Annotated in this window: 48 protein-coding genes (1 of these 48 running past the window's edge); 26 read left to right on the forward strand and 22 right to left on the reverse strand. The window is 61.6% G+C overall.

The genetic code is table 11. The features are described from left to right. A protein-coding gene (locus GTP58_RS27900; RefSeq protein ID WP_161080230.1) for an MFS transporter crosses the window boundary here: on the forward strand, positions 1-920 show its 3' portion. Its footprint begins 331 nt before the window's first position; the window shows 920 of its 1,251 coding nt (coding positions 332-1,251); its start codon lies off the left edge, out of view; the stop codon is at positions 918-920. A gap of 94 nt (positions 921-1,014) precedes the next feature. Here GTP58_RS27900 and GTP58_RS27905 read toward each other — a convergent pair whose 3' ends face one another. After that, positions 1,015-2,073 (reverse strand): NAD(P)-dependent alcohol dehydrogenase, encoded by a 1,059-nt coding sequence (locus GTP58_RS27905; protein ID WP_161080231.1) that lies wholly within the window; start codon positions 2,071-2,073, stop codon positions 1,015-1,017. Positions 2,074-2,192: 119 nt separating this feature from the next. Between GTP58_RS27905 and GTP58_RS27910 the strand changes: the two genes are divergently transcribed. The 4 genes from GTP58_RS27910 (at position 2,193) to GTP58_RS31165 (ending at position 3,958) form a co-directional block, all read left to right on the forward strand. Further along, the gene (locus GTP58_RS27910; RefSeq protein ID WP_161080232.1) at positions 2,193-3,086 is read left to right on the forward strand and encodes a LysR family transcriptional regulator; all 894 of its coding nucleotides are present in this window, start codon (positions 2,193-2,195) and stop codon (positions 3,084-3,086) included. Between the two features lie 100 nt (positions 3,087-3,186). After that, complete coding sequence (locus GTP58_RS27915; RefSeq protein ID WP_161080233.1) at positions 3,187-3,516, forward strand: hypothetical protein; 330 nt, start codon at positions 3,187-3,189, stop codon at positions 3,514-3,516. Positions 3,517-3,552: 36 nt separating this feature from the next. Further along, a complete protein-coding gene (locus tag GTP58_RS27920) occupies positions 3,553-3,810 on the forward strand; it encodes a hypothetical protein (protein ID WP_161080234.1) in 258 nt (85 codons plus the stop codon). Then, positions 3,800-3,958: a hypothetical protein gene (locus GTP58_RS31165; protein ID WP_167544321.1), complete on the forward strand. Its 159-nt coding sequence runs from the start codon at positions 3,800-3,802 to the stop codon at positions 3,956-3,958. The genes GTP58_RS27920 and GTP58_RS31165 overlap by 11 nt, the downstream gene beginning before the upstream one ends. Before the next feature lie 2 nt (positions 3,959-3,960). On the opposite strand, the gene GTP58_RS27925 is transcribed toward GTP58_RS31165, so the two are convergent. Genes GTP58_RS27925 through GTP58_RS27935 form a run of 3 tightly spaced genes read right to left on the reverse strand, consistent with a single transcriptional unit; the run spans position 3,961 to position 6,429 of the window. Continuing rightward, positions 3,961-4,401 carry a GNAT family N-acetyltransferase gene (locus tag GTP58_RS27925; RefSeq protein WP_229215780.1) on the reverse strand — a complete coding sequence of 147 codons (441 nt, stop codon included), beginning with the start codon at positions 4,399-4,401 and terminating at the stop codon, positions 3,961-3,963. A gap of 2 nt (positions 4,402-4,403) precedes the next feature. Further along, positions 4,404-5,633: a CaiB/BaiF CoA-transferase family protein gene (locus tag GTP58_RS27930; RefSeq protein ID WP_161080236.1), complete on the reverse strand. Its 1,230-nt coding sequence runs from the start codon at positions 5,631-5,633 to the stop codon at positions 4,404-4,406. Between the two features lie 49 nt (positions 5,634-5,682). Continuing rightward, a complete protein-coding gene (locus GTP58_RS27935) occupies positions 5,683-6,429 on the reverse strand; it encodes a M48 family metalloprotease (protein ID WP_161080237.1) in 747 nt (248 codons plus the stop codon). Positions 6,430-6,450: 21 nt separating this feature from the next. Between GTP58_RS27935 and ugpQ the strand changes: the two genes are divergently transcribed. The 8 genes from ugpQ (at position 6,451) to GTP58_RS27975 (ending at position 15,278) form a co-directional block, all read left to right on the forward strand. Further along, complete coding sequence (gene ugpQ, locus GTP58_RS27940; RefSeq protein ID WP_161080238.1) at positions 6,451-7,203, forward strand: glycerophosphodiester phosphodiesterase; 753 nt, start codon at positions 6,451-6,453, stop codon at positions 7,201-7,203. Positions 7,204-7,271: 68 nt separating this feature from the next. Next, on the forward strand, positions 7,272-9,881 hold the full coding sequence (alaS, locus tag GTP58_RS27945; RefSeq protein ID WP_161080239.1) for an alanine--tRNA ligase: 2,610 nt from the start codon (positions 7,272-7,274) through the stop codon (positions 9,879-9,881). A gap of 211 nt (positions 9,882-10,092) precedes the next feature. Then, positions 10,093-10,350: a sulfurtransferase TusA family protein gene (locus GTP58_RS27950; protein WP_072787281.1), complete on the forward strand. Its 258-nt coding sequence runs from the start codon at positions 10,093-10,095 to the stop codon at positions 10,348-10,350. Between the two features lie 174 nt (positions 10,351-10,524). Further along, positions 10,525-11,274, forward strand: coding sequence for an electron transfer flavoprotein subunit beta/FixA family protein (locus GTP58_RS27955; protein WP_072787280.1), 750 nt, complete (start codon positions 10,525-10,527; stop codon positions 11,272-11,274). Between the two features lie 83 nt (positions 11,275-11,357). Continuing rightward, positions 11,358-12,290: an electron transfer flavoprotein subunit alpha/FixB family protein gene (locus GTP58_RS27960; RefSeq protein ID WP_161080240.1), complete on the forward strand. Its 933-nt coding sequence runs from the start codon at positions 11,358-11,360 to the stop codon at positions 12,288-12,290. A gap of 76 nt (positions 12,291-12,366) precedes the next feature. Next, entirely contained in the window at positions 12,367-14,157 is a 1,791-nt protein-coding gene (locus tag GTP58_RS27965) for an acyl-CoA dehydrogenase (RefSeq protein ID WP_161080241.1), read from the forward strand. A gap of 106 nt (positions 14,158-14,263) precedes the next feature. Next, positions 14,264-15,001 (forward strand): metallophosphoesterase, encoded by a 738-nt coding sequence (locus GTP58_RS27970; protein WP_161080242.1) that lies wholly within the window; start codon positions 14,264-14,266, stop codon positions 14,999-15,001. Positions 15,002-15,053: 52 nt separating this feature from the next. After that, complete coding sequence (locus GTP58_RS27975) at positions 15,054-15,278, forward strand: hypothetical protein (RefSeq protein ID WP_161080243.1); 225 nt, start codon at positions 15,054-15,056, stop codon at positions 15,276-15,278. On the opposite strand, the gene GTP58_RS27980 is transcribed toward GTP58_RS27975, so the two are convergent. The 4 genes from GTP58_RS27980 to GTP58_RS27995 all read right to left on the reverse strand — a co-directional run bounded on the left by GTP58_RS27980 (position 15,265) and on the right by GTP58_RS27995 (position 18,286). Continuing rightward, positions 15,265-16,242 (reverse strand): proline dehydrogenase family protein, encoded by a 978-nt coding sequence (locus tag GTP58_RS27980; protein ID WP_161080244.1) that lies wholly within the window; start codon positions 16,240-16,242, stop codon positions 15,265-15,267. The genes GTP58_RS27975 and GTP58_RS27980 overlap by 14 nt on opposite strands. A 13-nt stretch (positions 16,243-16,255) precedes the next feature. Continuing rightward, positions 16,256-17,179 (reverse strand): 2-dehydropantoate 2-reductase, encoded by a 924-nt coding sequence (panE, locus tag GTP58_RS27985; RefSeq protein WP_161080245.1) that lies wholly within the window; start codon positions 17,177-17,179, stop codon positions 16,256-16,258. Between the two features lie 69 nt (positions 17,180-17,248). After that, positions 17,249-17,845: a glycine zipper 2TM domain-containing protein gene (locus GTP58_RS27990; protein ID WP_229215777.1), complete on the reverse strand. Its 597-nt coding sequence runs from the start codon at positions 17,843-17,845 to the stop codon at positions 17,249-17,251. 12 nt (positions 17,846-17,857) lie between these two features. Beyond that, the gene (locus tag GTP58_RS27995) at positions 17,858-18,286 is read right to left on the reverse strand and encodes an NINE protein (protein ID WP_161080246.1); all 429 of its coding nucleotides are present in this window, start codon (positions 18,284-18,286) and stop codon (positions 17,858-17,860) included. Positions 18,287-18,508: 222 nt separating this feature from the next. On the opposite strand from GTP58_RS27995, the gene rpsP reads away from it, so the two are divergent. From rpsP to GTP58_RS28045, 10 genes are all read left to right on the forward strand, one after another. Then, positions 18,509-18,757, forward strand: coding sequence for a 30S ribosomal protein S16 (gene rpsP / locus GTP58_RS28000; RefSeq protein WP_072787273.1), 249 nt, complete (start codon positions 18,509-18,511; stop codon positions 18,755-18,757). 18 nt (positions 18,758-18,775) lie between these two features. After that, a complete protein-coding gene (rimM, locus tag GTP58_RS28005; protein WP_161080247.1) occupies positions 18,776-19,339 on the forward strand; it encodes a ribosome maturation factor RimM in 564 nt (187 codons plus the stop codon). Between the two features lie 26 nt (positions 19,340-19,365). Continuing rightward, positions 19,366-20,112: a tRNA (guanosine(37)-N1)-methyltransferase TrmD gene (trmD, locus tag GTP58_RS28010; protein WP_072787271.1), complete on the forward strand. Its 747-nt coding sequence runs from the start codon at positions 19,366-19,368 to the stop codon at positions 20,110-20,112. An 86-nt stretch (positions 20,113-20,198) separates the two neighbouring features. Beyond that, a complete protein-coding gene (rplS, locus tag GTP58_RS28015; protein ID WP_072787270.1) occupies positions 20,199-20,582 on the forward strand; it encodes a 50S ribosomal protein L19 in 384 nt (127 codons plus the stop codon). 86 nt (positions 20,583-20,668) lie between these two features. Continuing rightward, positions 20,669-21,337, forward strand: a complete 669-nt coding sequence (locus tag GTP58_RS28020; protein ID WP_072787269.1) for a CoA pyrophosphatase — start codon at positions 20,669-20,671, stop codon at positions 21,335-21,337. A 53-nt stretch (positions 21,338-21,390) separates the two neighbouring features. Then, positions 21,391-22,356 (forward strand): CobD/CbiB family protein, encoded by a 966-nt coding sequence (locus GTP58_RS28025; RefSeq protein ID WP_161080248.1) that lies wholly within the window; start codon positions 21,391-21,393, stop codon positions 22,354-22,356. 225 nt (positions 22,357-22,581) lie between these two features. After that, complete coding sequence (locus GTP58_RS28030) at positions 22,582-22,911, forward strand: DUF3579 domain-containing protein (protein WP_072787267.1); 330 nt, start codon at positions 22,582-22,584, stop codon at positions 22,909-22,911. Between the two features lie 89 nt (positions 22,912-23,000). Further along, positions 23,001-25,748 carry a pitrilysin family protein gene (locus tag GTP58_RS28035; protein WP_161080249.1) on the forward strand — a complete coding sequence of 916 codons (2,748 nt, stop codon included), beginning with the start codon at positions 23,001-23,003 and terminating at the stop codon, positions 25,746-25,748. 71 nt (positions 25,749-25,819) lie between these two features. Beyond that, complete coding sequence (locus GTP58_RS28040) at positions 25,820-26,284, forward strand: Rrf2 family transcriptional regulator (protein WP_161080250.1); 465 nt, start codon at positions 25,820-25,822, stop codon at positions 26,282-26,284. Beyond that, positions 26,259-27,185: an NAD(P)/FAD-dependent oxidoreductase gene (locus tag GTP58_RS28045; RefSeq protein ID WP_161080251.1), complete on the forward strand. Its 927-nt coding sequence runs from the start codon at positions 26,259-26,261 to the stop codon at positions 27,183-27,185. The genes GTP58_RS28040 and GTP58_RS28045 overlap by 26 nt, the downstream gene beginning before the upstream one ends. Before the next feature lie 13 nt (positions 27,186-27,198). Here GTP58_RS28045 and GTP58_RS28050 read toward each other — a convergent pair whose 3' ends face one another. After that, entirely contained in the window at positions 27,199-28,131 is a 933-nt protein-coding gene (locus GTP58_RS28050) for a LysR family transcriptional regulator (protein WP_202413887.1), read from the reverse strand. Positions 28,132-28,226: 95 nt separating this feature from the next. Between GTP58_RS28050 and GTP58_RS28055 the strand changes: the two genes are divergently transcribed. Continuing rightward, on the forward strand, positions 28,227-29,081 hold the full coding sequence (locus GTP58_RS28055; RefSeq protein WP_161080252.1) for an NAD(P)-dependent oxidoreductase: 855 nt from the start codon (positions 28,227-28,229) through the stop codon (positions 29,079-29,081). A 58-nt stretch (positions 29,082-29,139) separates the two neighbouring features. Here GTP58_RS28055 and GTP58_RS28060 read toward each other — a convergent pair whose 3' ends face one another. Both GTP58_RS28060 and GTP58_RS28065 read right to left on the reverse strand, forming a co-directional pair. Further along, a complete protein-coding gene (locus tag GTP58_RS28060; protein WP_202413888.1) occupies positions 29,140-30,654 on the reverse strand; it encodes a tryptophan halogenase family protein in 1,515 nt (504 codons plus the stop codon). 73 nt (positions 30,655-30,727) lie between these two features. Then, entirely contained in the window at positions 30,728-33,475 is a 2,748-nt protein-coding gene (locus GTP58_RS28065) for a TonB-dependent receptor (protein WP_161080254.1), read from the reverse strand. A 384-nt stretch (positions 33,476-33,859) separates the two neighbouring features. Between GTP58_RS28065 and GTP58_RS28070 the strand changes: the two genes are divergently transcribed. Together GTP58_RS28070 and GTP58_RS28075 are read left to right on the forward strand one after the other, a co-directional pair. Then, positions 33,860-34,600: a GntR family transcriptional regulator gene (locus GTP58_RS28070; RefSeq protein WP_072787259.1), complete on the forward strand. Its 741-nt coding sequence runs from the start codon at positions 33,860-33,862 to the stop codon at positions 34,598-34,600. Then, complete coding sequence (locus tag GTP58_RS28075; protein ID WP_161080255.1) at positions 34,590-35,810, forward strand: glycoside hydrolase family 18 protein; 1,221 nt, start codon at positions 34,590-34,592, stop codon at positions 35,808-35,810. The genes GTP58_RS28070 and GTP58_RS28075 overlap by 11 nt, the downstream gene beginning before the upstream one ends. Positions 35,811-35,921: 111 nt before the next feature. Here the strand turns inward: GTP58_RS28075 and GTP58_RS28080 are convergent, their stop codons facing one another. The 11 genes from GTP58_RS28080 to GTP58_RS28130 form a co-directional block, all read right to left on the reverse strand. Beyond that, positions 35,922-37,226: a tetratricopeptide repeat protein gene (locus tag GTP58_RS28080; RefSeq protein WP_161080256.1), complete on the reverse strand. Its 1,305-nt coding sequence runs from the start codon at positions 37,224-37,226 to the stop codon at positions 35,922-35,924. 73 nt (positions 37,227-37,299) lie between these two features. Then, on the reverse strand, positions 37,300-38,409 hold the full coding sequence (locus GTP58_RS28085) for an ABC transporter ATP-binding protein (RefSeq protein ID WP_161080257.1): 1,110 nt from the start codon (positions 38,407-38,409) through the stop codon (positions 37,300-37,302). Between the two features lie 4 nt (positions 38,410-38,413). Further along, positions 38,414-39,721: an MFS transporter gene (locus GTP58_RS28090; protein WP_161080258.1), complete on the reverse strand. Its 1,308-nt coding sequence runs from the start codon at positions 39,719-39,721 to the stop codon at positions 38,414-38,416. Positions 39,722-39,742: 21 nt separating this feature from the next. Next, the gene (gene nagZ / locus GTP58_RS28095) at positions 39,743-41,233 is read right to left on the reverse strand and encodes a beta-N-acetylhexosaminidase (protein WP_161080259.1); all 1,491 of its coding nucleotides are present in this window, start codon (positions 41,231-41,233) and stop codon (positions 39,743-39,745) included. Further along, entirely contained in the window at positions 41,230-42,033 is an 804-nt protein-coding gene (locus GTP58_RS28100; RefSeq protein ID WP_161080260.1) for a carbohydrate ABC transporter permease, read from the reverse strand. Before GTP58_RS28100 ends, nagZ begins: the two co-directional genes overlap by 4 nt. Continuing rightward, a complete protein-coding gene (locus GTP58_RS28105; protein WP_229215778.1) occupies positions 42,033-43,043 on the reverse strand; it encodes a carbohydrate ABC transporter permease in 1,011 nt (336 codons plus the stop codon). Before GTP58_RS28105 ends, GTP58_RS28100 begins: the two co-directional genes overlap by 1 nt. Before the next feature lies 1 nt (position 43,044). Then, a complete protein-coding gene (locus GTP58_RS28110; RefSeq protein WP_161080261.1) occupies positions 43,045-44,265 on the reverse strand; it encodes an ABC transporter substrate-binding protein in 1,221 nt (406 codons plus the stop codon). Between the two features lie 101 nt (positions 44,266-44,366). Next, the gene (locus tag GTP58_RS28115; protein ID WP_161080280.1) at positions 44,367-45,380 is read right to left on the reverse strand and encodes an SIS domain-containing protein; all 1,014 of its coding nucleotides are present in this window, start codon (positions 45,378-45,380) and stop codon (positions 44,367-44,369) included. A 5-nt stretch (positions 45,381-45,385) separates the two neighbouring features. After that, complete coding sequence (gene nagA / locus GTP58_RS28120; protein ID WP_161080262.1) at positions 45,386-46,483, reverse strand: N-acetylglucosamine-6-phosphate deacetylase; 1,098 nt, start codon at positions 46,481-46,483, stop codon at positions 45,386-45,388. After that, the gene (locus tag GTP58_RS28125; RefSeq protein ID WP_084560262.1) at positions 46,480-47,214 is read right to left on the reverse strand and encodes a GntR family transcriptional regulator; all 735 of its coding nucleotides are present in this window, start codon (positions 47,212-47,214) and stop codon (positions 46,480-46,482) included. Before GTP58_RS28125 ends, nagA begins: the two co-directional genes overlap by 4 nt. A 4-nt stretch (positions 47,215-47,218) precedes the next feature. Next, positions 47,219-48,088, reverse strand: a complete 870-nt coding sequence (locus GTP58_RS28130) for a BadF/BadG/BcrA/BcrD ATPase family protein (protein WP_161080263.1) — start codon at positions 48,086-48,088, stop codon at positions 47,219-47,221. Positions 48,089-48,516 lie beyond the last annotated feature (428 nt).

Here is a 48,516-nt window from a genome sequence, read left to right on the forward strand (position 1 = left end):
TGAGCGCGTTCGCCCACAACTACGCCCAGTTGCTGGCCATGCGCGCACTGCTGGGCATCGCACTGGGCGGCATGCCCGCGATTGCCATGGCGTATCTGAGCGAAGAAATCGAGCCCGCATCGCTGGGCCTGTCGATGGGCTTGTACATCAGCGGCAGCGCATTTGGCGGCATGGCGGGGCGGGTGATGACCTCCGTGCTGAGCGACCACCTGTCGTGGCGGCTGGCGCTGGGCATGGTGGGCGTGGCCGGCATCGGCGCCGCACTGGAATTCTGGCGCAGCCTGCCGGCGTCGCGGCACTTCACGCCCGTCAGCGGCGGCTGGCGCACGTTGCCGTCCGGCTTCAAACTGCACCTGTCCGATGCCGGGCTGCCGTGGCTGTTTGCGCTGGCCTTTTTACTGATGGGCGCGTTTGTCAGCCTGTACAACTACATCGCCTATCGCCTGCTGGCCGCGCCGTTCAGCCTGAGCCAGAGCGTGGTGGGGGCGGTGTCCTTCTTCTACTTGCTGGGGATCTACAGCTCAGTGTGGGCAGGGCGGCTGGCCGACCGATACGGCCGCCGCCATGTCATCTGGGCCGTCATGCTGATCATGTTCGCGGGTCTGATGCTGACCTTGTCCAACTGGCTGCCGGCGATCCTGGCTGGCGTCGCACTGTTCACCTACGGCTTCTTCGCGACGCACTCGGTCGCCAGCAGCTGGGTAGGGCGGCGCGCGCTGAGCAACAAGGCGCTGGCATCGGCCTTGTACCTGTTCTTCTACTACCTGGGTTCCAGCGTAGTCGGTTCCGCGACCGGCATCCTGTGGGGGCACGCCGGGTGGCCCGGCGTTGTCGCGGTACTGGCCGGCGCACTGATGCTGGCGCTGCTGGTCGCCCTGCGCCTGCGCAAGCTGGCCCCGCTGGGCCAGTCCGAGCGCTAACTCCGGGGTCAGGTCCGCCATTTCTACACGGCCTCTTCCGTAGCGGCATGCCAAGGCTGGGCTCGTGTAGAAAAGACGGACCTGACCCCGTCTTTCAGGCGGCGTTTTTCAGCGAGGCCATGTCGATCACGAAGCGGTATTTGACGTCGTTTTTGACGAGGCGCTCGTAGGCCTGGTTGATGTCCTGAATGGCGATCATTTCGACGTCGCTGACAATGTTGTGCTCGGCGCAGAAGTCCATCATTTCCTGCGTTTCCTTGAGGCCGCCAATCGCGGAGCCTGCGATGGATTTGCGGCCCAGGATCAGCCCGACGCCGGTTGGCGGCGGGTCCAGCTCGGTCAGCACGCCGACCATGGCCATGGTGCGGTCGCGGCGCAGCAATGCAACGTAGGGGTTGACGTCGTGCGACACGGGAATCGTGTTGAGCAGGAAGTCGAAGCTGTTGGCATGGGCCTGCATCGCCTCGGCATCGGTCGACAGCAGCACCTCATCCGCGCCCAGGCGCTGGGCGTCCTTGCCTTTCTCGGGCGAGGTGGTAATCATGACGACGCTCGCGCCCATGGCTTTGGCAAACTTGACGCCCATGTGGCCGAGGCCGCCCAGGCCGATCACGCCGACCTTGTGGCCCGCGCCGACTTTCCAGTGGCGCAGCGGCGAGTAGGTGGTGATGCCGGCGCACAGCAGCGGCGCCACGGCCTTCAGGTCAAGCTTGTCCGAGACTTTGACGACGAAGTGCTCGTCCACTACGATGATGTCCGAGTAGCCGCCATAGGTTGGCGCGCCGCTGTCGCGCTCGCGGCCGTTGTAGGTGACGGTCATGCCGTTCTCGCAGTACTGTTCCAGATGTTCGTCGCACGCCGAGCAGTGGCGGCACGAGTCGACCAGGCAGCCGACGCCGGCCAGGTCGCCGACCTTGAATTTATGCACGCCGCTGCCGACCTGCGTCACGCGGCCGATGATTTCGTGGCCCGGCACCATCGGGTAGATCGAACCGCCCCAGTCGTCGCGCGCCTGGTGCAGGTCGGAGTGGCAGACGCCGGAGTAGAGAATGTCGATCACCACGTCGTTGACGCCGGGCGCGCGGCGTTCGAAGCTGAACGGGGCGAGGTGGGAATGCTGGTCGTGGGCGGCATAGCCGTGGGCTGTAAACATGGGGTGGCTCCTGGTGGGATAATCAAGCAATTGTTATCGGTTGTTGCACTATAATTCCCGGACGATGCAGCGAACAAGCGAGTTGGTCTGCATGAATTAAACAGGAATTTTGCACAATCATGCAGCTTGATAATCTCTCTCACCTGGCCGTATTTGCTTCCGTGGCGCGGCACGGCAGTTTCCGCAAGGCAGCGGCGGAACTGGCGCTGTCGGCGTCGGCGGTCAGTTACGCGGTGCGCACGCTGGAGGACCGGCTCGGCGTGGGCCTGTTCAACCGCACCACGCGCAGTGTGGCGCTGACCGAGGCGGGCAAGCATTTGCTGGAGCGTTTGCAGCCGGCGCTGGGCGGCGTCAATCTGGCGCTGGAGGAAATGAATCTGTTCCGGGCTTCGCCATCCGGTACGTTGCGCATCAACAGCTCGCGCGATGCGGCGGTGATGGTGATTGGTCCGCTGATCCAGCGCTATCTGGAGGCGTATCCGGATATCACGCTGGAGGTCGTCAGTGACGATGGCATGGTCGATATTGTCGAGCGTGGCTTCGATCTCGGCATCCGTTATGAAGAGCACGTGCCGGAGGACATGATCGCTGTGCCAGTCTGGCCGGCGCAGCGTTTTGTGGTGGTGGGCGCGCCGGAATATTTTGCGCGCCACGGTGTGCCGCAGCATCCGGACGATCTGGCGCATCACAACTGCGTGCGTTACCGTTTCCCGCGCGGGAATTTCTACAAGTGGGAGTTGGCCAAGGGCGATGTCAAGCTGGAGGTGGATGTGCCGGGCCGCCTGTCGGTCGGCGATTCCGAACTCGCGCTGCGCGCCACGCTGGATGGTGTGGTGATTACGTTCCTGCCCGAGTACCGCCTGTTGCCGCACATCGAGGCGGGCCGCCTGGTGCGGGTGCTGGAGGACTGGTGCCCGCTGAACACGGCGCTGATGATGTATTACCCGCGCCAGCGGCGCATGTCGTCGGCCTTGCGGGCCTTTGTGGATATGGCGCGCCTGCCCGCTATTTGATGGCGGCCTGATCTGCGTCAGTGCCGTGCGTGGTTGTTGAAACCGCCAGTGGCCTCTGCGGTCGAATTCGCACTGTCGAATTCTTCACAAGGAGGGCATCATGATGCATACCAATGATCTGGAGCACCGGTTTTATTTTGTGGAACGCGCGGTCAGGCTCACGGCGCAAGCGGCCTCGGCGGAGTTTGGCCTGCCGAAGGAGTTGCGTGACTGCATAGAACAGATGGACAAGCGTGCCGACCAGGCGCGCGAAGTGTTTCAGTCCGCAGATGAAACGCGCATCCGCAAGCTGGTGCGTGACATGGACATCCTCGCCGACCGCGCCAAACGCATCTGCAATTACATTCCCACCCTGTCCGGCCAGATCAAAGGCGCCGTCACGCATTTGCACAGCCAGATTCAGGAACTAAAGCGCGATCTGCATATCTAACGAGGAGCAGGCCGCCAGCACGGGGCCTGAATTGCCATGGATGATAAACAAACTCACTGGGAGCTAATCATGCATTTTGGATTCAGTCTCTTGTATTTGCTGGTATTGGCCGCTGGTGCTGCGTTGATCGAGCTGGTCGCGCGTGGTATGCGATGGTTGGGAGTGAGTGACTTTACGTATTACGCGCTTTCGGGAACCGCGCACCTGATTTTGTTAATGGACGTCGCGCTGCTGGTATGCGTTCTCTATTTTTCGGCACGCAAACTATTGCGAGGAGCAAGACATGAAGGATGATCAGGAGAGCTATGTAAAGCGCATGTTCAAGGACAGTTTGCGTCGCTACTTTGCCCCATTATCAGGAGCAATTCGAGGTGCCCGTCAGGCCATGCGGGCTGAGATGCGGCGAGACGACCGTGATCTGGAACGGTTGCGTAAGCGTTAGCGCTACGGTCTGATGACGGCAATCATTTCGCCGATGTCGTCGAGCCCGGTTTCTTCGAAGCCGAAGCTGCGGTAGAAGGCGCGGGCGTTGGCGTTGTCTGGCTTGTAGCAGATGGTGATGAGTTTGACGTCGGGCTTGGCTTTGAGTTCGTCCAGCAAGAGCTGCATCGCGCGGCGGCCTATGCCTTTGCCCTGCTGGGCATGATCGACCATGAAACGGTAGATGCCGTACTCGCCCACGTGGTGGTTGGACTGCCGGTCATACAGCAGGAAGCCCGCAGGCTTGCCTTCGTGGTAGATGCCGCGCGGGATGTAGTCGTCGTAGTAGCGCGCCTGGGCAATCGAGTAGGCATTGCTGGCCAGGTAGTCCCGCTGGGAGTCCGGCAACTCCATGTCCATGAAGTCTTCGAAGTTGTCGATGGTGATGGCTTCCAGCGTGACCATGTTCACAGCACGCCTTTTGCGCGCAGGGCGGCGATGTCGTCGTCGCTGCGGCCCAGCAGGTCGCGCAGCACGGCATCCGTATGCTGGCCCAGCAGTGGCGGCGCGACAGCGTTGTCGGTTGGCGTGAGCGACATGCGCATCGGGCTGCGCACCAGCCTGGTGGTGCCGGCGGTGGGGTGCGGTACGTCCATGACCACGCCGCGCGCCTGGATCTGCGGGTTTTGGTAGACCTGGTCGAGGTTGTTGATCGGCCCGCACGGCACGCCGACTTCCTCCAGCTTGTCGATCCAGAAATCGCGTGATTGCTGCAGCACCATCTCGGCCAGTATCGGCACCAGCTCGTCGCGGTTCTTCACGCGCAGCGGATTGGTGGCGTAGCGTTCGTGGAAGGCCAGGTCGGGACGGCCGCCAGCTTCGACAAATTTCTGGTACTGGCCATCGTTGCCGGTGGCGACGATGATGTAGCCGTCCGCGCACTGGAAGGTCTGGTAGGGCACGATGTTCGGGTGCGCATTGCCCCAGCGCTTGGGCACTTTGCCGCTGTTGAGATAGTTGCTGCCGGCATTGGCCAGCATGGCCACCTGCACATCCAGCAGCGCCATGTCGATGTACTGGCCCTCGCCCGTGCGATCGCGGTGCGTGAGCGCGGCGAGGATGGCGATGGTGGCGTACATGCCGGTCATGAGGTCGGTCAGCGCGACGCCGGCTTTTTGCGGACCGCCGCCCGGCAGGTCATCGCGCTCGCCGGTCACCGACATCAGGCCGCCCATGCCTTGGATCAGGAAGTCATAGCCGGCACGGTGCGCGTACGGACCATCCTGGCCGAAGCCGGTGACTGAGCAGTAGACCAGATCCGGCTTGATGGCCTTGAGCGTATCGTAATCGAGGCCGTAGCGTTTGAGCTGGCCGACCTTGTAGTTTTCCAGCACCACGTCGCTGTGCCTGACCAGCTCGCGCAGCAGCTGCTGGCCTTCCGCGCTGGCGATGTCCACCGTCACCGAGCGCTTGCCGCGGTTGGCGGACAGGTAGTAGGCCGCTTCGGTGGTGTCCTTGCCGTCCGCGTCGCGCGCATACGGCGGCCCCCAGGCGCGCGTGTCGTCGCCGTTGCCGGGACGTTCAATCTTGATGACGTCGGCGCCGAGATCGGCCAGATTCTGCGAGCACCACGGTCCCGCCAGCACGCGGCTCAGGTCGAGTACGCGGAGATGGCCTAGCGCTTTTGGAGCTGTCATGATGTGTTTTAACCTTTTGAGCGAACAATCAGGCCGCTAGTGTAGTGGCTCACTCGCTCGGCTGCACGTAATTTTTTTGCAAGCTGTCCGCAAGCGCGTGGGCGTCGCGCCAGCGCTGGATGGGCGAGGGGTAGTCGGCCTTGCTGCGCCGGGGCCAGTCGCTGTCGCGCATCATCTTGCGGAAATAGCCGGACAGGGCCGATGCCGGCCAGCCCGCGCGCCAGGCCAGCCGCAAGCCTTCGCGGTCGGCTTCCTGTTCCTGCGCGTAGTTGGTGGCGGCCAGGACGCCCATGAGGCGGCTGTCGTGATCAACCGCGTATTCCAGTTCTGCAAACGGGCGTCCGGCCCAGGCTGGCTCCAGCTGCAGCGCGGCCTGATATTCCTTGAGGTTGTGATGCAGGGCGGCGTGTTCGATTTCATGGGCCAGCAGCATGGCCAGTTCGGCGTCATTGAGTGCCAGCCGTTCGACATAAGCCTGGCTGACCAGGATTTTGCCGCCGGCCATGCAGTCGGCATTCATGTCGGGATCGTCAGTGGTGTGGACGTCCCACGCCCACGCCGCGGTGTCGGGATAGTCGCGTTTGGCTTGGGCGATGAGCACGCTGGCGATGCCGCGCACGCGGGCGGTGAAGCCGGCGTCGCGGTTGATGTTGCGCCCGGCCAGCCGGTCGGCGTACATGGCGGCGGCGCGCGTCATCACTTCCGCTTGCGTCGGCGTCGCTGCCCAGTCGGGCGTGGGCGTGGCGATGGCTAGCAGCAGGCCCGCTATTCGTGATAATGTTGTTGTCCTTGCCATCACAACCCCCGAGGCAAAGCCATGTGGCCTTACCCAAAAATTGTTGCACATCGCGGCGGCGGTACGCTGGCGCCGGAAAACACGGTGGCCGGCCTGCGCGCCGGCGTGGCTTACGGCTTCCGTGCCGTCGAGTTCGACGTGATGCTGTCGCGCGACGGCATCGGCATGGTGGTGCACGACCCCGCGTTCGGCCGCACCATCGCCGGGCAGGGCAGTGTCGCACAGACCGACGCCGTCGATCTGGCCGCGATGGACGCGGGCAGCTGGTTCGGGGCGGAATTCCGGGATGAGCCGGTGCCATTCTTCACCCAGTTCATCGATTATTGCAAGGCGCAGCGTATCTGGATGAACGTGGAAATCAAGCCGGCCGACGGTTTTGAGGCGGAAACCGGCGCCTGGGTTGCAAAAATCACACGCGACAATTATGCCGGGGAGCTGGCTGGCGGAGATCCCGCCGGCTATCCTTTGCTGTCCTCGTTCAGCTTTGACGCGCTGGCAGCGGCCCGCGATGCGGCGCCCGAGCTGCCGCGCGGCTATCTGCTGGATAAAATCCCGGCCGACTGGCAGGCGCAGGCGAAGCAGCTGGGCGCCGTGGCCATCCACACCAATCAAAAACAGCTGACGCCGGCGCTGGCGGCGCAGATCAAGGCAGCCGGTTATGGCCTGTTTTGCTATACCGTCAACGACCCGGCAAGGGGCCGGGAAATCCTGTCCTGGGGCGTGGATGGATTCTGCACCGACCGTATTGATTTGATCGGACCCGCCTTCACCTAAGACCCTGAGGCCTGCGCGGTCATATATAATCAACCCTTTGCATTTGCCAGTTACTACTAGCTTACGACATGAAATCATCCGAAATTCGCGACAAATTCCTCAAATTCTTTGAATCCAAAGGTCACACGATTGTTCGTTCCAGCTCCCTGGTACCTGGCAATGACCCGACCCTGCTGCTGACCAACTCCGGCATGGTGCAGTTCAAGGATGTGTTCACCGGCACCGACAGCCGCCCGTACACCCGCGCCACCTCGGTGCAGCGCTGCGTGCGCGCCGGCGGCAAGCACAATGACCTGGAAAACGTCGGCTACACCGCGCGTCACCACACCTTCTTCGAGATGCTGGGTAACTTCAGCTTCGGCGACTACTTCAAGCGCGACGCCATCAGCTACGCCTGGGAACTGCTGACCAAGGTCTACCAGCTGCCGGTCGACAAGCTGACCGTGACCGTGTACCAGGAAGACGACGAAGCCTATGACATCTGGGCCAACGAAGTGGGTGTGCCGAAAGAGCGCATCATCCGCATCGGCGACAACAAGGGCGCGCGCTACGCCTCGGACAACTTCTGGCAGATGGCCGACACCGGCCCATGCGGCCCGTGCACCGAGATCTTCTATGACCACGGCGCCGACATCTGGGGTGGTCCTCCAGGCTCGCCGGAAGAAGACGGCGACCGCTTCATCGAAATCTGGAACCTGGTGTTCATGCAGTTCAACCGCGACGAGCAGGGCGTGCTGCACAAGCTGCCGAAGCAGTCGGTCGACACCGGCATGGGCATGGAGCGTCTGGCTGCCGTGCTGCAGCACGTGCACTCGAACTACGAGATCGACCTGTTCCAGAACCTGATCAAGGCTGCTGCGCGCGAAACCGGCGCCACCGACCTGGAAAACAAATCGCTGCGCGTGATCGCCGACCACATCCGTTCGGCCGCGTTCATGATTGTGGACGGCGTGATCCCTGGCAGCGAAGGCCGTGCCTACGTGCTGCGCCGTATCATCCGCCGCGCGCTGCGCCATGGCCACAAGCTGGGCCAGACCAAGCCATTCTTCTACAAGCTGGTGGCCGACCTGGCGATCGAGATGGGCGCTGCCTACCCAGAGCTGGAAGAAGCCAAGGACAACGTCGCCAAGATGCTCAAAGCGGAAGAAGAGCGCTTTGGCGAAACCCTGGAAACCGGCATGAAAGTGCTGGAAGCCCAGCTGGCCAAGGACGCCACCGGCATCGACGGCGCCACCGCCTTCACGCTGTACGAAACCTATGGCTTCCCGCCGGACCTGACCGCCGATATCTGTCGCGAACGCGATATCAAGTTCGACCAGGAAGGCTATGACGCTGCGCTGAAAGAAAGCCAGGAGCTGTCGCGCAAAGGCGGCAAGTCGGTCAAGGACGCCAAGGTCGAGTACACCGGCGAGAAAAACAAATTCGTCGGCTATGACAGCCTGAACCACAGCAGCAAGGTCATCGCGCTGTATTCGGCCGGCTCGCCGGTGCAGGAACTGACGGCTGGCCAGTCCGGCATCGTGGTGCTGGACACCACGCCGTTCTATGCGGAGTCGGGCGGCCAGGTCGGCGACCAGGGCGTGATCGCCAGCGGCGCCGCACAGTTCGACGTCAGCGACACGCTGAAAATCCAGGCGGATGTATTCGGCCACCATGGCGTGCTGGCCTCGGGCGCGCTGAAAGTCGGCGACGCGGTCAGCGCCACCGTCGATCAGGCCAAGCGCGGCCGCACCGTCCGCAACCACTCGGCGACCCACCTGATGCACAAAGCCCTGCGCGAAGTGCTGGGCTCGCACGTGGCACAGAAGGGCTCGTTGGTGGATCCGGACAAGGCCCGTTTCGACTTTAGCCACAATGCGCCGATGACCGCCGAGCAGATCGCTCAGGTTGAAGCCATCGTCAACAAAGAGATCCTGGAAAACCACGCCACCCAGTCGCACAATATGTCGTTCGACGACGCCGTCAAGCATGGCGCCATGGCGCTGTTTGGCGAGAAGTACGGCGATGAAGTACGCGTGATGGACATTGGCAGCTCGAAAGAGCTGTGCGGCGGCGTGCACGTCAACCGCACCGGCGATATCGGCCTGTTCAAGATCGTCTCGGAAGGCGGCGTTGCTGCCGGTATCCGCCGCGTCGAAGCCGTGACCGGCGAAGGCGCGCTGGCGCTGGTGCAGGGCATGGCCCGCAAACTCAACGAAGCCGCAGCCGCGCTGAAATCGAATCCGGAAGAGCTGACCGTCAAGATCGGCGCCGTGCAGGACCAGGTGAAGTCGCTGGAAAAAGAACTGGCGGCACTGAAGTCCAAACTGGCAGCAGGCCAGGGCGACGAACTGGCTGGCCAGGCCGTCGACATCAAGGGCATCAAGGTGCTGGCAGCGACGCTGGAAGGCGCTGACGTCACCGCGTTGCGCGAAACCATGGACAAGCTCAAAGACAAGCTGAAGACCGCCGCCATCGTGCTGGCATCAGTCAATGACGGCAAAGTCAGCCTGATCGCCGGCGTCACGGCGGACAGCACCTCCAAGGTCAAAGCAGGCGAGCTGGTCAACTTCGTTGCACAACAAGTGGGCGGAAAAGGCGGCGGACGCCCTGATATGGCGCAAGCTGGCGGTACCGATCCAAGCGGCCTGGCGGGCGCATTGGCCGGTGTTTCGGCGTGGGTCGGCGAACGCGCATAAAGCGTTAAAAACCGCTATAAAGTAGTGTTTATGCGGCCTGCGTGAGGTGTAACAGTCTCACGCAGGCCGTTGTTCTTCGTGGGTTAGTGTTGTATACTTTCCAGTTCCCGTTGCAAACTTGCAACGCACAACGAACTATTTTGGTGCAGCGCGTCATCCATTCCAAAAAGGAGTAGTATGACGACACACCTAACCAAAGAGCGGGTTCTCAATGAGCGACACGATACTGGAAAACGAAATCATTGAATTTCATAAGGAACTGGACGCACGCGGCCTCAATTGCCCGTTGCCTATCCTGAAAGCCAAAAAGGCGCTGGCAGAACTGCAGAGCGGTGAGGTGCTGCGCATTATGGCAACGGACCCAGGTTCGGTGCGTGATTTCCAGGCATTTTGCAAACAAACCGGCAACGCCCTGTTGTCGCACGTCCAGACTGGCCGTGAGTTTGTCTTTTTGATGCAGCGCAAATAATTCCTCCGCTGTAATTCCCCTGCAGAATTCGTCTTGAAGATTTATTTTTTAGACGATTTCTACTAGCTAAAAAACGCACGATCGTGCTTAAATTTCTTGTGTGGGGCAGATTTCTCATATAATCTAGCCCACATTATCAGTCCCGAATTCTTTATTTTTTCCAAAGGCACAGCTATGAAAGTCTTGGTACCCGTCAAACGCGTGGTCGACTACAACGTCAAAGTGCGTGTGAAGTCCGATAACACCGGCGTCGATATCGCTAACGTCAAAATGTCGATGAACCCGTTCGACGAGATCGCGGTGGAAGAAGCCACCCGTCTGAAAGAAGCTGGCAAGGTCACCGAAGTGATCGCCGTGTCCGCTGGCGTGACCCAGTGCCAGGAAACCCTGCGTACCGCCATGGCCATCGGCGCCGACCGCGGCATCCTGGTGGAAACCGCCGTAGAACTGGAGCCGCTGGCAGTTGCCAAGCTGCTCAAGGCACTGGCTGACAAAGAACAGCCACAACTGATCATCCTGGGCAAACAGGCGATCGACGACGATTCCAACCAGACCGGCCAGATGCTGGCCGCGCTGCTGGGCTGGCCACAAGCGACGTTCGCGTCGAAAGTGGTGCTGGAAGACGGCAAAGTCACCGTGACCCGCGAAGTGGACGGCGGCCTGGAAACCCTGTCGCTGACGCTGCCAGCCATCGTCACCACCGACCTGCGCCTGAACGAGCCACGCTATGTGACCCTGCCGAACATCATGAAAGCGAAAAAGAAAACGCTGGACGTGACCAAGCCGGAAGATCTGGGCGTCGACGTTACCCCGCGTCTGAAAACCGTCAAAGTTGCCGAGCCTGCCAAGCGCTCCGCTGGTATCAAGGTACCGGACGTTGCAACCCTGGTCGCAAAACTGCGCACCGAAGCTAAAGTAATTTAATTGCTTCATCCCGTGCGTAGCGCGGGATCGCTAAATAATGATTCTATTCCGCGCGTTGCGCGGAATAACGTAAAGGAAAAATCATGGTCGCATTAGTTATCGCAGAACACGACAACGCCAGCCTGAAGGCCAGCACCCTGCACACCGTTACCGCTGCCGCCCAGTGCGGTGGTGAGGTGCACGTCCTGGTCGCTGGCGCAAATGCAGGCGCTGCTGTCAGCGCAGCCGCTGCTATCGCCGGCGTGTCGAAAGTCATCGTTGCCGACGCCGCTTACTTCGCGGATGGCCTGGCAGAAAACGTTGCTGAACAAGTGCTGGCAATCGCCGGTGCGTACAGCCACATCCTGGCGCCAGCCACCGCCTACGGCAAAAACATCCTGCCACGCGTTGCTGCCAAGCTGGACGTTGCGCAGATTTCGGAAATCACCAAAGTCGATTCGCCGGACACCTTCGAGCGTCCAATCTACGCCGGTAACGCCATCGCTACCGTGCAATCGGGCGACAAAGTCAAAGTCATCACTGTGCGTGCTACCGGCTTCGACGCCGCTGCTGCCACCGGTGGTTCGGCTGCGACCGAAACCGTGGCCGCTGTGGCTGACTCGGGCAAATCGTCGTTCGTTGGCCGCGAAGTGGCCAAGTCGGACCGTCCGGAACTGACCGCCGCCAAGATCATCGTATCCGGTGGCCGCGGCATGGGTTCGGGCGAAGCGTTCAAGATCCTGGAACCGCTGGCAGACAAGCTCAACGCCGCCATGGGCGCCTCGCGCGCGGCAGTGGACGCAGGCTACGTGCCGAACGACTGGCAAGTTGGCCAGACCGGCAAGATCGTTGCGCCTAACCTGTACATCGCCGTTGGTATCTCCGGTGCGATCCAGCACTTGGCCGGCATGAAAGATTCGAAAACCATCGTCGCCATCAACAAAGATCCGGAAGCGCCGATCTTCTCCGTTGCCGACTACGGCATCGTGGGCGACCTGTTCGAAATAGTGCCACAACTGGTTGCTGAACTGGGCTAATACCGAATAAAGCAAACACAGGCCACGCTGATCCGGACACGCCGGATTGCCGTGGCCTTTTTCTTGGAGAGACGAGATGCCATATCAAGCACCGATCAAAGACATGCTGTTCGTGATGAACGAACTGGCCAACCTGCACGCCGTGAGCCAACTGCCAGGCTGCGAAGACGCCACCCCGGAAACCGCCGAAGCCGTGCTGGAAGAAAGCGCGAAATTCGTCGCCGGTGAAATCGCCCCGCTGAACCACGCAGCGGACAAGGAACCCAGCTACTGGACCAAGGACGGTGTGATCACCTCCAAAGGCTTCAAGGAAGCGTTCCGCCAGTTTGCCGACGCCGGCTGGCAAGGCCTGCAGCACCCAACCGACTTTGGCGGCCAGGGCCTGCCCAAGCTGGTCGGCACGCCATGCGTGGAAATGCTGCACGGCGCCAACCTGTCGTTCGCACTGTGCCCACTGCTGTCGGACGGCGCCATCGAAGCGCTGCTGACCGCTGGCAGCGACGAACAAAAAGCCGTCTACCTGGAACCGCTGGTGACCGGCAAATGGACCGGCACCATGAACCTGACCGAACCGCAAGCCGGTTCCGACCTGGCGGCCGTGCGTACCCGCGCCGAACCGCAGGGCGACGGCACCTACAAAATCTTCGGCACCAAGATCTTCATTACCTATGGCGATCACGACATGACCGAGAACATCGTCCACCTGGTGCTGGCGCGCACGCCCGATGCACCGGCGGGCGTGAAAGGCATCTCGCTGTTCATCGTGCCGAAGTTTATGGTCAATGCCGACGGCTCGCTGGGCGCGCGCAACGACGCGCACTGCGTCTCGATCGAGCACAAGCTCGGCATCAAGGCCAGCCCGACCGCCGTGCTGCAGTTCGGCGACAACGGCGGCGCCATCGGCACGCTGGTGGGCGAAGAAAACCGCGGCCTGGAATACATGTTCATCATGATGAATGCCGCCCGTTTCGGCGTCGGCATGCAGGGCATCGGCCTGTCCGAGCACGCCTACCAGCACGCGCTGGCGTACGCCAAAGACCGCGTGCAGTCGCGCGACCTGAACGGCTCGCCATCGGGCGTGGCCATCATCAACCATCCGGACGTGCGCCGCCTGCTGATGAATATGCGTGCGCAGACCGAAGCCGCGCGCGCACTGGCCTACGTCGGCGCATCGCTGTACGACAAAGCCCACCACAGCGCTGATGCCGAACAGCGCACGCAAAACCAGGCCGTGTATGAATACCTGGTGCCGATCATCAAAGGCTGGTCGACCGAACTGTCGCAAGACGTCACGCGCGACGGCGTACAGATCCACGGCGGCATGGGCTTCATCGAAGAAACCGGTGCCGCGCAGCACTACCGTGATGCCAAGATCCTGACCATCTACGAAGGCACGACCGCGATCCAGGCCAACGACCTGATCGGCCGCAAAACCGTGCGCGATGCGGGCAAGATCGCCAAAGGCCTGATCGCCGAAGTGCGCGCGACCGAAGCGGAGCTGGCCAAAGTGGACGGCGCCGATTTCGCCGCAATCCGCAAGCAGCTGGCGCAAGGCGCGGCCGACCTGGAAGCGGTGGTGGACTACGTGGTGGCCAACATCAAGTCCGACATCAAGGGCGTGTTCTCGGGCAGCGTGCCGTACCTGAAGCTGGCCGGCATCGTGCTGGGCGGCTGGCAGATGGCGCGCGCGGCGCTGATCTCGCAGCAGAAACTGAGCGCCGGCGACGGCGACGCCAGCTTCTACCAGGCCAAGATCGCCACGACCCGCTTCTTTGCCGACCACTTCCTGAGCCAATCATCCGGCATCCGCACCTCGATCGTTGAGGGCAGCGCCGGCGTGCTGGCACTGGACATCGACCAGTTCTAACCCAATCCGGGGTCAGGTCCGTCATTTCTACACGAGCTCATCAGCGCTGAAATTTGCTGCTGCTGAGGCCGTGTAGAATTGGCGGACCTGACCCCGGAGTGTTTTTATGCGTATCGCTATCGTTTCTGATATTCACGGCAATCTGCCTGCGTTGGAGGCGGTGGTGGGCGATATTGCGCGGCGCGATGTGGACATGGTGGTCAATCTTGGCGATAGCTTGTCCGGGCCGCTGCTGCCGCTGCAAACCGCGCGCTTCCTGATGGCGCAGGATTGGCTGCAGCTGGCCGGCAACCATGAACGGCAGATCCTCAATCCGCATCAGCGCGGTGAGTCGGATGTCTACGCCCATGCGCAATTGGGCGAGGCGGAGCTGGCCTGGCTCGCCACCTTGCCGCCACAGCGCCGCCTGGATCCCGCTGTGCTGCTGTGCCACGGCACGCCACGCAGCGATCATGAATATTTTCTGGAGACGGTGGAGCCGGCCGGCGCGCGTCTCGCCACCTCTGCGGAGGTGGTGGTCCGCATGGCGGGCACGCAGGCGGCGCTGGTCGCTTGCGGTCACACGCATGTGCCGCGCGCTGTGCGTTTATCTTCCGGCTGTCTGATCGTCAATCCTGGCAGCGTCGGCTTGCAGGCTTATGATGACGACCATCTGCACTACCACGTCATGCAGAACGGTTCACCGGACGCGCGCTATGCCATCGTTGAAAGCGGTCCGCAGGGCTGGTCTGCCGCGTTGCTTGCCGTGCCTTACGACTGGCAAGCGATGGCGGCGCTGGCCGCGCGCAACGGCCGCGCCGACTGGGCGCATGCCATCGCCACGGGCTACGCTTTAAAAAGCTGAATCCAAATCGCCACGGCGTACGTACAAGCTGGATATTCCTCGTGAGGCCAGCATGAAATCTATCTTTATTCGTACCGCATCTTTAGCCAACCGCAAGGCCTATGCTGTCCAGCGCATGAATGCGGCTGCCCAGCGCATGCTGCATGCTGACACCATCGCGGAGGAGATCAAGGCCGGCCATTGGGTATTGGCCTGGGCCGTGGCGGCGGGCGCGCGGCCATCATCGCGCGCTGCGCCGGGTAGTCTGGTGCCGTTTGCGGTGCTTAACCTGCACTGAGATCGACCAGGGCCTGGTACACGCGTACCGGTTCTTCGGCGATGCGGTTCAGTACGTACAGGAAGTGTTCTTCGCCGAAGACGGCATATTCGCGCGTGGGGAAGCCGCGTGCCTGCAGTTCGTCGAGCTGTGCGCCACCGAGGCCGATCAGGGATTCAAACTCGAACCAGCGCGGGTCGATGCGTTCTTGGAGGATCAAGGCGCTGAGGTCGGACTGGATGCTGCGGTCGTGCGTGGCGATCGAGCATTTGTGGCCGCTCAGCAGCAGCGTTTGCGCGTGGCGGCGGTAGGCGGCAGCCAGGTCGGGCGTGCCACGGCTGTAGGCGACGCCTTCCGGCTCGAGGAACGCGCCTTTCACCAGGCGGATGCGGCCAGGCAGCTTCATCAGCGCGGGCAGGTCCTGTTCGGTGCGGTGGCGCTTGGCCGGCACGGTGATGCCGACGTTGCGCAGGTCGTCTTCCTGGTGCAGGCGCGTGTAGATGCGGTAGATGTCGTCCGAACGGTCGATGCCTTCCATCGAGATCATCACTTCGCGGTTGATCTCGGCCGCAGCCTGGGCGATGCGGCGCGCGTTGCGGTAGCCCAGTTCACTGTCCACCAGCGAGCCTACGTGCGACAGGTCGAACGAGATCGAGCAGTTCAGGTTGCGCTGGCCGATGGCTTGCACCAGCTGCATGAAGACCTCCGTCTCGGCCATCGCAAACGCTTCGTCGCGCACGCTTTCGCCCATGTATTCGGCCGATGCGGCGTGGCCGCGTGCGATGATCTGCTCGACGCGTTGCAGCGCTTCTTCCACGGTCTGGCCAGCAACGTAGCGCTGCGATACCTTGTGCATATGGGGCCGCAGCAGCGGGTCGTTGCAGAATTTTTCCTTGGCCGTTTCATCTAGCGCGAGCGTGCGCAGGGCGGTGGCGGCTTGATCGACCAGTGGTTGCCATTCGGCGGGAAAAGCTGGTGTGGACACAGTGTCTCCTTGGTTATGCCGCTGTGCGTGCGCGGCGTGCTTCGTAGGTTTTCAGGTGGGCATACGCGGTCTTCAGCGTAGGCGAATTGTGCTGCGGGTCGCGCGCCAGCATGTCGCCGACGATGTGGTCCGCTTCGATGGCGCCGCCGCGTTCCAGGTCTTTCAGCATTGATGCGGTGATCGGCGAGCCTTGGGTGGTCAGCATGGTGCGTGTGCGCAGTGCCGGTTCCGCGCGGGGTGCGTAGCCGTGTGCTGCGGCGATGGCGTTGCATTCGGCTTGTAGCGTCAGTGCGATGTCCGCCTGGCCCGCGGCGACGATATCGCCGACGGACCCGCGCAGCAAGCAGGTGGCGCTGGCGAGGGAGGTGATGAAGACCCATTTCTCCCACATCTCTTGCCGCATCTGCGGGCTCACGCGTGCATCGAATCTGGCGCCGGACATTGCTTTTTCAATAGCAGTCACACGGTCGGATGATGTGGCATCGAGTTCGCCAAATACCAGGCCGTGCATGTCGTTGAGGTGTTGTACCCCGCCTTGCGCATCGAGTGTGGCGGAGATCAGGCACAGGCCGCCCAGCACGTGCGCCTTGCCGAAGCGCGCGGTCAGCTGGTCGAGATGCGCCATGCCGTTCAGGACCGGCAGGATGGCGGTCTGCGGTCCGACGGCGGCCGCGAAAGACTCCATGGTCGCGTCCAGGTCATAAGCCTTGCAGCCGACGATGATGACGTCGTAGTGCTGCGCGATGTCTGCCGACAGTACCAGGGGAGGCGAGGGCAGCGTCAGGTCGCCATGCGGGCTGTGGACGCGCAGGCCATGCTGCCGCAGTTGTTGTGCGCGCTTGGCGCGCACGAGGAAGGTGACGTCCTGACCTGCATCCAGCAGGCGCGCACCGAAGTAGCCACCCAGCGCGCCTGCGCCGACCACCAGAAATTTCATGACTGTGCTCCGCAAGTAGAAAACTGGCGGTCAGTCTAGCACCGGCCCGAAAGCCGTGCAGGCGAGGGCTTAATTGCGGACCAGCTGGCCGTTGTTGTTGCGTACGCGGTCGCCGCTCAGCATCTGTGGATCGTGGTCGAAGGTGAAGGCGGCCTGGCGGCCATCGTCGTACTGCACGTTGACGGTCCACACTTTACTGGACTTGGCTTGCTCTTCGATTTTCTTGCCGGCGTAGGCGCCGCCTGCCGCACCGGCGACGGTGGCCAGTTGGCGGCCATGGCCGCTGCCGACCTGGTTGCCCAGCAGGGCGCCAGCGACACCGCCGGCGATCAGGCCCAGCGCGCTGCTGTCGCCGGATTTTTCACCCAGCACCACCGAGCTGACCTTGCCGCAGTCCGGGCACGGGCCGGGTTTGGCAGGGCTGGCCTTGTACTGGGCTTTGGCCAGCGCCATCGATTTGTCGTATTCGGTTTTGGCGTCGCGCAGGCACTGCATGCGCAGGCCGGAGTCCTTTTCGTCGCCGCACAGTTTTTTGTCGTCGGTGTAGCGCGTGGCGATGCGCCTGGTTTCGGCGTTGAACTGTTCTTTGGGGCTTTGTGCCTGCGCCGCAGTGGCGGCGAGGGCGGTGGTCAGCGTGGCGATCAGAATGGAGCGGTTGCGCATCATGTTCTCCTTGTTTTAACCGTAGGCGCCACCAGTGTACAGCAAGTCAAACAGGCGGGAGATGGTGGCGATCAGGCCGCCAGAACCGATCATCATGCTGGCCACCAGCACCACGGCGACCGGCCAGTGCGTATCGGATTGCTGGCCGGAGGCGGCGTTATGGCGTGCGTCCCATTTTTCATCCGGCGTGACGCCGATGATGAGCGCTTCGAGAAAGCCCACCAGGCCAGAGATAATGATCGGCAGCAGTTTGTAGAAGCCATCCGCCTGCGGTGCTGCCAGCGAGACGATCAGCGCAGCCGGCAGACAGGCCAGATGCAGCCACAGCCAGAGGTCGCGCAGGCCGCCCAGATACAGCCTTTGCAGGCCCAGACCGCCAAACAGAAAGGCCAGCAGGGCGGCGATTGTCTTGTTTTTGTGACGCGTATGATGCACAACAGTCATGGTTGCTCAGCAAAATAGTCGGTAAAGCAGCAGTATCAGGCATAATACGGCCCCCGGCACGCCTTTTTTGCAGGCAGGGCTATTGCCCCAAGTGCCGGAACAGGGGATAATCTTTGATTACCCCAACATGCCCAATTATTTCATTAACGCTTGCTGCCACGCGGCAAAGCTTGCTATAATTTGCGGCTTTTTCCGTCCTAGCACAAATTTTTTGGAAATATTATGGTCGTTATTCGTTTAGCTCGTGGTGGTGCCAAGAAGCGCCCTTTCTTCAACATCGTTGCAACCGATTCGCGTAATCGTCGCGATGGCCGTTTCATCGAGCGCATTGGTTTCTACAACCCAATGGCTTCGGGTCAAGAAGTTGCTCTGCGCATCACCGAAGACCGTCTGGCTCACTGGCAAGCTGTTGGCGCACAACTGTCGCCTACCGTTGCTCGTCTGGTTGCTCAAAACAAAAAAGCAGCCTAAGCAAGTCTGGTTACCGGTTTGACCGATAAGAATGCATCCGGGGTGCAAATCCCCGACGATCTGGCACAGGTAGGCTTTGTCTTCGGTGCTTTTGGCGTCGCAGGCTGGGTAAGGATCCGTCCTTTCTCGGAAGATGCGGATGCACTCCTCAAGGTCAAAACCTGGTGGTTGGATAAGCCAGCGATGCGCGATGTGGACGTTCAGCAGGTCAAACTGCATGGCGGCGATGTCGTAGCGCGTCTGGTGGGAGTGTCTGACCGGAACGTCGCTGAAGCACTGAAAGGTGCAGCAGTGTTCATTCCGCAAAGCCGCTTCCCGGTCTTGTCCGACGATGAGTTTTACTGGACCGAGCTGATCGGTCTGGAAGTAGAGAATCTGCAAGGTGAGCACCTCGGTACGGTGACTGACATGATGAGCAATGGACCACAGTCCATCCTGCGCATCGCGCCAGCCGCAGCCCCGGATGCCAAGCCAGAAGAAGTTGCGGCGCAAGAGCGCCTGATCCCATTTGTGGACGCGTTCATCATCAAGGTGGACAAGACTGCGAAGAAGATCACCGTCGACTGGGGCCTTGATTACTAAGCGCAATACATTGAGGGCGGTTCGCCATGCAATTTGATGTCGTGACCCTGTTCCCTGAAATGTTTGCCGCAATAACGCAGTCGGGCGTGACCCGGCGCGCGTTTGAACAGAATAAATGTGGCCTGTCGCTGTGGAATCCGCGTGATTTCACCACCGACAATCACCGTACCGTGGATGACCGCCCTTATGGTGGCGGCCCCGGCATGGTGATGCTGGCCAAGCCGCTGGAGCTGACCATCAACGCAGCGAAGCAGCGCCAGACCGATGCCGGTCTGCCGGCGCCGCGCGTGGTGTTCATGTCACCCCAGGGCAAGCAGTTGACGCATGAACGCGTAATGCAGCTGAAGCAGGAGCCCGGTCTGGTGATCCTGTGCGGCCGTTACGAAGCCGTGGACCAGCGTCTGCTGGACCGTGTGGTCGATGAAGAAATCAGCCTTGGCGATTTCGTGCTGTCCGGCGGCGAGCTGCCGGCGATGGCCTTGATGGATGCGGTGATCCGCCTGATTCCCGGCGTATTGAACACCGATGCCTCGGCCATCGAAGACAGCTTCTTCAACGGCCTGCTGGATTCGCCGCACTACACGCGGCCTGAAACGTATGAAGGTGTGGGCGTGCCGCCAGTGCTAATGGGCGGCAACCACGCCGAGATTGAAAAATGGCGCCGCCAGCGCATGCTGGAAGCGACCGCGCGCAAGCGACCGGATTTGCTTATCAAAGCGCGTGAGGCAGGACTGCTCACCAAGCGCGACGAGCAATTTTTGGCAGGCCTTTAGGCCTGCTTTGTTAAACCCCATCCTCTACTGGGCAGAGTGTCCGCACTCACAGCGCGCCAGCAAGATGGCATATGGAGTCATTTAAGATGAACCTGATTCAACAACTCGAGCAAGAAGAAATCGCTCGCCTGGGCAAAAACATCCCTGAATTTGCACCTGGCGATACCGTGGTAGTCAACGTGAACGTAGTCGAAGGCACCCGCAAGCGCGCCCAGGCTTACGAAGGCGTTGTTATCTCCCGTCGTAACCGTGGCCTGAACTCGAACTTCATCGTTCGTAAGATCTCGTCCGGCGAAGGCGTAGAGCGTACCTTCCAGCTGTACTCCCCGCTGATCGCTTCGATCGAAGTGAAACGCCGCGGTGACGTACGTCGCGCTAAGCTGTACTACCTGCGTGATCGTTCCGGTAAATCGGCACGTATCAAGGAAAAACTGCCAAACCGTCGCCCAGCGGCGAAAGCAGCCGTTTAATACGGTTGTGTTTGGAGAGGGCGCCCCGCAGGGCGCCCGCAAAGGGCGCCTACTGGGCGCCTTTTTGTTTTCATCAAGGAGTCTGCATGGCCAAGCCACCGTTCGATCCTCAGCAGTTGCCGATAGACGCCATTGCCGGCGAGCCGGCTGTCGCGCTGGAGCGCCTGGCGCCCGCGTGGCTGCGCAGCCGGTTTGCCGCTCCGCCGGACTGGGTGCCGGAAGGCAGCGAGCGCGCCATCCCCGGCCGTGAAGAGCGTGCGCCCACGCCGGCCTCGGTGCTAATACCGCTGGTGCTGCGCGAGACTGGCCTGACCATCCTGCTGACCCAGCGCACCGCGCACCTGACGGACCATGCGGGCCAGATCAGCTTCCCCGGCGGCCGTGCCGAAGACTACGATCAGGATGCCATCGACACCGCGCTGCGGGAGTCGGAAGAGGAAATCGGCCTGGCTCGTCGTCACGTGGAAATTCTCGGTACCTTGCCGCACTATCTGACCGGCACCGGTTATTGCGTGACGCCAGTGGTGGGCCTGGTGCAGCCGCCGTTTGAGGTGGTGGCCGATCCCGATGAAGTGGCGGCCATCTTTGAAGTGCCGCTGTCCTTCCTCATGGATGGCGCGCACCACCAGCGCCTGTCGGTCGACTTGCCTGATGGCCGCCGCAGCTTTTATGCGATGCCGTACGAAGCTTATTACATCTGGGGCGCGACCGCGGGCATGCTGCGGAATCTGTTCCATTTCTTGCGTGCAGAGTGAGAACTACGCTATCGTAGCGGGCATTAAGGCTATGCCAACGCAAAGGACGTTTAATGACTTTTCTTTCCATTCTATGCGCGCTGCTGATCGAGCAGATGAAACCGCTGCGCGCAGACAATCCGATCTACGCCGAAATCAAGAGTCTGGCGTTGCGGATGGAGACCTGGTTTAACGCTGGACACTCGACCCATGGCCGCATGGGCTGGTTCCTGATGATGGCGATACTGATGGTGCCGACCGCCGCCATCTACTGGGTGCTGCGTCACTACGAATGGACCATGGCTGCATTTGCCTGGAACGTGCTGATCGTTTATCTGACGCTCGGCTTCCGCCACTACAGCCACTATTTCACCTCGATCCAGCTGGCCCTCAATGCGGGCGACGAGCCTGCTGCGCGCGCGCTGCTGGCGGAATGGACCCGGCAGGACACCGTGGGCATGGAAGTGTCCGAGATCGCCCGTATTGCGGTCGAGAAGTCGCTGATCACCACGCACCGCAATGTGTTTGGCGTGTTCTTCTGGTTCCTGATGCCGCTGGGGCCGGCCTGCGCCGTGATGTACCGCGTGGCCGAGCATCTGGCGCGCGCCTGGAACGAACCGGAACATATGCGCAACGAAGCCTTCGGCCAGTTTGCCGCGCGCGCGTTTTACTGGATCGACTGGATTCCGGTGCGCCTGACTGCCGTGGCGTTTGCCGTGGTGGGTAACTTCGAAGATGCGATCTATGCGTGGCGTAATTTCGCCCACCGCTGGTCGAACGAAGCGCTGGGCATCATCCTGACGGCCGGTGGCGGCGCCATGGGCGTGCGCCTCGGCACGCCGGCGGAAAACGCCGTCAAGGCGCAAATGGTGGACGCCACCACCGTGGACGTGGAGATCGAACCGGACGTCATGCCCGGCGAGGAACCGAACGTCCGTTCGCTGCAAAGCACGGTCGGCCTGGTGTGGCGCGCGCTGTTGTTGTGGATGCTGTTGTTGTTGCTGTTGTCGAGCGCTGTTTGGCTCGGAGCGGCGCCTTAACGGGTACAATAGCGGTATTGCTGTGGTGCAGGTTGTAGCATTTCCTGCACCAAAGTGGGATGGGCTGGAAAAAGGCGTTGAATATTCAATGACTTACGTATTCAGGTCTTCTATAAGATATAATACGTAAGATTCTTACAGAATGACCCGCCCGGCCAGTACCCAGCCGGAGTCCTCCACGCATTCTTGTTACCAACAAGTATCTACGCAGAAGCAGCCGCGCCTATGTCAGTTCAAAAACCGGCAGAACAGCAAGATTCGTTCTTCATCCTTGGCCAAACCAGCAATGGCAGGCAGTTCCGTCCGAGCGACTGGGCTGAGCGCCTGTGCGGTGTGATGGCCTGCTTCAAGCCGGAAGGGTCCGGCGGCGGACGCGATTCCCACCTGCAGTTTTCTCCTTACGTGACGCCGACCGTGGTCAACGGCGTCAAATCGGTGGTGGTCAACGGCAAGCTGCGCGCGCTCGAACCCATGGCTTACCACTTCGTGATTTCCTTCGCTAAAGACAACGATCTGCAAATGGTCGACGCCTGTCTGGTGCCCGAAAAAAATTAATAATTAGTATTAATTTTTACTTAAGCCGTCTATGCACGGCGGCTGGGTAAGGCGTATGCTGCGTGTTCCTATCTTTATGGTGAGAGAACATGAACAACAGCCGTCTGAAACACGCCGCCGCTGCCAGCCTCGTGCTGTGCGGAATGTCCTTCGTTGCTACCGGAACTGCCTGGGCCGCTGCTGCCGCGCCAGCCTTGCCTGCCGGCGTCGTCAAAGGGCCGTCGGTGGAGGGCATAACAGAATACCGCTTGCCCAACGGCCTGAAAGTACTGCTGTTCCCGGACGCTTCCAAGCCCACCGTCACCGTCAACGTCACCTACCTGGTCGGCTCGCGCCACGAGAACTATGGCGAGACCGGCATGGCGCACTTGCTGGAACACCTGATGTTCAAGGGCTCGCCGAAGAACAAGAGCATTCCGCAGGAGTTCTCCAACCGCGGCATGGAATTCAACGGCACCACCTCCAACGACCGCACCAACTACTACGAAGTGTTCCAGGCCAGCCAGGACAACCTGAAGTGGGCGCTGGACATGGAAGCGGACCGCATGACCAGGTCCTTCATCGCACGCAAGGACCTGGACTCGGAAATGACCGTGGTCCGCAACGAATACGAAAGCGGCGAGAACAGTCCGTTTGGCGTGCTGTTGAAGCGCATGCAGAGCGTGGCGTACGACTGGCATTCCTATGGCCGTTCGACCATCGGCAACCGCAGCGACATCGAGAACGTCAAGATCGAGAACCTGCAGGCCTTCTATCACACCTACTACCAGCCGGATAACGCTGTGCTGCTGGTGGCCGGCAAATTCGACCCGGCGCAAACGCTGGCGTGGATCAGCAAATCGTTTGGCGTGATCCCGAAACCGAAGCGCAGCCTGCCGCCATTCTGGACCGTCGAACCGACCCAGGATGGTGAGCGCAGCTTCGTTGTACGCCGCAAGGGCGATGTGCAGATCGTCGCGCTGGGCTACAAGATTCCAAGCGCGCTGCAGGCGGATAGCGATGCGCTGAGCTTCATGTCGCAAATCCTCGGCGACGAGCCGACCGGCCGTCTGCACAAGCAGCTGGTGGAAAGCGGCAAGGCCGCGCAGGTGTTCAGCTTTGGCATGACGGGCTATGCGCCCGGACTGCAAATCATCGGCGCGGTGGTCAAGGCCGGCCAGCCGCTGGAACCGGTGCGCGCCGCGCTGACCGAAGCGGTGGAAGGCTTCGCCAAGACGCCGCCGACCGAAGAGGAAATGGAACGTACCCGCCGCAACTTCGCCAACGGCATCGAGAAGTCGCTCAACGATCCGCAGCGCGTTGGTGTGACGCTGTCGGAAGAGGTGTCGCTGGGTGACTGGCGTCTGCTGTTCCAGGGCCGCGACAAGCTGCCGAGCATCACTTCGCAGCAGGTGGCCGAGGTGGCGGCGCGCTATCTGAAGCGCGATAACCGCGTGGTTGGTGAATTCATCCCTGAGGACAATCCGCAGCGTGTCGATATTCCGGCAGCGCCGAGCGTGGCCGAGGTGATGAGGGACTTCAAGGGCAAGGAAAGCGCGCTGACGTCGGAAGTGTTCGACCCAAGCCAGGACAACATCAACGCCCGCACGGAAATCAAGACCATCGGTGGCGTGAAGGTGGCGCTGCTGCCGAAGAAAAACCGTGGTGAGGCGGTATCGGTGAGCCTTGGTCTGCACTGGGGGAATGAGCAGAACCTCATGAACACCACGGTGGTGGCCAATGCCGCCAACGAGATGCTGATGCGCGGCACCAGCAAGTACACGCGCGAGCAGCTGGCGGACGAATTCTCCAAGCTGAAGATCACCGGCAGCCCGTATCAGTTCGATACCACGGGGCCGAACCTGGATGCGGCGGTGCGCCTGGTTGCGCACGTGCTCAAGGACGCCAGCTTCCCGGCGGCGGAATTCGAGCAGATGCGCCAGCAGTGGATCGTCGGCCTGGAATACTCGCGCAGCGAGCCGCAGGTGGTGGCGTCGGAAGCGATTGACCAGCACCTCAACCACTATCCGAAAGGCGATATCCGCAATGCGCTGACGGTGGATGAGCAACTGGCCGCCATCAAGGCCTTGAAGCTGGAAGACGTGGTGGCTTTCCACCGCGCGTTCTACGGCGCCAATCACGGCCAGCTGGCCATCGTCGGCGATTTCGACAAGGCCGCCATCGGCAAGACTATCGAAGAGAGTTTCGGCGGCTGGAACAGCAAGGCTGATTACGCGCCTATCCTGAACACCAACGACACCAAGGCGCCATTGCACGTGACGTTGAATACGCCCGACAAGGAAAACGGCTTCTACACCGCGCGCATGAATCTGGACCTGAACACCAGCGACGCTGACTATCCGTTGCTGGACCTGGCCAACTATATGTTCGGCGGCGGTGCGATGAAGTCGCGCATGATGGACCGCATCCGCCAGAAGGACGGCCTGTCCTACGGCGGTGGCAGTGGTGTGCACGCGGGTGACGAGGACCGTGCCGGCAGCTTCGGCATGGGCGCGATCGCCGCACCGCAGAACCTGAAGAAGCTGGAGGTGGCGATCCGCGAAGAGCTGGAGCGCGCGCTGAAAGACGGTTTCACGGAAGCGGAACTGGCGGGCGCCAAATCGGGCCTGATGCAGCAGCGCTTGCAGAACCGCGCCAAGGACAACGTGGTCGCCTCGGGCTGGACCCACAATCTGTACCTGGGCCGCACCTACAGCTGGAGCAAGGAATATGAGGCCAAGCTGCAGGCCGCGACGCTGGCGCAGGTGAATGCCGCCTTCCGCAAGCATATCGATCCATCCAAACTGTCGGTCGCCGTGGCTGGCGACGAAGCCAAGGCCGCACCTAAAAAGCCGTAATCCTCCCTGCGCGGGCGTTCTCGCCCGCGCATCTCCTGCACGTTTTCGAATTATGTACTATCATTAGTTACATGAGGCGAGACAGCAAACTTTCCTCCATCCTGCACGTGCTGCTGCATATGGCGCACGGCGACAGGCCTTTTACTTCCGAAGAGCTGGCGGGCTTCCTCGGCACCAATCCGGTGCTGGTGCGGCGTGTGCTGGCTGGCTTGCGCGAGCGTGGCTACGTGGGTTCCGACAAGGGCCACGGCGGCGGCTGGAGCATTACCTGCGATCTGCGCAAGGTGACGCTGCAGGATGTCTACGAAGCCGTTGGTTCGCCCACGGTGTTCGCGATGGGGAACCGCGTCGAACAGCCGAAGTGCCTGGTCGAACGCGCCGTCAACGATGCCCTGGGCAGCGCTTTCGATGAAGCAGAAGCCTTGCTGATCTCCCGTTTTAAGAACGTGACGCTGGCCGACCTGTCGGCCCGCTTCAACCAACACCATCATGTAAGCAAGGGAGCGCACTATGACCATCCAACATCCGGCGACTGAGTTTGAAGTGATTGTTATTGGCGGCAGCTATGCAGGTCTGTCCGCCGCGACGCAGCTGGCGCGGGCGCGCCGCCGCATACTGGTGGTGGATGCGGGCCAGCGCCGCAACCGCTATGCCCAGCATTCACATGGCTTCCTTGGACAGGATGGCCGCGAGGCTGCGGCGATTGCCGCCGACGGCCGCGCGCAGCTCATGAAGTATCCAACCGTGCGCTGGATCGAAGGATCGGCCACGCAGGCGGTCAAACATGGTGATGTCTTCCGTGTGACGCTGGCCGATGGCAGTATCTTCCAGGCGCAACGCCTGGTGCTGGCGACCGGCATGGTGGATGAACTGCCATCGATACCGGGCCTGGCCGAGCGTTGGGGCAGCAGCGTGTTTCATTGTCCCTACTGCCATGGCTATGAGCTGGAGCAGGGCCATATCGGCGTGATCGCCACCAGCGCGCATTCGATCCACCACGCGATGATGCTGCCTGACTGGGGCAAGGTCACGTTCTTCCTCAATGGCGCGTTCGAACCGGATGCCGAGCAGCTGGAAAAACTGGCGCAGCGTGGCGTGACAGTGGAGCGCACGCTGGTACGTTCCGTGAGCGGCCAGGCGACGGTGGCGCTGCAGGATGGCCGTGCGCTGGAAATGGCGGGCCTGTTTGTCATCAGCCGCCTGCATAGCGCGAGTCCGATCGCCGAACAACTGGGCTGCGAGATGGAAGAAGGGCCGATGGGCAGCTACGTGCGTACCGACATGATCAAGGCCAGCAGCGTGGCTGGCGTGTACGTGGCTGGCGATGCGGCGCGCATGGCGGGCAGTGTGGCGCTGGCGGTTGCCGATGGCGCGATGGCTGGCGTGGCTGCGCATCAGTCACTGGTCTTTGGTGCGGTGGCAGCGAAAGCTGCCTGATATTTCAAGCCAATCAAGCCAGTCCGGCGCCCGACAGAGTAGCTGGCATGGCGGCGCGCATGCTGTCGATGAAGCAGCGCAGCCGCGCCGGATAATGCGGCGCATGCGGATAGACCAGGTACAGCGGCAGCGGCGCCGCCTGCCACTGCGGCGCCAGATGCAGTAGCCTGCCTTGCGCGATGTCGTCGCGCACCGCCCACGCTGAAATCACGCACATGCCGGTACCCATCAAGGCAGCGTTACGGGCGGCGAATAAACCATCGGTGCTCAGGCGCGGCTGGATCACCAGCCGGTGGCTTGCACTGCCATCCTCGTGATGCAGCGTGATCTCATTGCGGTAGAAGGTCCGCAGTGCTACCCAGGGCAGGGCGGCCAGCTGCTCGGGGTGCGTGGGCAGCGCTTGCCCCGCCAGCAGCGATGGCGCTGCCACTGCGATGCGCGGTATGTCGGCCAGCTTGATGGCGACGACGGACGGATCGCTGACTTCCCCAACGCGTATCGCGCAGTCGATATTTTCGGCGATGAAGTCTGGCGTACGGTCATGCAGCAGCCATTCCACCGACACGCGCGGATAGCGCGCCAGGAACGCGGTCAGCGGCCCTACCAGCTGCTGCTGGCCGAAGGCATGTGGCGCGACCACGCGCAGCGTGCCAGCCGGCTCTTCGCGTGCACCTTGTACTTCGGCGGCCAGCGCGCTCCAGTGCGACAGCAGCTCGCGCGCATGCGCCAGGCAGCGTTCACCGTCCTCGGTCAGCTGCATGGCGTGCGTGGAGCGCTGCAGCAGCCGCAAACCCAGCATGCGCTCCAGCGCCTGTAGTCTGCGGCTGATGGTGGGCTGGGTGGTGCCCAGTTGCGCCGCCGCTGCGGACAGGCTGCCCGCTTCAACGATACGGACGAAGGTCTGCATGAGTTCTATGCGGTCGGCCGCGTTGGAGGATGTGCTCATACGCCGAGCGTATAACATTTGTACGTGACGGTCCACTACCGTTGCCCGCGCCTGCGCACCATACTGGATAGCTCACACAGTATCGGAGGTAGGCAATGCGAGTCAGCTTTATTGGTATCGGCAGTATGGGCGCGGCCATGGTGCCGCATCTGGTGCGCGCAGGGCACAGCGTCAGCGTATGGAACCGCAATCGCGCCGCAGCGGAAGCCATCGATGGCGTGACGGTGCTGGATACGCCTGCCCAGGCTTTTCAGTCTGACGCGGTGATGACCATGCTGGCCAACGATGACGCCGTGCGCAGCGTGATTCTGGACAGCGGTGCGCTGGCCGGGGCCAGCCAGTCCTGCGTGCACGTCATGATGGCGACCATTTCGTTGGCGCTGGTGGACGAGCTGGCGCAGCGGCACAAGGAAGCCGGCGTGGCCTATGTATCGGCGCCGGTGTTTGGCGTGCCGGCGGCTGCAGCAGGTGCGCAGCTGAACGTGCTGGCCGCTGGCGATCCGCAGGCGATCGCGCGTATTCAGCCTTTGCTGGATGTGGTGGGGCGCAAGACCTGGCGTCTAGGCGATGATCCCAGGCGCGCCAATGTGGTCAAGATCTCCGGCAATATGATGATCGCCCAGGCTTTTACGGCGATGGGCGAAGCAGCGCATCTGAGCGAGAGCTATGGCGTCTCGGCAGCGGATCTGCTCGAGGTGCTGACCAATACCATTTTCTCCAGCCCGAGCTACCAGCGTTATGGCGGCTTCATTGCGGCGAATACCTTTGAACCGGGCTTCAAGCTGCCGCTGGGACTCAAGGACGTGAACCTGGCCTTATCGGCGGCCGAGGCCAAGGGCGCACTGCTGCCGGTGGCAAAGCAGGTGCGCGAGAATATGCAGGAAGCCCTGCGTGCAGGACTGGAGGATAGCGACTGGTCGGTCGCGGCAACCATACGCCGCAAGCTATAAAAAAAACCGCCAGGGTCGGGAGAGGCCGCTGGCGGAAACAGACTACACAATGAAGAGGTTACATGCTGCTGGCTTTTGCCTGCTCGGCCATCTCATTCAGCACGGTGCGGTGGTCGCGGAAGTTGAGGGCGCAGCGGCGCATGAAATCATCCAGCGGCGCCACCAGGTCGGGGCCGGTGGCGGGACCAATGTCCGGGAATGATCCCATGCCCGCCAGCAGTGAATACCACGAGCCGACCGGATAGAAATGCTCGATGTTCTGGCGGCGGATTTCTGCGGCCAGGTCGCGGCCTTCTATCCAGGTCTGGAAGATGTGTTTGAGCGAATCGGACACGCTGTCCAGATTCTCCGCGTTGGCGCGCCAGTAGGGCGTGTCGGTACGGCTGTTGGTCTTGTAGTGGGCCACGATGTAGTCGCGGTGGCTGTCGAAGTAATCGTGAATCTGCTGGTTGTAGACGTCCCGCGCCTGGTCGCTCAAGTCGCCTTTTTCCAGGAACAGCAGGAAGATCGCCGCCGTCATCTGCGTCAGGTACAGCGCAGTTGCTTCCAGCGGTTCCAGGAAGCCTTGCGACAGGCCCACTGCCAGCACGTTGCGGTTCCAGTGTTTGGTCACGCGGCCCAGCTTCATTTTCAGGTGGCGCGCCTGGGTGTCTGATTCCAGCAGTCCCAGTTTGCTGCGCAGCTCATGTTCCGCTTCATCGGCTGAGACGAAGGAGGAGCTGTACACATAGCCGTTGCCATAGCGGTTGGTCAGCGGGATCTTCCACGCCCAGCCATGCCGCATGGCGGACGATACGGTTTTGGTCGGGATCTTGTCGCCGATCTCGCTCGGCATGGCGATGGCCGAATCGTTGAACAGGTTGTCGGCGTAGCTCACGAACGGCGTCTCCAGCGCTTTGCCGATCAGCAGCGCGGAAAAGCCGGAGCAATCGACAAAGAAGTCTGCCGCCAGCTGTTCGCCTTCCTGGGTGGCGACAGCAGCGATATCGCCGCGTTCATTCATCACCGCATGCGTCACGTGGCAGCTCTTGTACTGCACACCCAGTGCGACGGCGCGTTTGTGCAGGAACTGGCCCAGCAAGGTCGCATCGAAGTGGTAGCCGTAGTTGGTGAAGAAGGGGAAGTTCTCCGACGATTTCGGCGCGAGGCAATCCTCGCTCAGGCGCGCCGACAGGAAGTAGCGGTTGGGGCGCGCATCGATATGCACGCCGCGCTGGCGCGCATGGACGTTTTCCATGAAGTTCGGCAGGGTCAGATTATCGACCATGGTAGCGAACTGGTGGAAGTAGTTATCGTAGCCCGGCTTGGTGGACCAGCCGTCAAAGCCGATACCGGATTTATAGGTGGCGTTACAGGCGGGCATCCACTCCGATTCCTGGATGCCCAGGCTGTCGAAATAGCGCTTGAGCGCCGGTGTTGACCCTTCGCCTACGCCAATCACGCCCACGGTGGGCGATTCCAGCACCGTGATTTCGACGCCTTGCTTGATCAGCGCATCGCCGTACATCAGTGCCGTCATCCAGCCGGCGGTACCGCCACCGACGATGATGATTTTGCGGGGAGTCGAGGTCACATTCATGATGATGTAGTTATAGTTTGCTGTGACAGAAAAAGACGGAGCCCGAAGGCTCCGTCGTTACTACGTTTTAGAACTTGGCGTGCAGGGTGAAGTACACCTGACGGCCGTTCTTGTACAGCGAGCCTGGCAGATCCATCGCGCCTGGGGTGTGGATGATCGAACGCACCAGCGGGTTGTTCAGATCCTTGCCGTCCAGGGTCACGCTGTAGTTCTCGTTGATCTGGTAGGCCAGCGATGCCGACAGCGTACCAATCGGTGCCTGGAAGGCAGCGCTGTTACGGCTGGTGCCGTTCAGGAAGCCCGAGCGCCAGCTGTAGGTGATACGGGCGCTGAGCTTGTCCTGCTCGTAGAAGACGCCGAGGTTGTAGGCGTTCTTCGAGGTACCGATCAGGGTGCAGTCCTGGTAGGCCAGGGCGCCGCAAGGCGAGCCTGGCGCATGGCCGGTTTCCTTGCCCAGGGTGTAGGTGTAGTTGGCGTTCACACCGAAGCCCTTGGCCAGGTCCTGCACGTACGCAAACTCCAGGCCTTTCACTTCAGCCGTGGTGTTCACCGGCGTCGATACCTGGTACACCGTGTTCTGCTTTTGCAGCTGGTTGTAGAAGGTCGCGGTGCCGGAACCGTAGGTGACGTAGCCGTCCAGTGCCGAGTAGAAGGCATCAGCCGACAGCATCGACTTCGGTGCGAAGTACCACTCCACGCCCAGATCGTAGTTGTTGGCGCGGATCGGACGCAGGTTAGGGTTACCGACGTTACCGGTGCCCTGTACGTCGCGCAGGTCGACGCCGGCCATCATGCCCAGTTCAGGACGGGCCATGGTGCGGCTGGTGCCGAAGCGTGCCACCACATCCTTGGTCACATCCAGACGGAAGTTCGCGCTAGGCAGGAAGTCCATATAGCTGTTGGAGTAACGCTTAGGTTCGAAGCTGCCCGATGGGCCGATTTCGTAGCGGTTGACTTCTTCCGTGGTGTGGACCACGCGCAGACCGAAGTTACCCGACAGGCTTTCGGCGTTGAAGTTTGCCATCACGAAGGCCGACTGGGTCGGTTCCTTGATGTTGAACTCACTCTGGCGCAGGTCACCCGAGTAGCTGCCGTATTTATTCAGCCAGCCGTTGACCGCATCTTGCGAGAAGGTCCAGTAGCCAGCGCCGTTGGCGCCCAGGTCATTGAAGTCGCTCGGGAACGCGGTCAGGCCCGACATTGGCAGGTTGGCCACCGAATCCAGACCTGGCAGCGCGTTAATGCCGATCGAGGTCAGGTCACGTTTGTGTTCTGCGACGCGGCCGCCGAATTGCACGGTGCTCACAGCGCCCCAGTCGGTACGCAGGGTGCCATTCAGTTCGCCATAGGTTTCCTTGTCGTTCGCAGTCACGTGCGAGCCGTAGGTGTATGGCGTTGCCTGCATGCCGCCGATCGAGAACTTGTTGGCGCCTGGGGTGTTGTAGATCACAGGCGAGTTGGCGTCGGTGATGGTGTAGCTGCCGCCGGTGTATGGCATCCACACACCCAGCGCACCGCTGACGGTGTTGCCAACGCCTTTGGTGGTGCCGAGACGGCCCTTCAGGGTCAGCTTGTCGTTGACGCGGTACTTGGCATCGACGTCAAAGAACTGCGATTTGCTCTCTGCGACTGGACGGCTGAACTCTTCCTGAACAGCGCTGGACATGGTGGCGCAGGCGGCGCAATTGGCTGGCACGGTGCCGGTCAGTTGCGTGATGACGCCGTTGCTCAGGGTGCCGCTGACGGCGCCTGCAGGGAAGTTGGTGGTGGCCCACGATGGCGCCAGGAAGCGGCCCAGCGACTGCATGAAGTTGTGGTTGATGTTCGGCGCATCCAGGTGCGAATAGAAGGCCGTCAGATCGACTGTCAGGTCGCTGTTCGGTTTCATTTGCACGTCAATCAGGCCGCCGTTACGGGTGCGCTTCTGTTCGAACCATGCGGTGCCGCCCAGGTAGTTGGCCATGGCGCCTGCTACTGGCGTGGTCTTGATGGCGGTGCCGGCGCCAGGAATGGCCTTGTCGATCGGGCTGCCCGGATCAACGTGGTCGTACCATACCTGGTTTTCCTGGCCGACGCGGCTCAGGGTGCGCTTTTCGTGGAAGGCCTGTACCAGCACGCCCAGGGTGCCCTGGTCATTCTTCCATGCGATCAGACCATTCAGTTGTGGATCGGTCTTGCCGGAGTTGGACGAGTTGACGCCGCCAACGCTGACTTGGGCGTTGAAGGTTTTCTTGAAGTCCAGTGGCTTGCGGGTCTCGATATCGACCACGCCTTCGGCGCCGCCTTCCAGCAGGTCAGCTTGCGAACCTTTGTGCACGGTGACGCGGCCGATCAGCTCCGATGGGAACAGCGAGAAGCTGACGCTGCGGCCACCGCCGACGATGTTGTCAGCGAACCAGTCGCCGCTCGATACCGAGTGGCCGTTCAGGGTGGTCAGGGTCAGGCCGAACGGAGTGCCGCGCAGTGCCACGCGGTCGTTCTCGCCGAACGAGCCTTCGCCGCCGCCAGCTGCTGCCACGCTCACGCCTGGCAGGCGTTGCAGCGAGTCAGCCACGTTCTTGTCCGGCATCTTGCCGACGTCTTCTGCGGTGATGACTTCCACCAGGCTGTCGGAATTACGCTTCTGGTTCAGCGACTGCTGCAGCGATGCGCGGATACCGGTCACGATAACCTGTGCTGGTTCCTCGGCCTGCTGCTTTTGCACCTGCTGTTCCTGTGCGTGCGCCGACATGGCCGCGCCCATGATCATCAGACCAACCGCAGCAGCGATAGGCGTCAGTTTGGACTGTTTAGTGTTATTCGAATGGTGATGCATTGTTCCCTCCCGTTGATGAGGCTCCGCCGAGCCCACTGATTGTTGATGTGTGTCTTCTTTTAAATCACGTTCAAAACCAATCCAACGCCAATATACTCGCGTTTCAATACCAGATCACTACCACTTTAAAATTCTTTTTTGTTATGTTGTATGCGGCATACAAAGTGGCTTTCAAGCAACTCGATAAGACCGGATAGATGGTGGTATGGCACCGGGGTGTGCGTGCTTGCAACACACATAAAGCCTTTACCTAAAGGCGTTATGCAAAATGATAGGATTTATTTGCAGCTTGCGCCGGCGGCGCTGGATTTGCCGTGGTCTTTTTTTGGTATTATCGTTGCACCAACAAAGAGGAGCAGTCGACATCGTTATGAGCGCGATCCAATGACCCCACTGGTACACATCCGGCAGCACCTCAATGAGACCAGTAACCTGCCTCTCTATCAGCGCCTGCAGCGCGCCTTGCGTTCCGCAATCGAGCAGCATCTGCTCAAGCCGGAAGACGCTTTACCGGCCGAACGCCAGCTGGCCGCTGACCTTGAAATCTCCCGCATCACGGTGCGCAAGGCCATCGATGGACTGGTCAGCGAGGGCGTGCTGATACGCCGTCCCGGCTCCGGTAATTTCATTAACACGCGCATTGAAAAAAACTTCGCCAAGCTGACTTCCTTTTCGGAGGACATGCGGGCACGTGGGCGGACGCCGCGCAGCGTGTGGCTCAAACGCTCCGAGGGCACGGTCACGCCGGACGAAGCGATGCGCCTGCGGCTGAGTCCCGGCTCCAAGGTGTACCGCTTCAACCGCATGCGCTATGCGGACGATGTGCCGATGTGCCTTGAATATGCCACCATTGTGGCCTCCTGCCTGCCGTCGCTGGATGCGGTGGATGTCTCCATGTACGACGCGCTGGAGAAGTCGGGCAACCGCCCGGTGCGCGCCTTGCAGCGCTTGTCGGCGCTGCTGCTGAACGCGGAGCAGGCCATGCTGCTGCAGGCGAAAGAGGGCGACGCGGGGTTGGCCGTTGAGCGGCTGGGCTTTTTGCGCGACGGGCGTGCGGTGGAATTTTGCCGCTCCTACTTCCGTGGCGATATGTATGACTTTGTGGCGGAATTGAATGCGACGTAAATTGATCTTCGCGGCCTTGATGGCCGCACTGCCGGCGATGGCGGCGGAAGTGGTGGGCTACTATCCGGGCTGGAAGCACGAGAGCTTCCCTGTCACCGCAGCCAATGTCGATGCCGGCAAGCTGACCATGGCGCTGTATGCGTTTGTGGACCTGTGCTGGGACGGCAAGCATGGCAATCCTGAGCCTTCGGTGAACTACGTGGCTGCGTGCCAGGAGCCGCTGAATGGCGCGCTGGCCTGGCGTGACGAGGCGGCCGATGGCGCCAATCTGCGCAAGCTGGTGGCGCTCAAGAAGGGCCATCCCAAATTCAAGGTGGTGATTTCCGTTGGCGGGTGGGACTGGTCCAACCGTTTCTCGAATGTCGCTGCGTCGGCGGAGGCGCGCGCCAATTTTATCGCGTCGTCGGTGAAGACCATGCGCCGTTATGGGCTGGATGGTATTGACCTTGACTGGGAATATCCGGGCGAAGCTGGCGTGCCTTGCGTGGCGGGCGAGATCTGTGCGCGTCCTGAGGACCGGCAGAATTTCATTGTGCTGGTGCGCGAGTTGCGCGCGGCGTTTGATGCGGCTGGCAAGCAGGATCGCAAGCATTACAGCATCACCATCGCTGCGGGCGCGAACGGTAATTACGTTGGCGATGGTGTGTGGGTTAAGGAGCTGGCGGCGCATCTGGACTGGATCAACCTTATGGCCTATGACTATCACATGCCATGGGAGAAAAGCACCGGTCATCATTCGGCGCTGTTTGCCGATGCGAAGGACCCGGTGACAGCCAACCAGTTCTATGCTTCCGGTTCGGTACAGCGCTACCTGCGCGCTGGTGTGGCGGCGGATAAGCTGGTGCTGGGCGTGCCGTTCTATGGTTATGGATGGAAGGGCTGTGCGGCAGGGCCGGAGGGAGATGGGCAGTATCAGCTATGCCAGGGCGGCGTCACGGACGGCATCAATGGCGGCAACTCATATGGCTACCATCAGCTGCTGAAGAAGGGGAGGGATTACCAGCGCTACTGGAATGCGTCCGCCAAAGCGCCGTATATGTATAGCGCGGCGGAGCAGGTGTGGATTACGTATGAAGATCCGGTGTCGCTCAAAGAGAAGACCCGCTACATCAGGCAGCAAGGCCTGCGTGGCGCGATGTTCTGGGAGCTGAGCGCGGATGGCGAGGACCATCCGCTATTGCGTGCGCTGTCAGATGGCATGCGCCGCTGAACCCCGCAGGGCCATGCGGGGTCTGACCCCGTACGGGGTCAGACCCCAGCAGCGGCGCACCGGTTGGGGGTGGACGCATACAAAAAGCCGGCTTTCACGCCGGCTTTTCGATTACTTGGCTTCTGCTGCGGCGATCTTCGGACCGGTCGCATACATGATCCAGTAGCGCGCCAGGTCGCCACGGCCATCGTTGCCGGTAACGGTCTTCAGCACGGTAACCGCTTCATCCTTCTTGCCAGCCATGACCAGCGCATAGCCCAGGCGCAGCTTGGCGTCGTCAGGATTCTTGGCTACGCCTTTGGCGATACCTTGTTTCATCAGATCGACACCTTTGTCGAACTGGCCCAGGGTCACATAGTTGTAGCCCAGGTTGACCAGGCCAACGCCGTCTTTCGACTTCTGCGCTGCAGGGATGCCGCTGTCGATGTTTTTCGCATCGTCAGCTGCGCCCTTGTTGGCGCTGTCGCGGATTTTTTGCAGGGCGGCTTTGTCCTTGCCGGCCGGGATGCCGTTAGGGTAGCCCTTGTCCATGGCGATCTTCGCTTCGGTGAAGAAGCCGCCCAGTACCGACAACTCGGCCTGTTCTGCGTAGTCTTCAGGTTCCATCTTCGACGGCACCACGACTGCCTTGATACGGGCGATGTCCAGGTCGAAGCGGTTGGAATAGCCTTTCTTGCCGCGGGTGCGGTTCAGCAGGTCGTTCCAGTAGTCTTCGGTCGGGTAGTAGCGCGCCAGTTCTTCAACGGCTTGCAGATACAGTTCGGTGTCCTTGGTCTTGATACCGACGTTACCCAGCAGGTTCAGTTCATCTTTCGGCGGCACGGTGCCGGTAGCTTTGGCGGCTTCGATATCCTTCAGCACTTCAGTCTTGGTCGAAGCGAAGTCGTTCTTCAGGAAGTAGGAGCGGATGATGAACTGGCGTTCCTTCACTTTGTCGCCCGACTCGGTGCCATAGCGTTCGAACCACTGGATCGCTTTGTCGTAGTCTTTGATGTTGCTGTAGTAGATGGTGCCGATGGCGTCGATGAAGCGCAGCTTTTCTTCCGGTTTCATGCGGCCGGATTCGATCATCGCTTCCAGACCCTTGATGGTCAGCTCGTAGTTGTTCGATGCCTGGCCCAGTTGAACGCTCATCTGGCTCAGGATGAAGCTTTCGTATGGCGTCAGGTTAGGCAGTGCTGCTGCCTGATCCAGGCGGCTCTTGAATTCGGTGTAGTTCTTGGCGTCCAGCAGCGGCTTGGTCTGTGCCGGGTCGATCAGTTTGTACATTTCCGGGCGCACGGTATCTTTAGGCGCTTCCGGTGCTTTCTTTTCTTCCGCTGCCTGGACCGGGGCCATGCCCAGGATAGCAGGTGCGGCGTTCAGGCCAATGGCGGCCAGGAGCAGGCTGATACGAGCAAGACGAATATGGGACATGGTTATCCTTCAATCAAACATATAGGGATGTAAACCCGCGTATTGTTACACAAAACCGCGCAAAACTCCGAATTCAGCTGTGCTGCGGTGCACGAGACAGGGCGCGGCCTTCGGCGTTAAAAAGCAGGCAACGCGATGGCGGCAGATACACGCGGGCATGGCTGCCAGCGTGTAGCGGCGCCGCTTCTGCCGCCTGCTTTACCGCGATCATTTCAGGCAGGCCGGCCAGCGTGGTGTACACGATGGACAGGTCGCCCAGGTACTCAACGTGGCCGACGCCCACCTGGATGACATTGTCCTCTTGCTGCGCTGCGGCGATGGACAGGTGTTCGGCACGGATGCCCAGCGTGATTTTGTCGCCGGCGCGCGGACCTGGGGCCGCATCCACATGGACCACGGCGCCGCCAGGCAGCTGCACGGCCACGCGGTGGTCGCCGCTGGCGATGATCTCGCCGGGGATGAAATTCATTTTGGGCGTGCCGAGGAAGCCGGCGACAAACAGGTTGGCCGGCGCGTTGTACAGCTCATGCGGCGTGCCTACCTGTTCGATATGGCCGCCGTTGAAGACGACGATGCGCTGGCCCAGCGTCATGGCTTCCACCTGATCGTGCGTCACATAGATCATGGTGGTTTTCAGTTCGCTGTGCAGGCGGCTGAGTTCCACGCGCATCTGCACGCGCAGGCTGGCGTCCAGGTTGGACAGCGGTTCGTCGAACAAAAACACTTCCGGCTTGCGCACGATGGCGCGGCCGATGGCGACGCGCTGGCGCTGGCCGCCCGACAGCTCTTTGGGCTTGCGCTTGAGCAGCGGGGCGATTTGCAGAATGCCCGCTGCGCGTTCGACAGCCGTCTGCACTTCGGCCGGTTTGTGGCCAGCCAGCTTGAGCGCGAAGGCCATGTTCTCGTACACCGTCATGTGCGGGTACAGCGCGTAGGACTGGAACACCATGGCCAGCTTGCGCTGGGCCGGGGCGATGTCGTTGGCCAGTGTGCCGCCGATATGCAGCGTGCCGTCACTGATGGATTCCAGTCCGGCGATCATGCGCAGCAGCGTGGACTTGCCGCAGCCGGAGGGGCCGACAAAGACCATGAATTCGCCGTCGGCGATATCCAGGTCTATGCCATGAATGACCGGCGTTTTATCGTAATGCTTGACGATGTTGCTGAGGCTAACGCTGGCCATGCGCTTATACCACCTGTTCTGCTGGCGCGGCGGCCTTTGGCGTTTCTTCTGCCGGTTGCGGACGCGCAGTCATCGGAATCAGCTGCGACAGGATGGCAACCGGAATCGCCGACAGCATGACCCAGATGAAGAAGTGCTGGTAGCCCAGCGCGATCTGGATGTCGCCGCTAAATAATTTGAACAGCACAAAGCCCAGCTGCATGATGCCGGTGGCGAAGGCGTAGTGTGCGGTCTGGTATTTGCCCGGCGCGACCACCTGCATCATGTACAGGATCAGGCCAACGAAGCCAAAGCCGTAGCCGAACATCTCGACACTCAGGCCGGCACCAATGATGGTCAGGTCGGTCGGCTGGAAATAGGACAGCAGGTAGAACACCACGTTGGGCAGGTTGACGGCGAGGATCAGCCACAGGATGGCGCGCTTGAGGCTCAGCCACGAAGTGAAGTAGCCGCCAGCGATGGAGCCCACCACGAATGCCACCGTGCCAACCGTGCCGTACACTGCTCCGACTTCAGAAGTGGTCAGGCCCAGGCCACCGAGTTCGCGCGCTTCGCGCAGGAACAGCGGACCAATCGATTGCACCTGCGCTTCGCCAGCACGGAACAGGATGATGAAAATGATCGAGACCCAGATGCCTGGCTTCTTGAAGAATTCGATAATCACTTCCCACAGCGTGCGCGCGATGGCGCTGGCATTGGTATCTGTGCTGACAGTGTTCTTGGCCAGCGGCAGCGACCAGGTGTTGTACACGCCCAGCGCGATCATCAGCGCGCCCAGGATGCAGAAGCTGATACTCCATGCCGGTACCACGCCCATGGTCTTCTCCAGGTGGCCGGCCAGCAGCAGCAGGGCGCCCGTGGTGAAGAACTTGGCGGCGTTGAAGAAGGTACCGGTCCAGCCGGCGTACTTGGCCTGGCCTTTTTCATCGAGGCTGGTGATGTACAGGCCATCGCACGCGATGTCGTGGGTGGCGGACGAGATGGCGACCAGGCCAAGCATGGCCATGCTGGCGGCAAACCAGAACGGCGTTTGCAGTGCCAGCGCGACGCCACCGAGGCAGAGGCCGCCCAAGATTTGGAAGAACAGCACCACCAGCTTTTTGCTGCTGGCCAGTTCCAGGAAGGGACTCCACAGTGGCTTGAACACCCAGGCGAAACCGATCAAGGCGGTCCAGTGATTCAGCTCGTCGTTGGGCACACCCATGCTCTTCAACATCTGGTTGGCCACAATGGCCACGGCGAAGAAGGGCAGGCCTTGCGCCAGGTACAGGCTGGGTACCCAGAGCTTCGGGTTGCGTATTTGTTCTTTCATGTGGAGTCTCCCGTGTGTTTTTTATGCGAAGCCAGGTACCGGTGCGTTGCCGGTGGCTTGTAGTTCGCCGGACAGCCAGGCGTTGATGGCGTCCAGTGCCGGTTGGGCGAAGCCGTAGGTCATGAGCGCTGGCGCCTGGATGTCCAGCGCCTGATACGGATTCCACAGCGCCAGGTGCAGGTCCGGGCGCCAGGTGCCGCGTGCATGTTCGCCGTAGCGCAGGCGCGAGGTCGATGCCAGCATGGTGAAGCGGCCATCTTGCGACAACGCGCTCCAGTCGAAGGTGTCGGCATCGGCAAAGGTCACCAGTTCCACGTCATACAGCTTGCGCAGCGATTCGGCCACTACGGCGGCTGGCACGCCAGCTTCCGATACGCCATCGCTGACTACATCCTGGCGCGCGATCAGGCGCACCTTGGCGCCAGCGGCCGGGCGCTGTGGCGCGCCGTATGCGGTCAGGCTGCGGCGCCAGCCTTCGGCCATGACGGCACGGTCGGCGGCATCTTCCTTGTACGAGCGCGGCTTGCATGGGTAGGCGCGCGCCAGCGAGGACAGTCGGTCCAGGCGGACCTGCACTTCCTGCTGCGTCAGTGCACCCGACTCCAGGGCCGCAGCGATGGCGTTCAGCGTTTCTTCCTGCGTTTCGGTGGTGCCCAGTGCCATTACCATGTCGGCGCCGGCGGTCAGTGCGCGCACGGCTGCATTGCCGACGCCATAGCGGCCGGCGATGGCGTGCATGTCCATGCCGTCGGTGATGATGATGCCTTTGTATTCCCACTCTTCGCGCAGCAGGTCGTTGAGGATGCGGCGCGACATGGTCGCTGGATTTTCAGGATCCAGCGTCGGGTAGACAATGTGTGCGGTCATCATCGCTGGCGCGGCGCCGGACGCGATGCGGAATGGCGCCAGTTCCAGGCGGTTCAGTTCTTCGACTGGCTTGTCGACGGTTGGCAGGTCGCGGTGCGAATCGACGCTGGTGTCGCCGTGGCCGGGGAAGTGCTTGACGCAGCAGGCCACGCCTTCTGCATGGCTGCCTGCCATCCACGCCATCGCCAGTTCGGCTGCGCGTGCTGGTTCGGCGCCGAAGGAGCGTTCGGCGATGACCGGGTTGTGCGGGTTGTTGTTCAGGTCCAGCACGGGCGCGAAGTTCCAGTTGAAGCCCAGTGCCTTGACGGCGCGTGCGACGGCGGCGCCGGTGCGGTAGGCCAGGTCGTTGTCGTCGGCTGCACCCAGGCCCATGGCGGCTGGCGGTGCTGGCACCCAGGTGGAACGAACCACGGCGCCGCCCTCCTGGTCAATCGCGATCAGCGAATCGGGACCCATGACGGCGCGCAGGTCGGCGGTCAGCTTGGCCAGCTGTTCGGAGTCGCTCATGTTCCCGCGGAACAGGCAGACAGCGCGGATGCTGTTCGCTTTCAGGAATTCCGCAGTGGCCGCATCCAGCACGGTGCCGGGGAAGCGGATCATGATAAGTTGGCCGGCGATTTTTCTCAGTTCGTTTTGTGTTGTCATTTCACTGCTCCGTCCATGCCGCGCATGAAGAATCGTTGAGTAAATAAGAAGGCTGCCAGGGTAGGCAGGATGGTCAGCACTGTCCCGGCGGCGATCACGCGCGTGCTGCTGCCGAAGGTGCCGCGCAAATACAGCACGCCTACCGACAGCGGGAATTCGTCTGGCTTGCTCATGACGATGGATGGCCAGATGTATTCGTTCCAGGCTTCCACTGCGGTCAGGATGCCGACTGTGGCCAGCCACGGGGCGATCAGTGGCAGCATGATTTTGCTGAAGATGGTCCACTCGGATGCACCGTCCACGCGGGCGGCGTCGATCAGGTCTTGCGGGACTTCCTCGAACGCCTGTTTGAGCAGCAGGATGGCGACGGCGTTGACGACGTTGGGCAGGATCACACCCGAGTAGGTATCGACCAGGCTCAGTTTCGTCACCGTGATGAAGTTGACCAGGAAGTTGACTTCCGACGGCAGCACCAGCGTGGCCAGGATCAGGCCGAACACCAGCTTGCGGCCCTTGAACTGCATGCGCGCCAGCGGATAAGCGGCGGCGGAGCACAGCACCAGTTTCCAGAACACGGTGCAGGCGGCGATGAACACCGAGTTGCGGAAGAAGGACCACATCGGCAGCGTCCTGAAAACTTCGATGAAGTTGTCCAGCGATGGCTGTTTCGGCCAGAAGGTTGGCGGGTAGGCGAAGATATTGCCTTCGGTGGACAGTGCTGTCACCAGCGTCCACCAGAACGGGAACACGCAGATGATGGCGATGACGCACAACAGCAGGTAGTGGGTGATCGTCTTCATCAGCGGTGTTTCGGTTTGATGTAGCGCAGGCAGAGCAGGGCGATGCCAACGCAGAAGATGGAGACGATGAAGCTGGCGGCCAGTGCGCGCGGCAGTTTCAGGTGTTTGAGGCCCTGGTCGTAAGCGTAGTACAAGCCGGTGAAGGTGGAATTCATTGGTCCGCCCTGGGTCAGCACGTCGACTTCCTGGTAGGCCTTCAGCGCGGCCAGTACGGACAGGATGGAGCAGACCATGATGGTGGGGCGCAGCATCGGCACGGTGATTTTCCAGAACCGCTGCCAGCGGTTGGCGCCGTCGAGGATGGCGGCTTCCTGCATGTCGGCGGGGACGGCTTGCAGCGCGGCGAGGTACATCACCATGTACCAGCCCAGACCACGCCACAGCGTGACGAACATGATGGCGAACAGGGCGAGCGTGTCGTTGGACAGCCAGCCCACCGGCGCGTTGACCAGTTGTAGCGTTTGCAGCACGTAGTTCAGCGTGCCCTGTTCGTGGAACATGAAGCCCCACATGATGCCGACCACGGACACCGTCGTCACGACGGGCACATAGAACGCGGCGCGGAAGTAGCGGATGCCGGGCAGCTTGTTGTTCACCAGGACCGCCAGGCTCAGTGCACCGATTTGCACAAAGGGCACCATCAGCAGGAACAGCAGGGAGTTCTTCAAGCCGGTGGTGAACATCTCGTTATCGAAGATGTAGCGGAAGTTGTCCAGGCCAACCCAGTGCGTTTCGCGTATCAGGCTGTAGTCGGTGAACGCGAGCAGGGAGCCGAAAGCCACGGGCCAGAATGAGAAGACCGCCAACAGGATCAGTGCGGGGGCGAGAAACAGCCATGCGGTGAGGTTCACGCGGCGCGCGTTGCGGCGGGCTGCCGTTGCTGGCCCCTTTATGTACGCCGCGCCACCCGCCAGGGCCAGCGCTTCGCCGCCGCGAGGTGCTGTGCCGAATGGCGAGTGGTTGGCGTTGGGTGGCGTCGCAGGGGCGAGCTTGGCGTGGTCTGCACTCATCTCAATGGCTCCGCTGCGAGGCGAGTTTTTTGTTCCAGATCGCGACTGCTTGATCCAGTGCCTGTTTGATGTCCTGCTTGCCGGTGACGCCGGCCTCCACTGCCTTCACCAGATAGCGGCGCAGTTCATCGTAGTCGGTGATGCCGGCCACGTACAGGGTGTGCGAATGCGGCATCGACACGGCGCCTGCCGATACGGCTTTCTCCGCCGCGCCAGCGCCAGGCGGCACGGTAGTGAAGAATGGATCATTGGCCGCCTGCGCCATCGCCGGATACACGCTGGCCTGTTTGGCGAAGGCCAGCTGGTTGGCGTCATTGGTCAGGTAGCGCGCGAATTTGCCGACGGCTGGCAGCAGCCTGGCGTCCACATTTTTTGGTACGGCGAAGTGAATCAGCCAGCCGCCATCGGCAATGCCGGTAGGGCCGAGCGGCGCCGGCGCGACATCGGTGATGGCGTAGATATCCTTGGCATCGCTCTCGATGCGTTTGACGGCGGTGGGTGGCGCCAGCAGCATGCCCAGACGGCCGCCTTTGTAGGCATCGATCGCGGCGGGGAAGTTATCTTCTGCGAACAGCGAGTCTTTAAGCAGGCCGCCGGCCTTGTAGGTATCGGCCAGCTTGCGGATCAAGGCGATATGCGCGGGCGAGTTGAAGACCGCTTTGCCATCCTTGATGACGGCCAGGCCTTGCTGCATCATCAGGCCATCGATCTTGGACAGGGCAGGACACAGGCCTGCCTTGCCGGTACGTGCGGCGATCTGGCGCGCGAACAGCAGCTGCTCATCGAGATCGCGCGGTGCGTGCGGGATCGCGGCAGCTTTGAAAATCTGGGTGTTGTAGGCGATGACGGCGACGTTGCTGTACATCGGAAAGCCGTAGGTCTTGCCGCCGAAGGTCAGGTCTTCCAGCGTGCTGGCGAGGTAGCGTGGACGGGCATCGGCGAGCAGCGAATCGACTGGTGTGAGCAGGCCGTCGCGGGCGAATTCATCAGCCCAGGGCACGTTGAGGTTGACCAGCGCGGGCGGCGTGCCAGCGACAATGCGCGTCACCAGCTTGGTCTGGATGATATCCCACGGGAAGTCCACCCATTCGACTTTGACGCCGGGATTGGCGGACTCGTAGTTCCGGACCAGCGTTTCATAGTAGGGCGTGAACTTGGGCTTCATGCTGAAGGTCCAGAACTCGATCTTGTCGGCGGCAAGCGCCGAACCGAGACTTAGCATGAGCGCCGTCACTCCCGCACAGGCGGGGATCCATGCTGAGCGGACGCGCTGCTTCAGTATGGATCCCCGCGTGCGCGGGGATGACGAGTGCGCGGACATGCTTAGTTGGTTTTGGTGACTTTGCTCAGGTGACGCGGCTGGTCCGGGTCCAGGCCACGTGCTGCCGACAGTTCCGCCGCCATCTTGTAGAAGGCCTGCACTGCCACGATCGGGTCCAGATCCGGCGTGGCCGCAACCGGCAACGTCAGGTCACGGTCGGCAACATCGGCTGGTGCTGCCAGCAGCACGCGCGCCCCGCGGCCGCGCATCTCGGTCGCCAGTTGCAGCAGGCTTGCCTGCGTTGGACCACGGGTGGCGAAGATCACCAGCGGGTAGCCTTCTTCGATCAGCGCCATCGGGCCGTGCTTGATCTCCGCGCCACTGAACGCTTCTGCTTGCAGTGCCGAGGTTTCCTTGAATTTGAGCGAGGCTTCCAGTGCGACAGGGAAGCTGATGCCGCGGCCGACCACCATGATGTTGCGGGCAGGCGTCAGTACTTCTACCGCCTTGGACCAGTCTTCGGTAGTGGCGGCGCGCAGCGATTCCGGCAGTGCTTCCAGGCCGGCCAGCAGCTCTGGATCGTTCTGCCATGCGGCGACCAGGCGCGCACCGGCGACCAGGCTGGTGATGAAGCTCTTGGTCGCAGCCACACTCTGTTCTTTGCCGGCGCGCAGCGGTATCGCCCACTCGGCGGCCTGCGCCAGCGGCGAATCGATATCGTTGACCAGCGCGATGGTGGTGGCGCCGCCGTCGCGGAAGTATTTGATCGGCTCAACCACGTCCGGGCTCTGGCCGGATTGCGAGATCGAGATGGCCAGTGTGTCACGCGTGATCAGCGGCGATTTGTTCAGCGTCACCAGCGACATCGGCAGCGACGCCACCACACGGCCCAGGCGGGCCATGATGAGGTAGGCCACGTAGGCGCAGGCGTGATCCGAGCTGCCACGGGCGATGGTCAGGGCGGTCGAGAAGGAAGTGCTCCTCAATTTGCGACCCAGCTCCGCGTAACGCTCACCGTCGTTGGCCAGTTGCTGGGCTACGCAATCAGCTGCGGACAGGGCTTCTTTCAACATCATTGAGGTCACAACAATTCTCCTTCGATATAGACGGCTTTGAGGTTCAGGTCACGGTCGAGCACTACAAAGTCGGCGAACGCGCCGGGAGCCAGGCGGCCCCGCTCTTGCAGGCCGAGATAATCGGCCGCATAGGTTGAGACCCGTGCCGAGGCATCCGCCAGATCGAGGCCGAGTCCGACCAGGTTACGCAATGCCTGGTCCATAGTGAGGGTGCTGCCGGCCAGCGTGCCATCGGGCAGACGCACGCCGCCCATGCATTTCATGACTTTATGGCGGCCCAGCATATATTCGCCGTCCGGCATGCCGGTAGCGGAAGTTGAATCGGTGACGCAGTAGAGGTTGGGGATGCAGCGCAGCGCGGTGCGGATCGCGCCCGGATGCACGTGCAGCAGATCGGGAATCAGCTCTGCATATTTTGCGTGCGCCAGCGCGGCGCCCACCATGCCTGGCTCGCGGTGATGCAGGCCGGGCATGGCGTTGAACAGGTGGGTGAAGCTGTGGGCGCCGCTTTCCATCGCCGCGACGCCTTCTTCGTAAGTGCCCAGCGTGTGGCCGATCTGCACGCGCATGCCGGCGTCGGAGAGTTCCTTGACCAGTTCGAGGTGGCCGGCGATTTCCGGCGCCACGGTGATCACGCGCAGCGGCGCCAGTGCTTCCAGCTTCTCGACGTCGGCCAGTTTGGCGGAGCGGGCAAACGGCGGTTGCGCGCCCAGTTTGCCGGAGTTGATGAACGGGCCTTCCAGGTGTGCACCCAGGACGCGCGCTTCGCCTTTGCCGCGTTTGGTGGCGGCGACGCCGATGCCTCTGAGCGCGAGGTCGATGTCTTCCGGCGGCGCGGTCATGGTGGTGGCCAGCATGCTGGTGGTGCCGTGTTTGGCGTGGACGGCGGCGATGGTGTGGACCGCGTCGCCGCCTTCCATCACATCCTTGCCGCCGCCGCCGTGGACGTGCAAATCGATAAAGCCAGGCAGGATATAGACTTCTTCGTTGAGCGCGGGGTCGACGCTGCCGCCGCTGATGGCGGCAATGCGTTCGTTGAAAGTAATTTCACCGTGGACCCAGCCGGCCGGTGTCAGGATATTGCCTTTGATTGCATCGCTCATCTGCGCGACTCCGCTACGAATTCATAATAATCACTACGGCAATACGAGTGGGTCAGCTCCACCGCAGAACCATTGTCGAGATAACTGACGCGGGTGATGTGCAGCATCGCCGCACCCGCGGGAATATTGGCCAGGCGCGCCTGCTCAGCGCTGGCGTTGACGGCACGGATATGCTGCAGCGCGCGCATCGGGATGGTGCCGTTGGCTTCCAGATAGCCATACAGCGAATCGTTGACGCTGTGCGGATTGGGCATGTACTGCGCCGGAATGGTGGTGGTTTCAATCGCCATCACCACATCGTCGGCGGTGCGCAGGCGCTTCAGGCGCGCTACCGGCATGTTGGGCGAGAGGCCCAGCGACAGCAGCTCCACCGGCGAAGCGATGCCGATGTCGCGTTGCAGCCAGCGCGAGCCGGCCGTGAAGCCGCGCTCACGCAGCTCTTCGGAAAAGCTGGTCAGGCGCGACAAGGGCTGTTCCAGTTTCGGCGTGATGTAGGTGCCGGAGCCGCGCTTGCGGGTCAGCATGCCGCGTTCGCACAGCATGTCGATCGCCTTGCGCGCGGTGACACGCGAGATGTTGAGCATGTCCGACAGCACGCGCTCGGACGGCAAAGCCTCGTTGGCACGCCAGTCGCCGCCGGCAATTCCGTCCGACAGCTTGTTCGCCAGCTGCATGTACAACGGGGTATCGCTCTCGGCGTCTGGCTTGAAATCGCTCAACTGGGCTAGCACAGGCTTACTCCTTTAAACGCGTTTGAATCAAACGCAGGGCGCCCGCTGCGGAGTCGCCATGCGGATTGACGATGCGCTTCAACATCGACACCGGCAGGTAAGGGCGCAGCGGCGCGGCCAGACCGCCGCACAGGGCGATCGGCAGCGTGCCGGTGGTATCGAGCGCGTTGGCCATGAGCTGCACCTGACGGCCCGCCTCCAGCAGGATGGCACGCGCCGTATCATCGCTCTCGCCGTGCTGCAGGATGATGCGCGCCAGCTGCGCGTAATTGGTTTGCGTGGCTTGCGCCAGCCAGGTCTGGATCGCGTTGCGTTCACCGCCGCAGGCATTGGCCACATCGGTGGCGAACGCATTGGCTGGCAGGCGGCCGTCCAGCACCTGCTGCACGTGGTTGATGGCGCGCAGGCCCATCCAGGCGCCGCCCGCTTCATCGCCGGCCGGGAAACCCCAGCCGCCCACTTCGACGTGACGGCCATCGGGCAGCTTGATCTCGCCGACGCTGCCGGTGCCGAGTGCAATGATGGCACCCGGCTTGCCCTGATGGGCGCCCAGCACGGTGGTATGGCCATCGCTTTCCAGCGCGACCTTTGCGTAGCCCGGATTGGCGGCGACGAACTCCACAGCCCACTGACGGTTATGGACGCCGGCCAGGCCGAGGCCAATGGCGATACGGGATTGATCGGGAACATCCAGGCCGGCGGCGCGGAAGGCCGTGATGACGGCATCGTTGACTGCGCTCCAGGCCTTGGCGATGCCGTGCATCAGACCCGACGGGCCGGCTGCGCCTTCTGCGATTTCCGTGCCATCAGCGCGGGCCAGACGCACCCGGGTGCCGCTGCCGCCGCCGTCAACGCCGATTAAAAATTCGATCATGTTGGTGAGAGTAAGCCAGGGCCGGGATGGCCCGCGATGAAGGGCACTATAGGGTTGGCAAACCAGCTTGTCAACAGGTATTTAACTGGTATTAAGAAATAATGAAGTGGACTTGCGTTGTCGTCTTGGAATCGTTTTTTAAGTGTTTGTTTTTAATCGATAAAAACGAATTTAACGGGCTTGCCGGAAGTGTGGCTTTTGCATGCCACTTTGGTCTGGTTCTGGTCGTGAAAAAGCAAAACGGGGTCAGGTCCGTCATTTCTACACGAGCTCTACCGTCGTCGCGTGACGACGGTAGAGCTCGTGTAGAAATGACGGACCTCGTATATTGAGCATACCGCCTCTTCCCCTGATAATAGGGAAGTAGCTGCGGCCAGGCAGAGTGATGCTGAACAGACCTAGTGCCGATGAGCACGTGGGTCAGATAA

Source organism: Duganella sp. CY15W (genome assembly GCF_009857555.1).
GTDB lineage: Bacteria > Pseudomonadota > Gammaproteobacteria > Burkholderiales > Burkholderiaceae_D > Rugamonas > Rugamonas sacchari.

Bases quoted from the DNA above. Each gene is read 5' to 3' on its own strand.
- GTP58_RS27905 (WP_161080231.1), bottom strand. From the start codon at position 2,073: ATGTTTACAGCCCACGGCTATGCCGCCCACGACCAGCATTCCCACCTC.
- GTP58_RS27910 (WP_161080232.1), top strand. From the start codon at position 2,193: ATGCAGCTTGATAATCTCTCTCACCTGGCCGTATTTGCTTCCGTGGCG.
- GTP58_RS27915 (WP_161080233.1), top strand. From the start codon at position 3,187: ATGATGCATACCAATGATCTGGAGCACCGGTTTTATTTTGTGGAACGC.
- GTP58_RS27920 (WP_161080234.1), top strand. From the start codon at position 3,553: ATGGATGATAAACAAACTCACTGGGAGCTAATCATGCATTTTGGATTC.
- GTP58_RS31165 (WP_167544321.1), top strand. From the start codon at position 3,800: ATGAAGGATGATCAGGAGAGCTATGTAAAGCGCATGTTCAAGGACAGT.
- GTP58_RS27925 (WP_229215780.1), bottom strand. From the start codon at position 4,401: ATGGTCACGCTGGAAGCCATCACCATCGACAACTTCGAAGACTTCATG.
- GTP58_RS27930 (WP_161080236.1), bottom strand. From the start codon at position 5,633: ATGACAGCTCCAAAAGCGCTAGGCCATCTCCGCGTACTCGACCTGAGC.
- GTP58_RS27935 (WP_161080237.1), bottom strand. From the start codon at position 6,429: ATGGCAAGGACAACAACATTATCACGAATAGCGGGCCTGCTGCTAGCC.
- ugpQ (WP_161080238.1), top strand. From the start codon at position 6,451: ATGTGGCCTTACCCAAAAATTGTTGCACATCGCGGCGGCGGTACGCTG.
- alaS (WP_161080239.1), top strand. From the start codon at position 7,272: ATGAAATCATCCGAAATTCGCGACAAATTCCTCAAATTCTTTGAATCC.
- GTP58_RS27950 (WP_072787281.1), top strand. From the start codon at position 10,093: ATGAGCGACACGATACTGGAAAACGAAATCATTGAATTTCATAAGGAA.
- GTP58_RS27955 (WP_072787280.1), top strand. From the start codon at position 10,525: ATGAAAGTCTTGGTACCCGTCAAACGCGTGGTCGACTACAACGTCAAA.
- GTP58_RS27960 (WP_161080240.1), top strand. From the start codon at position 11,358: ATGGTCGCATTAGTTATCGCAGAACACGACAACGCCAGCCTGAAGGCC.
- GTP58_RS27965 (WP_161080241.1), top strand. From the start codon at position 12,367: ATGCCATATCAAGCACCGATCAAAGACATGCTGTTCGTGATGAACGAA.
- GTP58_RS27970 (WP_161080242.1), top strand. From the start codon at position 14,264: ATGCGTATCGCTATCGTTTCTGATATTCACGGCAATCTGCCTGCGTTG.
- GTP58_RS27975 (WP_161080243.1), top strand. From the start codon at position 15,054: ATGAAATCTATCTTTATTCGTACCGCATCTTTAGCCAACCGCAAGGCC.
- panE (WP_161080245.1), bottom strand. From the start codon at position 17,179: ATGAAATTTCTGGTGGTCGGCGCAGGCGCGCTGGGTGGCTACTTCGGT.
- GTP58_RS27990 (WP_229215777.1), bottom strand. From the start codon at position 17,845: ATGATGCGCAACCGCTCCATTCTGATCGCCACGCTGACCACCGCCCTC.
- GTP58_RS27995 (WP_161080246.1), bottom strand. From the start codon at position 18,286: ATGACTGTTGTGCATCATACGCGTCACAAAAACAAGACAATCGCCGCC.
- rpsP (WP_072787273.1), top strand. From the start codon at position 18,509: ATGGTCGTTATTCGTTTAGCTCGTGGTGGTGCCAAGAAGCGCCCTTTC.
- trmD (WP_072787271.1), top strand. From the start codon at position 19,366: ATGCAATTTGATGTCGTGACCCTGTTCCCTGAAATGTTTGCCGCAATA.
- rplS (WP_072787270.1), top strand. From the start codon at position 20,199: ATGAACCTGATTCAACAACTCGAGCAAGAAGAAATCGCTCGCCTGGGC.
- GTP58_RS28020 (WP_072787269.1), top strand. From the start codon at position 20,669: ATGGCCAAGCCACCGTTCGATCCTCAGCAGTTGCCGATAGACGCCATT.
- GTP58_RS28025 (WP_161080248.1), top strand. From the start codon at position 21,391: ATGACTTTTCTTTCCATTCTATGCGCGCTGCTGATCGAGCAGATGAAA.
- GTP58_RS28030 (WP_072787267.1), top strand. From the start codon at position 22,582: ATGTCAGTTCAAAAACCGGCAGAACAGCAAGATTCGTTCTTCATCCTT.
- GTP58_RS28035 (WP_161080249.1), top strand. From the start codon at position 23,001: ATGAACAACAGCCGTCTGAAACACGCCGCCGCTGCCAGCCTCGTGCTG.
- GTP58_RS28040 (WP_161080250.1), top strand. From the start codon at position 25,820: ATGAGGCGAGACAGCAAACTTTCCTCCATCCTGCACGTGCTGCTGCAT.
- GTP58_RS28045 (WP_161080251.1), top strand. From the start codon at position 26,259: ATGACCATCCAACATCCGGCGACTGAGTTTGAAGTGATTGTTATTGGC.
- GTP58_RS28050 (WP_202413887.1), bottom strand. From the start codon at position 28,131: ATGAGCACATCCTCCAACGCGGCCGACCGCATAGAACTCATGCAGACC.
- GTP58_RS28055 (WP_161080252.1), top strand. From the start codon at position 28,227: ATGCGAGTCAGCTTTATTGGTATCGGCAGTATGGGCGCGGCCATGGTG.
- GTP58_RS28065 (WP_161080254.1), bottom strand. From the start codon at position 33,475: ATGCATCACCATTCGAATAACACTAAACAGTCCAAACTGACGCCTATC.
- GTP58_RS28070 (WP_072787259.1), top strand. From the start codon at position 33,860: ATGACCCCACTGGTACACATCCGGCAGCACCTCAATGAGACCAGTAAC.
- GTP58_RS28075 (WP_161080255.1), top strand. From the start codon at position 34,590: ATGCGACGTAAATTGATCTTCGCGGCCTTGATGGCCGCACTGCCGGCG.
- GTP58_RS28080 (WP_161080256.1), bottom strand. From the start codon at position 37,226: ATGTCCCATATTCGTCTTGCTCGTATCAGCCTGCTCCTGGCCGCCATT.
- GTP58_RS28085 (WP_161080257.1), bottom strand. From the start codon at position 38,409: ATGGCCAGCGTTAGCCTCAGCAACATCGTCAAGCATTACGATAAAACG.
- GTP58_RS28090 (WP_161080258.1), bottom strand. From the start codon at position 39,721: ATGAAAGAACAAATACGCAACCCGAAGCTCTGGGTACCCAGCCTGTAC.
- nagZ (WP_161080259.1), bottom strand. From the start codon at position 41,233: ATGACAACACAAAACGAACTGAGAAAAATCGCCGGCCAACTTATCATG.
- GTP58_RS28100 (WP_161080260.1), bottom strand. From the start codon at position 42,033: ATGAAGACGATCACCCACTACCTGCTGTTGTGCGTCATCGCCATCATC.
- GTP58_RS28105 (WP_229215778.1), bottom strand. From the start codon at position 43,043: ATGAGTGCAGACCACGCCAAGCTCGCCCCTGCGACGCCACCCAACGCC.
- GTP58_RS28110 (WP_161080261.1), bottom strand. From the start codon at position 44,265: ATGCTAAGTCTCGGTTCGGCGCTTGCCGCCGACAAGATCGAGTTCTGG.
- GTP58_RS28115 (WP_161080280.1), bottom strand. From the start codon at position 45,380: ATGATGTTGAAAGAAGCCCTGTCCGCAGCTGATTGCGTAGCCCAGCAA.
- nagA (WP_161080262.1), bottom strand. From the start codon at position 46,483: ATGAGCGATGCAATCAAAGGCAATATCCTGACACCGGCCGGCTGGGTC.
- GTP58_RS28130 (WP_161080263.1), bottom strand. From the start codon at position 48,088: ATGATCGAATTTTTAATCGGCGTTGACGGCGGCGGCAGCGGCACCCGG.